This is a genomic window from Mesorhizobium sp. CNPSo 4661, assembly GCF_057784215.1.
In genome coordinates this window covers 169744-225733 of record NZ_JBWGIO010000002.1, presented here as the reverse complement: position 1 = coordinate 225733, position 55990 = coordinate 169744, and the positions used below count along the sequence as shown (strand labels likewise).

At 64.8% G+C, this 55990-nt stretch carries 53 protein-coding genes and 1 tRNA gene (2 of these 54 running past the window's edge); 17 read left to right on the top strand and 37 right to left on the bottom strand.

The annotated features are described in order from the left end of the window. The 5 genes in view from AC0YKC_RS03105 to AC0YKC_RS03085 are tightly spaced (at most 50 nt apart) and all read left to right on the top strand, a layout consistent with a single transcriptional unit that may run on beyond the window. Positions 1-199: the final stretch of an ABC transporter substrate-binding protein gene (locus AC0YKC_RS03105; RefSeq protein WP_488509940.1), read on the top strand. 1400 nt of this gene lie to the left of the window's left edge; only the last 199 of its 1599 coding nucleotides appear in the window; the start codon falls outside the window, past its left edge; the stop codon is at positions 197-199. 50 nt (positions 200-249) lie between these two features. Further along, positions 250-1257, top strand: coding sequence for an ABC transporter permease subunit (locus AC0YKC_RS03100; protein ID WP_320294410.1), 1008 nt, complete (start codon positions 250-252; stop codon positions 1255-1257). Further along, a complete protein-coding gene (locus tag AC0YKC_RS03095) occupies positions 1257-2168 on the top strand; it encodes an ABC transporter permease subunit (RefSeq protein WP_434725071.1) in 912 nt (303 codons plus the stop codon). Before AC0YKC_RS03100 ends, AC0YKC_RS03095 begins: the two co-directional genes overlap by 1 nt. Then, the gene (locus AC0YKC_RS03090) at positions 2168-3019 is read left to right on the top strand and encodes an ABC transporter ATP-binding protein (RefSeq protein WP_434725072.1); all 852 of its coding nucleotides are present in this window, start codon (positions 2168-2170) and stop codon (positions 3017-3019) included. The genes AC0YKC_RS03095 and AC0YKC_RS03090 overlap by 1 nt, the downstream gene beginning before the upstream one ends. Beyond that, positions 3016-3843: a dipeptide ABC transporter ATP-binding protein gene (locus AC0YKC_RS03085; RefSeq protein ID WP_434725073.1), complete on the top strand. Its 828-nt coding sequence runs from the start codon at positions 3016-3018 to the stop codon at positions 3841-3843. Before AC0YKC_RS03090 ends, AC0YKC_RS03085 begins: the two co-directional genes overlap by 4 nt. A gap of 282 nt (positions 3844-4125) precedes the next feature. On the opposite strand, the gene AC0YKC_RS03080 is transcribed toward AC0YKC_RS03085, so the two are convergent. The 5 genes from AC0YKC_RS03080 to AC0YKC_RS03060 form a co-directional block, all read right to left on the bottom strand. Beyond that, on the bottom strand, positions 4126-5415 hold the full coding sequence (locus tag AC0YKC_RS03080; RefSeq protein ID WP_488509937.1) for a cysteine desulfurase-like protein: 1290 nt from the start codon (positions 5413-5415) through the stop codon (positions 4126-4128). A gap of 43 nt (positions 5416-5458) precedes the next feature. Next, a complete protein-coding gene (locus AC0YKC_RS03075) occupies positions 5459-6133 on the bottom strand; it encodes an amino acid ABC transporter permease (RefSeq protein WP_434725075.1) in 675 nt (224 codons plus the stop codon). 161 nt (positions 6134-6294) lie between these two features. Continuing rightward, positions 6295-7092, bottom strand: a complete 798-nt coding sequence (locus tag AC0YKC_RS03070) for an ABC transporter substrate-binding protein (RefSeq protein WP_320294415.1) — start codon at positions 7090-7092, stop codon at positions 6295-6297. Between the two features lie 89 nt (positions 7093-7181). After that, positions 7182-8381 (bottom strand): pyridoxal phosphate-dependent aminotransferase, encoded by a 1200-nt coding sequence (locus AC0YKC_RS03065; RefSeq protein ID WP_488509933.1) that lies wholly within the window; start codon positions 8379-8381, stop codon positions 7182-7184. A 162-nt stretch (positions 8382-8543) separates the two neighbouring features. Continuing rightward, on the bottom strand, positions 8544-9305 hold the full coding sequence (locus AC0YKC_RS03060; RefSeq protein ID WP_488509929.1) for an HpcH/HpaI aldolase family protein: 762 nt from the start codon (positions 9303-9305) through the stop codon (positions 8544-8546). Positions 9306-9428: 123 nt separating this feature from the next. Between AC0YKC_RS03060 and AC0YKC_RS03055 the strand changes: the two genes are divergently transcribed. Then, complete coding sequence (locus tag AC0YKC_RS03055) at positions 9429-10520, top strand: LLM class flavin-dependent oxidoreductase (protein ID WP_488509927.1); 1092 nt, start codon at positions 9429-9431, stop codon at positions 10518-10520. On the opposite strand, the gene AC0YKC_RS03050 is transcribed toward AC0YKC_RS03055, so the two are convergent. From AC0YKC_RS03050 to AC0YKC_RS02990, 13 genes are all read right to left on the bottom strand, one after another. Further along, positions 10521-10916: a RidA family protein gene (locus AC0YKC_RS03050; protein ID WP_320294418.1), complete on the bottom strand. Its 396-nt coding sequence runs from the start codon at positions 10914-10916 to the stop codon at positions 10521-10523. Positions 10917-10960: 44 nt separating this feature from the next. Then, a complete protein-coding gene (locus AC0YKC_RS03045; RefSeq protein ID WP_488509924.1) occupies positions 10961-12109 on the bottom strand; it encodes an acyl-CoA dehydrogenase family protein in 1149 nt (382 codons plus the stop codon). A gap of 120 nt (positions 12110-12229) precedes the next feature. Continuing rightward, the gene (locus tag AC0YKC_RS03040) at positions 12230-13042 is read right to left on the bottom strand and encodes an enoyl-CoA hydratase family protein (protein ID WP_488509922.1); all 813 of its coding nucleotides are present in this window, start codon (positions 13040-13042) and stop codon (positions 12230-12232) included. Continuing rightward, complete coding sequence (locus AC0YKC_RS03035; RefSeq protein ID WP_320294421.1) at positions 13039-13503, bottom strand: MarR family winged helix-turn-helix transcriptional regulator; 465 nt, start codon at positions 13501-13503, stop codon at positions 13039-13041. Before AC0YKC_RS03035 ends, AC0YKC_RS03040 begins: the two co-directional genes overlap by 4 nt. Beyond that, positions 13497-14270 carry an SDR family oxidoreductase gene (locus AC0YKC_RS03030; RefSeq protein ID WP_488509920.1) on the bottom strand — a complete coding sequence of 258 codons (774 nt, stop codon included), beginning with the start codon at positions 14268-14270 and terminating at the stop codon, positions 13497-13499. The genes AC0YKC_RS03035 and AC0YKC_RS03030 overlap by 7 nt, the downstream gene beginning before the upstream one ends. Continuing rightward, positions 14267-16561 (bottom strand): bifunctional salicylyl-CoA 5-hydroxylase/oxidoreductase, encoded by a 2295-nt coding sequence (locus AC0YKC_RS03025; RefSeq protein ID WP_488509918.1) that lies wholly within the window; start codon positions 16559-16561, stop codon positions 14267-14269. The genes AC0YKC_RS03030 and AC0YKC_RS03025 overlap by 4 nt, the downstream gene beginning before the upstream one ends. Before the next feature lie 197 nt (positions 16562-16758). After that, positions 16759-17358: a VOC family protein gene (locus AC0YKC_RS03020; protein ID WP_488509916.1), complete on the bottom strand. Its 600-nt coding sequence runs from the start codon at positions 17356-17358 to the stop codon at positions 16759-16761. Positions 17359-17439: 81 nt separating this feature from the next. After that, positions 17440-18264, bottom strand: a complete 825-nt coding sequence (locus AC0YKC_RS03015) for an ATP-binding cassette domain-containing protein (protein ID WP_488509914.1) — start codon at positions 18262-18264, stop codon at positions 17440-17442. After that, complete coding sequence (locus tag AC0YKC_RS03010) at positions 18257-19135, bottom strand: ABC transporter ATP-binding protein (RefSeq protein WP_488509912.1); 879 nt, start codon at positions 19133-19135, stop codon at positions 18257-18259. Before AC0YKC_RS03010 ends, AC0YKC_RS03015 begins: the two co-directional genes overlap by 8 nt. Beyond that, on the bottom strand, positions 19132-19980 hold the full coding sequence (locus AC0YKC_RS03005; RefSeq protein WP_126062915.1) for an ABC transporter permease: 849 nt from the start codon (positions 19978-19980) through the stop codon (positions 19132-19134). Before AC0YKC_RS03005 ends, AC0YKC_RS03010 begins: the two co-directional genes overlap by 4 nt. After that, complete coding sequence (locus AC0YKC_RS03000) at positions 19973-20980, bottom strand: ABC transporter permease (protein WP_140832449.1); 1008 nt, start codon at positions 20978-20980, stop codon at positions 19973-19975. The genes AC0YKC_RS03005 and AC0YKC_RS03000 overlap by 8 nt, the downstream gene beginning before the upstream one ends. Before the next feature lie 70 nt (positions 20981-21050). Further along, complete coding sequence (locus tag AC0YKC_RS02995) at positions 21051-22580, bottom strand: ABC transporter substrate-binding protein (RefSeq protein WP_320294428.1); 1530 nt, start codon at positions 22578-22580, stop codon at positions 21051-21053. Positions 22581-22758: 178 nt separating this feature from the next. After that, entirely contained in the window at positions 22759-24333 is a 1575-nt protein-coding gene (locus AC0YKC_RS02990; RefSeq protein ID WP_488509908.1) for a phytoene desaturase family protein, read from the bottom strand. A 121-nt stretch (positions 24334-24454) separates the two neighbouring features. Here AC0YKC_RS02990 and AC0YKC_RS02985 point away from each other — a divergent pair, with 121 nt between their 5' ends. The 5 genes from AC0YKC_RS02985 to AC0YKC_RS02965 all read left to right on the top strand — a co-directional run bounded on the left by AC0YKC_RS02985 (position 24455) and on the right by AC0YKC_RS02965 (position 31377). Continuing rightward, positions 24455-25246 (top strand): cyclase family protein, encoded by a 792-nt coding sequence (locus AC0YKC_RS02985; protein WP_434725618.1) that lies wholly within the window; start codon positions 24455-24457, stop codon positions 25244-25246. Positions 25247-25550: 304 nt separating this feature from the next. Next, the gene (locus AC0YKC_RS02980; RefSeq protein ID WP_488509906.1) at positions 25551-27122 is read left to right on the top strand and encodes a phytoene desaturase family protein; all 1572 of its coding nucleotides are present in this window, start codon (positions 25551-25553) and stop codon (positions 27120-27122) included. Beyond that, positions 27122-27604 (top strand): MarR family winged helix-turn-helix transcriptional regulator, encoded by a 483-nt coding sequence (locus AC0YKC_RS02975; RefSeq protein WP_488509904.1) that lies wholly within the window; start codon positions 27122-27124, stop codon positions 27602-27604. The genes AC0YKC_RS02980 and AC0YKC_RS02975 overlap by 1 nt, the downstream gene beginning before the upstream one ends. A 55-nt stretch (positions 27605-27659) precedes the next feature. Continuing rightward, complete coding sequence (locus AC0YKC_RS02970) at positions 27660-29813, top strand: thiamine pyrophosphate-dependent enzyme (protein ID WP_488509901.1); 2154 nt, start codon at positions 27660-27662, stop codon at positions 29811-29813. Further along, positions 29806-31377, top strand: coding sequence for an indolepyruvate oxidoreductase subunit beta family protein (locus AC0YKC_RS02965; protein ID WP_488509899.1), 1572 nt, complete (start codon positions 29806-29808; stop codon positions 31375-31377). The genes AC0YKC_RS02970 and AC0YKC_RS02965 overlap by 8 nt, the downstream gene beginning before the upstream one ends. A 38-nt stretch (positions 31378-31415) precedes the next feature. Here the strand turns inward: AC0YKC_RS02965 and AC0YKC_RS02960 are convergent, their stop codons facing one another. Further along, positions 31416-31862, bottom strand: coding sequence for a pyridoxamine 5'-phosphate oxidase family protein (locus tag AC0YKC_RS02960; protein WP_488510311.1), 447 nt, complete (start codon positions 31860-31862; stop codon positions 31416-31418). Positions 31863-32117: 255 nt separating this feature from the next. Between AC0YKC_RS02960 and AC0YKC_RS02955 the strand changes: the two genes are divergently transcribed. Next, a complete protein-coding gene (locus AC0YKC_RS02955; RefSeq protein ID WP_488509894.1) occupies positions 32118-32387 on the top strand; it encodes a GCG_CRPN prefix-to-repeats domain-containing protein in 270 nt (89 codons plus the stop codon). Between the two features lie 331 nt (positions 32388-32718). Here the strand turns inward: AC0YKC_RS02955 and AC0YKC_RS02950 are convergent, their stop codons facing one another. The 9 genes from AC0YKC_RS02950 to AC0YKC_RS02910 all read right to left on the bottom strand — a co-directional run bounded on the left by AC0YKC_RS02950 (position 32719) and on the right by AC0YKC_RS02910 (position 39260). Continuing rightward, positions 32719-33957: a DUF1501 domain-containing protein gene (locus AC0YKC_RS02950; RefSeq protein ID WP_488509892.1), complete on the bottom strand. Its 1239-nt coding sequence runs from the start codon at positions 33955-33957 to the stop codon at positions 32719-32721. 36 nt (positions 33958-33993) lie between these two features. Then, positions 33994-35451 carry a DUF1800 domain-containing protein gene (locus AC0YKC_RS02945; protein ID WP_488509890.1) on the bottom strand — a complete coding sequence of 486 codons (1458 nt, stop codon included), beginning with the start codon at positions 35449-35451 and terminating at the stop codon, positions 33994-33996. An 82-nt stretch (positions 35452-35533) separates the two neighbouring features. Beyond that, entirely contained in the window at positions 35534-35821 is a 288-nt protein-coding gene (locus tag AC0YKC_RS02940) for a GCG_CRPN prefix-to-repeats domain-containing protein (RefSeq protein ID WP_320297796.1), read from the bottom strand. A 111-nt stretch (positions 35822-35932) separates the two neighbouring features. After that, the gene (locus AC0YKC_RS02935; protein ID WP_488509888.1) at positions 35933-36373 is read right to left on the bottom strand and encodes a periplasmic heavy metal sensor; all 441 of its coding nucleotides are present in this window, start codon (positions 36371-36373) and stop codon (positions 35933-35935) included. Then, positions 36370-36819: a hypothetical protein gene (locus AC0YKC_RS02930; RefSeq protein ID WP_488509886.1), complete on the bottom strand. Its 450-nt coding sequence runs from the start codon at positions 36817-36819 to the stop codon at positions 36370-36372. The genes AC0YKC_RS02935 and AC0YKC_RS02930 overlap by 4 nt, the downstream gene beginning before the upstream one ends. A gap of 74 nt (positions 36820-36893) precedes the next feature. Beyond that, positions 36894-37433, bottom strand: a complete 540-nt coding sequence (locus tag AC0YKC_RS02925) for an RNA polymerase sigma factor (protein ID WP_320297793.1) — start codon at positions 37431-37433, stop codon at positions 36894-36896. Positions 37434-37478: 45 nt separating this feature from the next. Next, complete coding sequence (locus AC0YKC_RS02920) at positions 37479-37916, bottom strand: EF-hand domain-containing protein (protein ID WP_488509884.1); 438 nt, start codon at positions 37914-37916, stop codon at positions 37479-37481. Between the two features lie 157 nt (positions 37917-38073). Next, positions 38074-38262, bottom strand: a complete 189-nt coding sequence (locus AC0YKC_RS02915) for a YodC family protein (protein ID WP_140648157.1) — start codon at positions 38260-38262, stop codon at positions 38074-38076. A gap of 922 nt (positions 38263-39184) precedes the next feature. Beyond that, positions 39185-39260 (bottom strand) — tRNA-Thr (locus AC0YKC_RS02910). A 336-nt stretch (positions 39261-39596) separates the two neighbouring features. Here AC0YKC_RS02910 and AC0YKC_RS02905 point away from each other — a divergent pair. Beyond that, positions 39597-40793: a hypothetical protein gene (locus tag AC0YKC_RS02905; RefSeq protein WP_488509882.1), complete on the top strand. Its 1197-nt coding sequence runs from the start codon at positions 39597-39599 to the stop codon at positions 40791-40793. A gap of 63 nt (positions 40794-40856) precedes the next feature. On the opposite strand, the gene AC0YKC_RS02900 is transcribed toward AC0YKC_RS02905, so the two are convergent. Together AC0YKC_RS02900 and AC0YKC_RS02895 are read right to left on the bottom strand one after the other, a co-directional pair. Further along, positions 40857-42458, bottom strand: coding sequence for a cisplatin damage response ATP-dependent DNA ligase (locus AC0YKC_RS02900; protein WP_488509880.1), 1602 nt, complete (start codon positions 42456-42458; stop codon positions 40857-40859). Positions 42459-42699: 241 nt separating this feature from the next. Next, a complete protein-coding gene (locus tag AC0YKC_RS02895) occupies positions 42700-43710 on the bottom strand; it encodes a ligase-associated DNA damage response exonuclease (RefSeq protein ID WP_488509878.1) in 1011 nt (336 codons plus the stop codon). Positions 43711-43920: 210 nt separating this feature from the next. On the opposite strand from AC0YKC_RS02895, the gene AC0YKC_RS02890 reads away from it, so the two are divergent. The 3 genes from AC0YKC_RS02890 to AC0YKC_RS02880 all read left to right on the top strand — a co-directional run bounded on the left by AC0YKC_RS02890 (position 43921) and on the right by AC0YKC_RS02880 (position 46091). Then, positions 43921-44838, top strand: coding sequence for a methyltransferase domain-containing protein (locus AC0YKC_RS02890; RefSeq protein WP_488509876.1), 918 nt, complete (start codon positions 43921-43923; stop codon positions 44836-44838). Positions 44839-45114: 276 nt separating this feature from the next. After that, positions 45115-45489, top strand: a complete 375-nt coding sequence (locus AC0YKC_RS02885; protein WP_320297787.1) for a hypothetical protein — start codon at positions 45115-45117, stop codon at positions 45487-45489. A gap of 71 nt (positions 45490-45560) precedes the next feature. After that, the gene (locus AC0YKC_RS02880) at positions 45561-46091 is read left to right on the top strand and encodes a P-loop NTPase family protein (RefSeq protein WP_488509874.1); all 531 of its coding nucleotides are present in this window, start codon (positions 45561-45563) and stop codon (positions 46089-46091) included. On the opposite strand, the gene AC0YKC_RS02875 is transcribed toward AC0YKC_RS02880, so the two are convergent. The 7 genes from AC0YKC_RS02875 to AC0YKC_RS02845 form a co-directional block, all read right to left on the bottom strand. Further along, positions 46088-47029, bottom strand: a complete 942-nt coding sequence (locus tag AC0YKC_RS02875) for a 2-hydroxyacid dehydrogenase (RefSeq protein ID WP_488509872.1) — start codon at positions 47027-47029, stop codon at positions 46088-46090. The two genes, AC0YKC_RS02880 and AC0YKC_RS02875, sit on opposite strands and share 4 nt — an antisense overlap. 35 nt (positions 47030-47064) lie before the next feature. Beyond that, complete coding sequence (locus AC0YKC_RS02870; RefSeq protein WP_320297784.1) at positions 47065-48693, bottom strand: ABC transporter ATP-binding protein; 1629 nt, start codon at positions 48691-48693, stop codon at positions 47065-47067. Next, positions 48690-49829, bottom strand: coding sequence for an ABC transporter permease (locus tag AC0YKC_RS02865; RefSeq protein ID WP_488509868.1), 1140 nt, complete (start codon positions 49827-49829; stop codon positions 48690-48692). The genes AC0YKC_RS02870 and AC0YKC_RS02865 overlap by 4 nt, the downstream gene beginning before the upstream one ends. After that, positions 49829-50926 carry a microcin C ABC transporter permease YejB gene (locus AC0YKC_RS02860; protein WP_320297782.1) on the bottom strand — a complete coding sequence of 366 codons (1098 nt, stop codon included), beginning with the start codon at positions 50924-50926 and terminating at the stop codon, positions 49829-49831. The genes AC0YKC_RS02865 and AC0YKC_RS02860 overlap by 1 nt, the downstream gene beginning before the upstream one ends. Before the next feature lie 30 nt (positions 50927-50956). Next, entirely contained in the window at positions 50957-52834 is a 1878-nt protein-coding gene (locus AC0YKC_RS02855) for an extracellular solute-binding protein (protein ID WP_488509865.1), read from the bottom strand. Beyond that, positions 52834-54714, bottom strand: coding sequence for an extracellular solute-binding protein (locus AC0YKC_RS02850; RefSeq protein WP_488509863.1), 1881 nt, complete (start codon positions 54712-54714; stop codon positions 52834-52836). The genes AC0YKC_RS02855 and AC0YKC_RS02850 overlap by 1 nt, the downstream gene beginning before the upstream one ends. A 257-nt stretch (positions 54715-54971) precedes the next feature. Next, entirely contained in the window at positions 54972-55640 is a 669-nt protein-coding gene (locus AC0YKC_RS02845; protein WP_488509861.1) for a c-type cytochrome, read from the bottom strand. A gap of 193 nt (positions 55641-55833) precedes the next feature. Here AC0YKC_RS02845 and AC0YKC_RS02840 point away from each other — a divergent pair, with 193 nt between their 5' ends. After that, positions 55834-55990: the 5' end (the start) of a 3-deoxy-manno-octulosonate cytidylyltransferase gene (locus AC0YKC_RS02840; protein WP_488509859.1), read on the top strand. It continues 572 nt past the right edge of the window; the window shows 157 of its 729 coding nt (coding positions 1-157); the start codon lies at positions 55834-55836; the stop codon falls past the right edge of the window.

Here is a 55990-nt window from a genome sequence, read left to right as displayed (position 1 = left end):
CCAGAAAGCCAAGAAGACGAGCGACCAGGCCGAGCGCACCAAGCTCTATGAACAGGCCCAGGTGATCTTCGCCAAGGAAGCGCCCGCCTTCCTGCTGGCCCACAGCCAGGTTTACGCGGTCGTTCGCAATAATGTCAGCGGCTTCAAGATGGACCCGCTCGGCATTCATCGCTTCGACGGCGTTGACAAGGCCGAATAATATTGCGAACGGGGCGGCGCAATTCCAGCGCCGCCCCATTCCATTTGACGATGCTCAGATATCTTCTCAACAAAATCGCCCTCCTGATCCCGACTTTGGTCGGCATCACCATCTGCGCCTTCGCGTTCGTGCGGCTGCTGCCCGGCGATCCGATCCTCGCCATGGCCGGCGAGCATGGCGTTGCCCCCGCCCGCTACGAAGAACTCAAGCAGCAGTTCGGCTTCAATCTGCCGATCTGGGAGCAGTACGCGCGTTATGTCAGTGAGGTCGCCACCGGCGATTTCGGCGTCTCGATTTCGTCCAAGCGCCCGGTTCTCGAGGAGTTCAAGACGCTCTTCCCGGCGACGCTGGAACTGTCCTTCTTCGCCATGATTTTCGCCATGGCGCTCGGCATTCCGGCCGGCATCTTTGCGGCGATCAAGCGTGGCTCGTGGTTCGACCAGTCGCTGATGGGCACGGCGCTCGTCGGCTACTCCATGCCGATCTTCTGGTGGGGCCTGCTGCTCATCATCTTTTTCTCCGGCTATCTCGGCTGGACACCGGTCAACGGCCGCATCGACCTGCAGTACTTCTTCAAGCCGATCACCGGCTTCATGACCATCGACACCTTGCTCTACGGCAAATGGGATGCGTTTCGCTCGGTATTGCGCCACCTGGTGCTGCCGACAATTGTGCTCGGCACAATTCCGCTGGCTGTGATAGCGCGCCAGACACGCTCCGCCATGCTCGAGGTGCTGGGCGAGGACTATGTGCGGACTGCCCGCGCCAAAGGCCTTTCGTCGGCCCGAGTCATCGGCGTGCATGCCCTGCGCAATGCGCTCATTCCGGTGGTCACCACCATCGGCCTGCAGGTTAGCACGTTGCTCGCCGGCGCCATCCTTACCGAAACGATCTTCTCCTGGCCGGGCATCGGCAGGTGGATGGTCGAGTCCATATCCAAGCGCGACTATGTTGTCGTGCAGTCCGGCCTGCTCCTGATCGCGCTTATCGTCATGGCCGTGAACCTGATCGTCGACGTGCTCTATGCAGTCATCAACCCGCGCATAAGGGCGGCGTGATGAGCCAGTCGACCGAAATCGCCCCGATGGCGGCCGGCAATCCGGACCGTCTCACCGGCCTGAAGACCTTCTGGCATTACTTCTCGGTCAACCGCGGTGCGGTGATCGGCCTGTTCGTCTTCATCCTGCTGGTGCTGGCGGCGCTCTTCGCGCCGCTGCTCGCGCCCTATGCGCCCGATGTGCAGGACAAGACGGCGTTCCTGCGGCCCCCCGCCTGGCAGGACGGCGGCTCGGCGCAGTATCTGCTCGGCACCGACCCAGTCGGCCGCGACATCCTCTCGCGCCTGCTCTACGGCGCGCGCTTCTCGCTGCTCATCGGCGCCGTCGTCGTTACGCTGGCGCTCACCGGCGGCATCACGCTCGGCCTGCTCGCCGGCTATTTCCGCGGCTGGGTCGACGTCGCGATCATGCGCGTCATGGACCTGATCCTGGCCTTCCCGTCGCTGCTTCTGGCGCTGGTGCTGGTCACCATCCTCGGCCCCGGCCTGTTCAATGCGATGCTGGCCATCGCGCTTGTCTTGCAGCCGCATTTCGCGCGGTTGGTGCGCGCCGCCGTCATGGCCGAGAAAAGCCGCGAATATGTCGTGGCGGCGAAGGTCGCGGGAGCCGGTCATACCCGGTTGATGCTGCGCACTATCCTGCCCAACTGCCTGGCACCGCTGATCGTCCAGGGCACGCTGTCCTTCTCCAACGCCATCCTCGAAGCCGCCGCTCTCGGCTTCCTGGGTCTGGGCGCGCAGCCGCCGACGCCGGAATGGGGCACCATGCTTGCCACGGCGCGCGAGTTCATCCTGCGCGCCTGGTGGGTGGTGACTTTCCCGGGTCTCGCCATCCTGATCACCGTGCTTGCCATCAACCTTGTCGGCGACGGCTTGCGCGATGCGCTCGATCCCAAGCTGAGGAGGTCGTGATGGCGCTGCTCGACATCCAGAACCTCGTCGTCGAGTTCCAGACCGCGTCCGGTCCCTTCCGTGCTGTCGACGGCGTCTCGCTCCATGTCGACGAGCGCGAGGTGCTCGCTATTGTCGGCGAATCCGGCTCCGGCAAATCGGTGTCGATGCTGGCCGTCATGGGCCTGCTGCCGTGGACGGCGAGCGTCACCGCCGACCGCATGACCTTCAATGGCCGCGACCTGCTGAAGATCAGCCCGGCCGATCGCCGCAAGATCATTGGCAAGGACGTCGCCATGATCTTCCAGGAGCCGGTCGCCAGCCTCAACCCCTGCTTCACTGTCGGCATGCAGATCGAGGAAGTGCTGCGTTTCCATATGGGCATGGACAAGGCCCAGCGCCGCGCCCGCGCCATCGAGCTTTTCAAGCAGGTCGGCATTCCGGAACCGGCCGACCGGCTCAATTCCTTCCCGCACCAGATGTCGGGCGGCCAGTGCCAGCGCGTCATGATCGCCATGGCGATCGCCTGCAATCCGAAGCTGTTGATTGCCGACGAGCCGACCACCGCGCTCGACGTCACCATCCAGAAGCAGATCCTCGATCTGCTGGTCTCGCTGCAGGCCAAATACGGCATGGGCCTGATCATGATCACCCACAATATGGGCGTGGTGGCCGAAACCGCCGACCGCGTCATCGTCCAGTACAAGGGCCGCAAGATGGAAGAGGCCGACGTGCTGTCGCTCTTTGAATCGCCGAAGAGCAACTACACGCGCGCGCTGCTCTCGGCGCTGCCGGAGAACGCCGTCGGCGACCGGCTGCCGACCGTCTCCGACATGCTGTTCGAACCTGCGCCTTCAGGAGCCGGCGCATGACCAAGGTCGTCGAAGGCAAGGACATCAAGCGCGACTACCATGTCGGCGGCGGCCTGTTCCGCGGCGCGCGCACCGTGCATGCGGTGAAGGGCGTTTCCTTCAGTGTCGAGAAGGGCAAGACGCTTGCCATCGTCGGCGAGAGTGGCTGCGGCAAGTCCACGCTTGCCCGCATTATCACGCTGATCGACCCGGCCACCTCCGGCGAGCTTTTCATCGACGGCAACAAGGTCGATATCGCCCGGGACGGGCTCACGAAGGAAATGCGCCGCAAGGTGCAGATCGTCTTCCAGAACCCTTATGGTTCGCTCAACCCGCGTCAGAAGATCGGCGACGTGCTCGGCGAGCCGCTGCTGATCAACACCGACAAGCCGGCCGAGGAACGGCGCGACCTGGCGATGAAGATGCTGAAGAAGGTCGGCCTCGGACCCGAGCACTACAACCGCTACCCGCATATGTTCTCGGGCGGCCAGCGCCAGCGCATCGCCATTGCCCGCGCGCTGATGCTGAACCCGAGCCTCCTTGTGCTGGACGAACCGGTTTCGGCGCTCGACCTGTCGGTGCAGGCGCAGGTGCTCAACCTGCTTGCCGACCTGCAGGACGAGTTCAAGCTGACCTACGTCTTCATCAGCCACGACCTCTCGGTGGTGCGCTACATCGCCGACGACGTGATGGTCATGTATTTCGGCGAAGCCGTCGAATACGGCCCGCGCGACGAGGTCTTCTCCGACCCCAAGCACGCCTACACCAAGACGCTCTTCGCCGCGACGCCGCGCGCCGACATCGCCTCGATCAAGGCGAGGCTGGCGAAGAAGAAGGCGGCCTGACGTCTGCTTCGTCCTCCTAGAGGGCGCTGGCCTTTGGGTCCTCATTCTAGGGCGGAGCGCTGCGAAGCAGCGCGCAGACCCTAGAATCCATGCCGTTACCTCACTCGAAAGGCGCAGCGGTGCAGAATTCTACACCGTGAGCGGCGCTCATACGTCACGGCATGGATCCTCGGGTCTGCGCCGCGTCGCTTCGCTCCTTGCTCTGCCCGTGGATGACGACATTGGAATGGCTGCGTCCCCTACCTCCCCCTCGTGGGAGGTCCGGGTGGGGAAAGCGTCCACCTACGACAGCTTCGCAATAATCGCCCGCAGCGCTTCCCCAAACCGGCGCACTTCCTCGACCGTGTTGTAATGCACCAGCGAGGCGCGGATCGCGCCGCTGTCCATCGACAAATTGAGCCGCTTCATCAGCCTTGGCGCATACATATGGCCATCGCGGATGCCTATCTGCATGGCCGCCATCTCCTCGACGATGCGCTGCGGCGACAGCTTGCCGATGTTGAAGCAGAAGGTCGGCACGCGCTCGTGGATGCGCGCCTCGTCGGCGACGCCGTAGATCGTGGCGCCGCAACCCTTCAGCACCTTCATCATCTCGCGCGCCAGCATGAGCTCATAGTCACGGATGGCGTTCATGCCGGCTGCGATGTTGTCGCGGCGCGAGCGGTTGTTCTCAGGCAGGAAATTGCGGCCGATCGATTCCAGGTAGCGCACCGCCGCGTCCATGCCCGACACGTTCTCGTAGATGAAGGTGCCGGCCTCGACCTTGTAGGGCGGCTCGTCGGGAATGAAGTCCTCTCGGAAGGTCGGCAGCCGCTTCAGCGTGTCGAAGCGGCCCCACAGGAAGCCCATATGCGGCGAGAAATTCTTGTAGCCGGAGCAGACGAGATAGTCGCACTGCCAGGCCTGCACGTCCATCAATCCGTGCGGTCCGTAATGCACGCAGTCGAGGAACACTTCGGCGCCGGCGGCATGGGCGATTTTCGCCACCGAGGCGACGTCGACGATCGAGCCGATCGAATGCGCCGTCACCGTGCAGGCGACGAGCCGCGTCCGCTCCGACACCAGCGGCTTGAGGTCGTCGACATTGAGATTGCCGTCCTCACGCATGCGCCACCATTTGAATTTGGCGCCGGCCGATTCCAGCGCCAGCCATGTGGCGATGTTGGCGTCGTGGTCCATGTCGGTGATGACGATCTCGTCGCGTTCCCCATCACCGTCTTTGGCAAGCATCTGGCCGATGCCGAGGCTGACCAGGCGGATGAACGAGGTGGCGTTCATGCCGAAGCAGATTTCGGAGGGGCTGTAGGCGTTGATGAGCAACGCAACGCTCTCCCGCGCCTCGGCGACCGACTGGTCGACGGTGACGCTGCGGCCATAGCGGCCGCCGCGCTGCACATTGTGCGACACGAGGTGGTTGGTCACCGCGTCGAGCACGCTTTGCGGGATCTGCGCGCCGGCGGCATTGTCCATGAAGATGAAGTCGCCGGCCTGCTTGAGCGCCGGAAACATGGAGCGGATTTTTTCGACGGGGAACGCGGCGGCGTTCGTGTTGTCGGTCTGGTGCTTGTTCACGGGTAAGCTCCTGCGAAGGACTTGGATGGGGACTTGGTTGGCGTCAGCGCGTCTTCTCTGTCTGGAAGCGGCGCTCGAGCAGGCTGACGAGGCGAACCATCGGCCAGAGGAAGATGAGATAGACCAGCGCGGCGCCGATCAGCGGCGAGGGGTTGGCGTAGAGCGACTGCGCATTGGTCGCTTCCTTCAAAAGTTCCGGCAGCGCCACGGTCGAGGCCAGCGAGGTATCCTTGAACATCGAGACGCAGTTGCTGGTCATCGGCGGTATGACGACGCGGATCGCTTGCGGCAGCACCACCTTGCGCAAGGTGAGCATGAACGGCAGGCCAAGCGCCTGCGCCGCCTCGAACTGGCCCTTCGGAATGCTCTCGATACCGGAGCGGAACACTTCGGCCGAATAGGCCGACATGATGATGGCGAAAGCAGTGACGGCCGAGGCCCATGACGACAGGCGGATGCCGAGGAAAGGCAGCGCGTAGTAGATCAAGATCAGCACCACCAGCACCGGCAGGGCGCGGAAGATGTCGGTGTAGCCGATGGCGAGCCAGCGCAGCGGCTTCGGCCCGTAGAGCCGCAGCAGGCTGATCGCCAGCCCGACCGCGATGCCGATGACGATGCTCATCACCCCGAGCAGCAGCGTGTTGAGGAAGCCGCGCAGCAGCGCCGGCAGGCTCGACGCAATGACGTCGGGATTGAAGAAGGTGTCGATCAGCGACATGGGAGCGTTCCCGAACCGTGTTGCGTCATGCGATGCCCTAACAGGGCCCGGACGATCGAGATCGGATTAGCCGAAAGCACGGTCGTTCCGGGGACCTCATGCGTCAAACAAGACGTGCCGGCCTTTGGAGCCGGCACGTCGCTCGTTTCGCCAATGGCCGCTCAGGCCTTGGGCAGCGGCATTTCCTTGACGGTCGAAGAATCGGCCGGCGCGTCGGTGCCGAACCACTTCTTGTGGATGGCGGCCAGCGTGCCGTCCTTCTTCATCGCCGTCAGCGCATCGTTCAGCTTGCCGAGCAACGGATGGTCCTTGCTCATCATCAGCCCGTACTGCTCGCCGGTCTTGATGCGCTGCTTGACGACGAGGTCCTTCATCTTCTGGAAGGAGTACTGCATGCCGGGAATGTCGCTGACAGCGGCATCGACGCGGCCGGCGCTGAGGTCGAGCAAAAGGTTCTGCTGCGTGTCGTAGCCCTTCACGTCGCTATAGCCGTCGGCCGCCTGGTGGTTCTTGACCCAGGTCTCGCCGGTCGAGCCGGACAGCACGCCGACGATCTTGCCCTTGAGGTCGGCCTCGGTGTTGATCGCGCTGTCGGTCTTGGTGGCGATGCCCATGTCGGAATCATAGTAGGGCTGGGTGAACGACAGCGTTTTCAGGCGCTCCGGTGTGATGGTGATCGAGGAGATCGCGACATCGATGCGGTTGGAGCTGACAGCCGCAAACAGCGCCTGGAAGCCGAGATCGGCGATATCGGTGGTCATACCGATGCGCTTGGCCGCTTCGTTGATGATGTCGACCTCGAAGCCCTCGAAAGTGCCGCTCTCGTTCTTGTATTCGAAGGGCGGATTGGTCGGGTAGGCACCGACATTGAGCACATCGGCGGCATAAGCGGTGGCGGGGCCGGCGGCGATGCCGATGGCGGCGGCCAGAACAAGCAGGTTGCGACGCGTAAAGCTCATTTGGTTTCCCTCTGGGTCTTCCCTCTGGTTGTTGATCGGGCGGGGCTGACCCCGCACGGTTTCTTGCCGTCCCGCCTCCCAGCGGGGCGTCAATTCATGGCGGCGACCATGCGGGTGAGCGCCGTTTCTATCTGGCCGCTGTCGCGACACACGCACATGCGCAGGAACGCTGCGGCCGAATTTCCAAACAGATGACCGGGCGCCAGCCCGACCCGCGCGGTTTCCAGGATCCTGGCGCAGACCTGCCGCGCATCGCTTTCGCCTTCCATGGCAAAGAAGGCATACATGCCACCGCGCGGTTTGGTCGGCAGGATGATGCCGGGGATTTGCGCCAGCCTGTCATAGGCAAGGTCGAGGCCGGTCCTGATTCGCTGCCTGATTTCCTCGACCAGCGGCTCGCCCTGGCGGATGGCAGCAACGGCGCCCGCCTGGATCGGTGCCGCTGTGCCGCTGTTGATATATTGCGTCATCGCGCCGAGCTGGTCGGCAACGCCCGATGGATGCGTCAGCCAGCCGATGCGCCACCCGGTCATCGCCCAGGCTTTGGAAAAACTGTTGACCGACAGCACCCGGTCGCCGTCCTCGGCGATCTGCAGGATCGAGGGCGCGACGTCACCGTCGAAATAGAGGCGGCCATAGACCTCGTCGGAGATAATCCAGATGCCGGTGCGCCGGCTGAAGTCGAGCAGCGCCTGCATCTCCGCGCGCGTCGCGGTCCAGCCGGTAGGGTTGGACGGCGTCGACAGGAAGATCGCGCGGGTGCGCGCATCGCAGCTTGCGAACAGCCGGTCGAGATCGAGTTGCCAGTCGCCCTTGAAGTCGAGCGAGAACGGACGCGGCTCACCGCCGATCAGGTGGATGGCGTTGTGGATGTTGGGCCATTGCGGCGCGACATAGACGACGTTGGTGCCGGTATCGACCAGAAGTTCCAGCGCCAGGTACAGCGCCTGCATGCCGCCCGGCGTCACCGTGGTGCGGGCGATCGGGATGGAGCGGCCATGGATGCGGGTCTGGTAGTCCGACAGCGCCTCGTTCAGAGGTCCGTGCCCGCGCATGTTGGGCACGTAGAAGGTCAAGCCCTCGTCGAAAGCGGCCTTCGTCGCATCGCGGATGAAGGCCGGCGTCACCACGTCGCCTTCGCCGTACCAGAGCGCGATGACATCGCCGAGCTCACGTGCGCGGACCGCCAGGTTTGCGATGTTCTCCGTGTGCAGGTCGCGAATTTGCGCCCGCACGCCATCGAAAGCATAGCGCGCGCTGGACGACGACTGGGGCAACACGAACGACAAGGACTGAAACCCCTTCCACCAACGATGGACCGACCGGAAAAGCCCCTCCGCCACGGCGGTCGCATCAGCTTCGGATGCTATCCAAAGCGCTGCGCTTTTCAAGGCAAAAGTTTTAAGCTTAAAAAGTTTCTCGGCCCGTTGCCTCGCCGATAGGTCCTTTGGCTAGTCTAGCTCTGCGCGCGCGGCGGTAGCGTTCGCCGCCGCGCCGGCGCCAAGAAACATCGTGTCGCTGGCCAGCACGAAGAAGCTCGCGCCCATGGCCGCCCATCGGCCGACATTCTGCGGGCTGGCGCAGAATATGCCGGCGGTCCGCCCTTGCGCGACGGTCGCGGCGATGATCGTCCTGATCGCCTGGGAGAGCTTGTCCGCGCCCGCCGGTCCGACGGCATCGATCGACACCGAGAGATCGCCTGGGCCGACGAAAATCAGGTCGACGCCGTCGACGGCTGCGATCGCCTCGATATTGGCCAGTCCCTCGGCGGTCTCGACCTGAATGGCAACGATAATCCGGTCATTCGCGGCGGCAAGATATTCGGGAATGCGATAGCCGTAGCCGGCGGCCCGGCCGGGGCCGACACCGCGCTCGCCGAGCGGCGGATAGCGCGAGGCTCTCACCGCCATCTCGGCCTGCGCGGCGGTCGAGACGCGAGGCACGAGCACGCCTTGCGCGCCACTGTCCAGCGCCGCCTGGATGGCTTCGGGCGCATAGCCGGGAACCCGCACCATGGCCGGCACGCGATGCACGTCGGCGGCGCGCACCATGGCCTCGATCATGTCGCGCGAGATCTGTGCGTGCTCCCAGTCGATGCAGAGGAAATCGAGGCCGGACGATGCCATCACTTCGACCGCGACCGGATGGGGAATGGCGGCGAAGGACCCTATGAGGTTCGTCTTGCCGATGCATTTCTGGCGGAACTCGCTCATGTCCATCCCCTTTTCCTGTTGCCCAAATGCATATCCGCAAACGACGGTGACGCGAAGCTGTTTCAGGCTTGAAATATTTTTGCCCGAGCCTAGCGTGTGGGTCTTCCGCCGCGAGTTCGAGACATGATCAAAAAGCATCCCCTGCACGGCCCGAACAGACTGAAGCTCGGCGTCTTTTCCACCAACGCCGATGGCGGGCTGGCCATCACCGATGTACCGGAACGCTGGACGGCAAGCTGGCAGGATAATCTGACGGCGGCGCAGATAGCCGACCGCGCGGGCCTCGAATTCATGCTGCCGATCGCCCGCTGGCGCGGCTTCGGCGGCCGCAACAAGGTGCGCGAATTCTCCTTCGAGACGTTCACATGGGCAGCCGCGCTTGCCGCCGCGACCGAGCAGATCGGCCTGTTCATGACAGTGCATGTGCCGTTGGTGCATCCGCTCTACGCCGCCAAGGCGCTGGCGACGGTCGACCATGTCAGCCAGGGCAGGGCGGGGCTCAACATCGTCTGCGGCTGGAACCCGAAGGAATTCGGCATGTTCGGCACGCCGCTGGTCGAGAAGGGTTATGACCAGGCCGCCGAGTGGATCGAGATACTCGAACGTCTCTATGCCTCAAGCGAGCCGCTCGACTATGAGGGCGCCTATTACCGGCTGAAGGAGGCGGTGAGCCGGCCGGCCAGCTTGCAGGTGCCGCGGCCGGTGACGATGAACGCCGCTTTCGGCGGCCCGGGCCGCGATTTCGCCGCCGCCCGATGCGACTACCTGTTCACGACCTTCTCCGAGATGAGCGATGCCGGCAAGCATGTCGCCGATATCGGCGAGCGTGCCGCCAAGGTCGGTCGCGACGTCGGCGTCTACACCGTGGCGCATGTCGTCTGCCGCCCGACCATGGAAGAAGCGCAGGCCTATTACACGCGCTACGCCGTCACGATGGCGGACCACGAAGCGGTCGATGCCCATATGGCCGGCAAGAAGGAATTCTCGCAGTCGCACGACCCGCATGCCTATGACCGCTACCGCCAGCGTTTTGCCGGCGGCGCCGGCACCTATCCGCTGATCGGCACGCCGCAGACGATTGCCGCCGACATGGCGGAAATTGCCGGGCATGGCTACCAGGGCATCGCGCTGTCCTTCGTCAATTACACGCAGGAACTGCCCTATTTCTGCGACCACGTTCTGCCGCTGCTGAGGCAGGCGGGGCTTCGCCAGTAGCTACTCCGGTATCACCGCGGTCGCCTGGATCTCGATCTTGGCCCGGTCCTCGACCAGCGCCACCACCTGCATGGCGGCCATTGCCGGAAAATGCCGGCCGATCACGTCGCGATAGGCTTCGCCGATCCCCTTCAGGTTGCCGACATATTCGGCCTTGTCGGTGAAGTACCAGGTCATCGAGGTGATGTGCCGTGGCTCGCCGCCGGCTTCAGCGAGCACGGCGACGACGTTGGCCAGCGTCTGGCGCACCTGGCCGACGAAGTCGTCGGTCTCGAATTTGCATTCGGCATTCCAGCCGACCTGACCGCCGATGAAGACAAGCCGGCCACGCGCGGCCACGCCATTGGCGTAGCCGATCGGCTTGGCCCAGCCTTCGGGCTGCAGGATCGTGTGCATGTCTGGCCTCCCCCTATTTCAAATTTGCTTCGCAAGGCATCGCGTCATGCCCCGCCCATCACCTGCCTGGCGATAACCACCTTCTGCACGTCCGAGGCGCCCTCATAGATGCGCAGCGCCCGGATCTCGCGATAGAGGCTCTCGACGATGTGGCCTTTGCGCACGCCGTCGCCGCCATGCAGTTGCACCGCCTTGTCGATCACCTCCTGCGCCTTGTCGGTGGCGAACAGCTTGGCCATCGCCGCCTCGCGGGTCACCCGCGCGGCGCCCATGTCCTTGGTCCAGGCGGCGCGGTAGATGAGGAGCGCGGCGGCGTCGACATCGAGCGCCATGTCGGCGATGTGGCCCTGCACCATCTGCAATTCGGCCATCGGCGCGCCGAACAATTTGCGCTCAGCCGCTCTGCTGACGCTCTCGTCCAGCGCGCGCCGCGCGAAACCGAGTGCCGCGGCGCCCACCGTCGAGCGGAAGACGTCGAGCACCGACATGGCGATGCGGAAACCGTCGCCGGGCTTGCCGATCAGCGCGGAAGCCGGGACGCGGACATTATCGAAGGAGAGCCGTGCCAGAGGGTGTGGGGCGACGACTTCGAGACGCTCGGCGATGCCGAGCCCCTTCGTCTCGGCCGGCACGATGAAAGCGGAAATCCCCTTGGCGCCGGGCGCCTCGCCGCTGCGGGCGAACACGACATAGAGATCCGCGATGCCGCCATTGGAGATCCAGGTCTTTTCGCCGGAAAGCACATAGTCGCCGCCGTCGCGCGTGGCCGCCATCTCCATGTTGGCGACGTCCGATCCCGAGCGTGGCTCCGACAGGGCAAAAGCCGAGATCGCCCGGCCGGCCCGGGTCTTTTCCAGCCAGCGCTGCTGGTCCGGCGTGCCGAACAGCGTGATCGCCCCGGTGCCGAGCCCTTGCATGGCGAAGGCGAAATCGGCGAGCCCGTCATGGCGCGCCAGCGTCTCGCGCGTGATGCAGAGCGTGCGCACGTCGAGCGGGCCGGGATTGGCCGGGTCGAGCGCCGTCGGCTTCAGCCAGCCATCGCGACCGAGTTTCGCCACCAGGTCGCGGCAGGCGGCGTCGACGTCGTGATGATCGACGGGGAGGTTTTTCGCACACCAGGCGTCGAGTTGTTCGGCGAGTTGGCGGTGGCGGTCTTCGAAGAAGGGCCAGTTGAGGAAGGAACGGTCAGGCATTTGTGCCTCCGCAGTTCTGCGAGGTTAGCGCTCTACGGCGCCCCCCTCTGTCCTGCCGGATAGTCCGGCAGGACAGAGGGGGGCGCTGTCCCGCCTGCGTCTCCAAGAACGCACCCATCCTCAATTCCCCTCGAACACCGGCTTTTCCTTGGCCACGAACGCGTTATACGCCCGCTCGAAATCGCCGGTCTGCATGCAGATCGCCTGCGCCTGCGCTTCGGCCTCGATCGCCTGGTCGAGGCCCATCGACCATTCCTGGTTGAGCTGCGTCTTGGTGATGCCGTGGGCGAAGGTCGGGCCGGAAACGATGCGTGCCGCCATGTCGAGCGCATCGGCTTCGAGTGCCGCCGGCTCGACAAGGCGATTGTAAAACCCCCAGCGCTCGCCCTCGGCCCCGCTCATGGTGCGGCCGGTGTAGAGCAGTTCGGCGGCGCGGCCTTGGCCGATGATGCGCGGCAGGATCGCGCAGGCGCCCATGTCGCAGCCGGCGAGGCCGACGCGGGTGAACAGGAAAGCGGTCTTTGCCTCCGGCGTCGCGATGCGGATGTCGGAGGCCATGGCGATGATCGCGCCGGCGCCGACCGCAACGCCGTCGACCGCCGCAATGATCGGCTTGCCGCAATTCAGCATCGCCTTGACGAAGTCGCCGGTCATGCGCGTGAAGGCGAGCAGTTGCTTCATGTCCATCTTGACCAGTGGCCCGATGATGTCGTGAACATCGCCGCCCGAGCAGAAATTGCCGCCATTGGGCAGGAACACCACGGCGTCGACATCGTCGGCATAGACGAGGTCGCGAAAGGTGTCGCGCAGCTCGGCATAGCTGTCGAAGGTCAGCGGGTTCTTGCGCTCGGGACGGTCGAGCCGGATTTTCGCGACCCGACCGTCGACCTGCCAGAGAAAGTGCTTGGGCTTGAGCTTTGCCATGGCGCTCATTCGCGTCCCTCCCAATTGCTGCGGAACGATTTCAGCATGCCGGCCAGCCGCCGTGCCTCGTCCTCGCTGACATTGCCGAGCAGCTCGCCGACCCAGCTCTCATGCGCGGCGGCGATCGCGGCGAAAGATTTCGTGCCTTCCTCGGTCAGCCGCACCATCGAGGTGCGCCGGTCGCCGTTGCGCCGCGACCGCGTCACCAGCCCTTCGGAAACCAGGCGGTCGACAATGCCGGTGACATTGCCGTTCGACACCAGCAGGAAGCGCGACAGGTCGCTCATCAGCATGCCTTCCGGCACGCGGTAGAGCGCCGCCATCACGTCGAAGCGCGGCAGCGTCGTGTCGAACTCCTTCTTCAGCCGCTCGCGCAGCTCGGCCTCGATGGTGCGCGAGGCGCGCAGCAGGCGTATCCACAGCCGCAGCCTGTCCTTGCCCGGTCCGATGGATGTCGGTCCCGCTACCATGTTTCACCTCCCGAGACCGAAATCGCCTGCCCGGTGATCGACCGCGCGGCATCGCTGCACAGCCACAGCACCGCCGTCGCGACTTCTTCCGGCTGGATGAAACGCCCTTGCGGGTTCGTCGTCGCAAGGCTCGCGCGCGCCTCGTCGGTGGAGCGCCCCGTCTTCTCGACGATGCGCTGGACGGATTCCTCCAGCATGTCGGTTTCGACGAAGCCCGGGCAGACGGCGTTGACGGTCGCGCCGGATTTGGCGGTCTCTGCGGCCAGCGCCCGCATCAACCCGACGACGCCATGCTTGGCAGCCACATAAGGCGCGACATAGGCATAGCCTTTGAGGCCTGCGGTCGAAGCGACGAAAACGATCCGACCCGTCTTCCGCGCGAGCATGCCCGCCAGTGCCGGCTTCACCGTCAGGAAGGCGCCGGTGAGGTTGACGTCGAGCGTGCGCTGCCAGTCGGCCAGCGCGATCTTGTGCGCCGGCGCGCTGCCCGCCATGCCGGCATTGGCGACGACGATGTCGAACGGCCCGCGCGCGGCCTCCGCCTTCTGGTACAGGACCGCCATTTCGGCCTCGTTGGTGACGTCGGCGGCGAGTCCAAAGATGCGGTCATTCTCCTTCGCGACCTCGGCCAGCGCCGCCTCGCGCCGCCCGCAGATGGTGACGGCTACGCCTGCTTTCGCCAGCGCCAGCGCGATGGCCTTGCCGACGCCGGAACCGCCGCCGGTCACCAGCGCGTGCTTGCCGGCGATTTCGCGCGCGGCGCTCATACTTTGAGCCCCGCTGCGGCTTCGCGCTCGGCCAGCCGGTAGATCTGGTCGCGCCCGGGCAGATAGGGATCGGGCCATTTGACACCGCGGTCGCCGAGCGTCACCGCCGCGTGCAGCGTCCAGTAGGGATCGGCCAGATGCGGCCTGGCCAGCGCCACCAGGTCGGCGCGCCCGGCCATTAGGATCGAGTTGGCGTGATCGGGCTCGTAGATGTTGCCGACCGCCATTGTCGCCATGCCGACCTCGTTGCGTATGCGGTCGGAAAACGGCGTCTGGAACATGCGGCCATAGACCGGCTTGGCCGCGATCGAGGTCTGCCCGGCGGACACGTCGCAAAGGTCGACGCCGGCCTCGCGCAGCAGTTTTGCGATCTCGACCGCGTCGGCCGGGGTGACGCCCTCGATCCCCACCCAGTCATTGGCCGAGATGCGCATCGAGATCGGCTTTTCCGCCGGCCACACCGCGCGCACTGCGTGGAAGATCTCCAGCGGATAGCGCATGCGGTTTTCCAGCGAGCCGCCATAGTCGTCCGTGCGGCGGTTGGTCAGCGGCGTGATGAATGCCGACAGCAGATAGCCATGCGCGGCGTGGATCTCCAGCATGTCGAAGCCACAGCGCTCGGCCATCTGAGCCGAGGCGACGAACTGATCGCGGACCAGATCCATGTCGGCGCGGTCCATTGCCTTCGGTACCTGGTTCTTCGGCGACCATGGCACGGCCGAAGGTGCCATCACCGGCCAGTTGCCGGAGGGCAAAGGCACGTCGGTTCCTTCCCAGCCGACACGGGTCGAGCCCTTGGCGCCGGAATGGCCGATCTGGGCGCAGATCTTTGCCTCGGTCTCGGCGTGGACGAAATCGACCAGCCGCTTCCAGGCGACCTCATGTTCCGGTTTGTAGAAGCCCGGGCATCCAGGCGTTATGCGCCCTTCGGGGCTGACGCAGGTCATCTCGATATAGAGAAGCCCGGCGCCACCCTTGGCGCGCTCGGCATAGTGCGAAAAATGCCAGTCGGTCGGGCAGCCGTCGACGGCCCTGTACTGCGCCATCGGCGAAACGACGATGCGGTTGGCTAAAGTCATGTCGCGCAGCTTGAACGGCGCGAACATCGGCGCGCGGCGCAAGCTGTTGCCGCCGGCGCCGGCCTTGCGCTGGAACCATTCCTCGGCGCCCGCCAGCCATTCCGCGTCGCGCAGGCGAAGGTTCTCGTGGCTGATGCGCTGCGAGCGGGTGAGCAGCGAATAGTTGAACTGAACTGGATCGAGACCGAGATATCGTTCGACTTCCTCGAACCATTCGAGCGAGTTGCGCGCCGCCGACTGCAGCTTCAGCACCTCGGTGCGCCGCGCATCCTCATATTTGCGGAAAGCCGCTTCGAGGTCGGGTTCGGACTCGACATAATCGGCAAGCGCCACCGCGCTTTCGAGCGCGAGCTTGGTGCCGGAGCCGATCGAGAAATGCGCCGAAGCCGCTGCGTCGCCCATCAGCGCCAGGTTCTTGTACGACCAGCGCTCGCACAGCACGCGCGGGAAGTTGATCCAGGCAGACCCGCGAATGTGGTTGGCGTTGGTCATCAGCGGATGGCCGCCGAGATGTTTTGCGAAGATGCGCTCGCAGACGGCGATCGATTCCTGCTGGGTCATCTGGCCGAAGCCGAAGGCTTGCCAGGTCTCTTCGCTGCATTCGACGATGAAGGTCGCGGTCTCGCTGTCGAACTGGTAGGCATGCGCCCACACCCAGCCATGCTCCGTCTTCTCGAAGATGAAGGTGAAGGCGTCGTCGAATTTCTGCGTCGTGCCCAGCCACACGAACTTGCATTTGCGGGTGTCGATGTCCGGCTTGAAGACATCAGCGAAGGCCGCGCGCGACTTCGAGTTCAAGCCGTCGGCGGCAACCACCAGGTCATGCGTTTCCATGAACGGCCTGGGATCGGCGATATCGGTCTCGAACTTCAGGTTGATGTTGAGCTCGCGGGCGCGCCGCTGCAGCAGGATCAAGAGCCGCTTGCGGCCGATGCCGCAGAAGCCGTGGCCGGAAGACACGGTGCGCACGCCGTCATGGATGACGGCGATGTCGTCCCAATAGGCGAAATGCTTCTTGATCCAGACGGCGCTGACCGGGTCGTTTTTGGTCAGGTTTTCCAGCGTTTCTGCCGACAGCACCACGCCCCAGCCGAACGTGTCGTCCGGGCGGTTGCGCTCATAGACCGTCACCTCATGCGCGGCGTCGCGCAGCTTGAGCGAGATGGCAAAGTAGAGTCCGGCCGGCCCGCCGCCGAGAACCGCAACCTTCATGTCTTGCGATCTCCTCTAGAGCAATTCCAGGAAAAGTGCGTAGCGGTTTTCCGTGCGGAATTGCGTAAAACGCTCTAAGGGTCTCCGGAGCCGCCGAATGGACCAGCGGCTCCGAATATCAGTATCACGCTCGACGGCAATTATTTCAAGCTTAAAGTTTCACAATTGAACGATGGCCGAACAACGGATGGGTCGGATCATTTTGTCGGGTCTTTTGGGCTCCACAGCACCGTCTCCGCGCCCTTTTCATAGGCCATGCCGTCCGGGTAGCTGATCGCCTCCAGCTGCAGCCCCCACGGTGCCTGGAAATAGAGGATGGTCTGGCCCGCGGCCGGGCCTTCCTTCACCGGCAGCGGCCCCAATCGTGTCTTCACGCCCTTGGCCTCCAGATAGGTCTTCGCGGCGGCGACGTCGTCGACATAGAAGGCGATGTGATAGCCGCCGATATCGCTGTTCTTGGGCGTTGCATCCTTCTGGTCGGGCGCTGTGTATTTGAACAGCTCGATGTTCGAGCCGTAGCCGCAGCGCACCATGGTGATCTCCTCGATCACTGCCTTCGGATCGACGCCGAGCAGGTCCTGCATGAAGGTGCCCTTGTCGTCGGCGAACGGCCCGAAGGACATCGCCTTCTTGCAGCCGACGACATTGGTGAAGAAGTCGACGGCCTGCTTCATGTCGGGCACGGTGATGCCGGTATGGTCGTGTCCGCGCATGCCGGGGATCGAATCCGCCGAGGCGGCTCCCATTGCGCCGAACAAGGAGGCCGCGAAGACCGCCGCCTGGATTGCGTATTTCATGTCACCCTCCGTTGGCGGGTCGACTTGTCCCTGCGCACATCCGAGGCCCGCTGGTCGGCGTGCGGATAGTCAAAACTCACCTCATGCCGGCGCCCGAGGCTGCAGCCAGTCCGGATCGATCTCCGGCAGCGGAATGGCGGCGAGCAGGTCGCGCGTGTAGGTTTCCTTCGGGCTGTCGAACAGCGCATCGGTGGCGCTGGCCTCGACGATCCTGCCTTCGCGCATGACGATGACCTGCTGGCAGAGCCGCCGGATCACCGACAAATCGTGGCTGATGAAGGCGACGGTCAGCCCCATCTCGGCCGCCAGCTTCTCAAGCAGCGTCAGGATTTGCGCCTGCGTCGAGACGTCGAGGCCGGAGACGATTTCGTCGGCCAGCACGAATTTCGGCGACAACGCCAATGCTCGCGCGATGCCGACGCGCTGCCGCTGGCCGCCTGACAGTTCGTGGCGGTAGCGGCTGGCAAAGCTCTGCGGCAGGCCGACGCGCTGCAGGGCTTCCGCGACGCGTTCCTTCAGCCGGTCGCCAAGCCCGTTCTGCCTCAAGGGGGCGGCGATGATGTTGAAGATCGTATGCCGCGGATTGAGCGACGACATCGGATCCTGGAAGATCATCTGCAGGTCGCGGCGTAGCGGCCTCAGCTCGGCTTCCGAAAGACGGCTGATGTCGCGCCCCTCGAAACCGATCGAGCCGGCGCTCGGCTCGAGCAGCCTGACCAGCGCGCGACCGAGCGTCGACTTGCCGGAGCCGGACTCGCCGACGATGCCGGTGACCGATCCCTTGGGCAGATCGAAGTCCAGCCCTTTCAGGATTTCTGCCAACGGCGCGCGGCCGATCAGCGGCTTGCGCGTCATGTCGGGCAACGCCACCTTCAGCCCCCGCACGGAAAACAGCGGCTCAGCCATGGCCGGGCCTCCACTCCTTGTCGGCCGCTGCAATCTCGGCCGCCAGCCCCGCAAGCACGCTCTCGTCGACGGGCTTCAGCGAGGCGTAGGGATCGGTGTAGCGCGGCGTCGCCGCGATCAGCGCCCGCGTGTAGGGGTGTTGCGGGGCCGCGAAGAGGGCTGCGGTTTCGGCCTCCTCGACCATCTTGCCGGCATAGAGCACCGACACTTTCTGGCTGATCTTGGCGACGACGCCGAGATCGTGGGTCACGAACAGGATCGCCGTGCCATGGTCGCGCTGCAGTTGCGCGATCAGCCGCAGGATCTTTTTCTGCACCGTCACGTCAAGCGCCGTCGTCGGCTCGTCGGCGACGATCAGCCTCGGCTCCGCTGCGAAGGCCGCCGCGATCAGCACGCGCTGGCGCATGCCGCCGGATAATTCGTGCGGGTAACTTTTCAGCACGCGTTCCGGGTCGCGGATCTGCACCTCGTCGAGCAACTGCCGGATACGCTTGTCGGCTCTTTCGCCACTCCAGCCGAGGATGCGCACCAGCCGGTCGGTCATCTGCGCGCCGATGCGGCGCGAGGGGTTGAGCGCGGTGAGTGGATCCTGCGGGATCAGCGCCGTGCGCGCTCCGATCAGATTGCGCCGCGCCTTGGCATCGAGCCGACCCAGGTCCTCGCCCTCGATCAGCATCTCGCCTTCGACGACACGCACGCTTTTCGGCAGCACGCCGAGCACCGCCTTGCCGATCATCGTCTTACCCGCGCCGCTTTCGCCGACCAGCGCCCGCACTTCGCCCGGCTGGACGGCAAGCGACACTGAACGCAGCACGCGCTGGCCGTTGGGCAGCACGGCGCTCAAGCGGCGGATGTCGAGGCACGCGCTCATCGCAGCACCGGATCGAAACGCGCCTTCAGCGCTTCGCCGAACTGGCTGAAGGAAAGCACGGTGAGGATCAGCGTGATCAGCGGGAACACCAACACCCACCAGGCCTGATGGATCGACAGCCGGCCCTCGGCGATGATGCTGCCCCAGGTCGGATCGTCGGTCGAGATCGACAGATTGACGAAGGAGAGGATCGCCTCGACGATCACGGCGATGCCCATTTCGAGCGACAGGAGCGCCACCACCGACGGCAACACATTGGGCAGCACTTCGCGCAGCATGATGCCGATCCGGCCATAGCCGGCGATGCGCGCGCTCTCGACATAGTCCATGCGCGCCTGGCTCATCGCCTCGGCTCGGATCACCCGGCAGAAGCGCGTCCAGTCGATGATCGCGATGGCGAGGATGACGGAGCTGAGGCCCGTGCCCAGCACCGCGACCAGGAGGATCGCGAATAGCACCGGCGGGAAGGCCATCCAGACATCGACGATGCGCGAGATGATGCGGTCGGCCCAGCCGCCGAAATAACCGGCGATCAGCCCGAGCGCCGAACCGATGAGGCAGGCGGACGTTGCGGCGGCGAAAGCGACGATGAAGGCGATGCGGCCACCGAAGATCAGCCGTGACAACAGATCCCGGCCGAGGCTGTCGGTGCCCAGCCAATAGCCTGGCTCGGCGCCGTCCAGCCAGAAGGGCGGCAGGCGCTCCAGCATCAGGTCCTGCGCCAGCGGGTCCTGCGGCGCGATCAGTGGCGCGAAGATCGCCGCCAGCAGCGCCAAGAGCAGCCAGCCGCCGGCCAGCCACAGCCGCGGGCTCAGGCCGCGTCGGGCAATGCGCGCCTCATCCATGGCGCAGCCTCGGATTGAGCAGCGCATACATCATGTCGACGGCAAGGTTGATCAGCACGAAGAGCAGCGCGAACACCAGCACGATGCCCTGGATCAGCGGCAGGTCGCGATTGATGACAGCATCGATCGCCATGTTGCCGAGGCCCTCGTAGGAGAACAGCCGTTCGACGATGACGGTGCCGCCGATGAGGAACGTGAACTGTACGCCGACCAGCGTCAGCGTCGGCAGCGCGGCGTTCTTCAGCGCCTCGCGCAGGATCACCTGCGTCTCGGAAAAACCTTTGACCCGCGCCAGCACGACATAGTCGAGGTCCAGCACTTCCTTCAGCGACTGTTTGAGCAATTGGGCGATGATCGCCGCCAGCGGCAGCGCCAGCGCCACGGCCGGCATCAGCATGTGCTTCAGCAGGTCCCAGGTGAGGTCGAAGCGAAGTCTGAGAATGCTCTCGACGAGATAGAACTGGGTGACGAAAGGCAAATCGAGCTGCGGCGAAACTCGCCCTGAAATGTCGAAGACAGGCACCAGCACGCCGAACAGCAGGATCAGTACCAGGCCCCAGAGGAAATCGGGAATGGAAAGCGTAGCGCCGCTGGCGATGTCGATGCCCGCTTCGACAGCCGTGCCGCGCGAGCGCGCGCCAAGGATCGCGGCCGTGGCGCCGATCGCGATCGCCATCAGCAGCGCCACGGTCGCAAGCTCCAGCGTCGCCGGCAGCCGATTGAACACCAGGCCGAGCACGTCCTGGCGCAGCGAGATCGAGGTGCCGAAATCGCCATGCAGCACGCCGCCGAGCCAGATGAAGAACTGCTGCACGATCGACTTATCGAGCCCGTAGAGCGCGCGCAGCCGCGCAATGTCGTCATTGCTGGCGCCGGGCGGCAGCATCATGGCGATCGGGTCGCCCGGCGCCACGCGGATGACCACGAAGACGACGATGGCGACGCCGAACAGCGTCACCAGCATCGTCAACAGGCGAACGAGGAATCTCTGCAGCAGCATGCGCCCATATGTCCGAATGAAAATGCGCGCCGTCTTGCGGACGGCGCGCGTGGCAATCCAGGACCGAGGATCAGGCGGCCGGGGTCATCAGCGCCGGCAGCAGCGCGCCGGACACATGCTGCACGACATTGACTTTCTTCGAGTGCACGATCGGCTGCGCATATTGCATTAGCGGCAGCACATAGGCCTGCTCGGCGATGTACTTGTCGACGGCCTTCCAGCCGGCGATGCGCTTGGCCTCGTCCTTCTCGCCCCAAAGCGGGTTGATCATGTCGATCAGGTCCTGGCTGTCCCACACCGAGTGCGGGCTTGGGCCGTACATGGCGAAACCGGTCGAGGTGGTCGGGTCGCCGATCGAGTTGCCCCAATTGTAGAAGGCCGCCGGCGCCAGCTTGTCGGCGGCGCGCAGCTCGTAGTGCTTGGCGATCTCGTAGACCTCGATATTGGCCTCGATGCCGACCTTGCGCCACATGCCGACGATCGCCTGGATCATCTCATAGTCCTTGGGCTTGAAGCCCTTGGTGGTCTGTATAGTGAATTTCACCGGCTTCTTGGTCGAATAGCCGGAAGCGGCGAGCAGTTCCTTGGCCTTTTCCGGATTGTGCTCGACCTTGATCGACGGATCGAAGGCCGTGTATTCCGGCGTCTCCAGCGTGGCGATCGGCTGGCCGTAGCCGCGCAGCAGCCGCTTGACCAGCAGCTCCTTGTCCACCGCCATCACGGCCGCCTGGCGCACGTTCTTGTCCAGCATCGCCTCGATGTCGTTGAAGAAGATCATGCCGATGTCGGAGACGTTCTTGATCGAGCCGGCCAGCCCGTCCTTCTTGATGAGGCGGTCATATTCCTCATAGGGAATTTCGAGCGTCACCTGCGAGGAGCCGGATTCGATCTCGGCGACGCGGCTCGCCGCGTCGGTGACGAACTTGATCGTCACATTCTCGAAGGCGGGCTTCGTGCCCCAATAGTGCGGATTGGCCTTCAGCCGCAGGAAGGCGTTGCGCTCGAACTTGTCGACCATATACGGACCGGTGCCGATCGGCGCCTTCTCGAAGCCCTCGGCGCCGACCTTCTCGTAATAGGCCTTCGGCAGGATGTAGCCGGTCAGGAACGACATCCACTTGAAATAGACCGGGTCGAACTGCACGACATCGCCGGTGATCTTGTTGCCGTCGATCTTGAAATTGTTGACGTTCTTCCAGACGAACTGGATCGGGTTGCCGGTCTTCTCGTCGCCGGCGCGCTGCAGCGACCAGACCACGTCTTCCGCCGTGAAGGGCGAGCCGTCATGCCATTTCACGCCGTCGCGCACCGTCATCGTCACCTTGGTGCGGTCGTCGTTCCAGCCCCATTCGGTGAGCAGTCCGGGCGTGAAGGAAAGGTCCGGCTTCTGCCCGATGATCTGGTCGAACACCGACTGATAGAGCCCCTGGATGGTCGGGTTCACGGCCGAGGGTCCGGTCGTCGGGTCCCATGAGGGCAGGTTGACATTGTAGGCGATGGTGAGCTCGTCCGCCGCCTTTGCCGCCTTCGGCAGGCCCAGCGTCGCCGCACCGATCGCCGCGGCGCCATACCCAAGCAAGTCACGTCTGTTGATGGTCATGGTCGTTCCCCTTGTTGGTTGTCATTTGTCCGCGCGGCGTTTTCATTCGGTGGTGGGCAACCGCGCCTTGTCCATCCCGGAATTTCTAGTGCGTTTCACGGAAACGGCGAAACGCCCTATCTCTTTGTTTTTACGCAATTCCGGGCGGAAAACCGCTCACGCTTTTCCTGGAATTGCTCTAGTTCCCTCCCAGCTGTTGGGCGAGCATGAAGCCGGAGCTTGCGCCCGTCCCGGCGCCGGGCCATGTCGCGGCGCCGGTGAGGAAGAGGTTCGAGACCGGCGTGTTCCAGCGCGCGAAGCCACGCGCCGGACGGAAGAGGAAATTCTGCGCCAGATGGTGGCTGCCGCAGATCTGGTCGCCGCCGACGAGGTTCGGGTTCTCGCGCTCGAGGTCGAGAGGCGAGAAGATCGCACGGCCAAGGATCTTTTTGCGCAATCCCGGCGCGTAGCTCTCGATGATGTCGAGCACGCGCTCGGCATAGGCGTCCTTGACCGCGTCCCAGTGAGCGGGGGCGATCTTGCCGGCCGCATCGCTGACGATCTCCGCCGGCAGCATGCGCACCTGCACCCACAGCACATGCTTGCCTTGCGGCGCGCGCGACGGATCGACGGCCGTCGGCTGGCCGACCACGAGCACCGGCTGGTCGGGCAGCAGCCCGGCGATCGCCTGCTGGTAGACACGTGACATGGCGTCGAGCGACGGCGCCAGATGCACATAGGCGAATTGCCGAAGCTCGGCGCCGGCGCTCCAGTCCGGCAGGTCGTCCAGTGCCAGATGGATCATCATCGTGCCCGGCGCATGGCGGAATGTCTTCATCGCCGCATCGAAGCCGGCGTCGCCGGAGCCATTGGGCAGCAGCCTGCCCGGCAGCGCTTTCGGCGCGACACCGGCAATCACGGCCTTGCGCGCGACATGGGTTTCGCCGGATGCCAGCCTAACCCCGGTTGCCTTGTCGCCGGAAACCGTGATCTCGGCGATTTCCGCGCCGGTGGCGATCTTGCCGCCGGCCGCGGTCACCATGCCGGCCAGCGCGCGGATGATGGTGTCGGCGCCGCCTTTGCCCAGCACCATGCCAAAACTCTGGTTGGCCATCGATTCCAGGTAGGGAAACACGGCGCCGCCGGCGATGTCGGGCGAGAAGTCGAGATGCATGCCCCAGGCCGCCAGCGTCGTGCGCACATGCGGCGTCTCGAAATTCTCTTCCAGCCAGGCGCGCGGCGATGACAGCAGCAATCGAGCCGTATCGAGCGCGCCGGCCAAGCCCTTCTTGCGCCACAGGTTCCAGCCCGTGCCGGCCAGCGCCCATGCGCTCATCGGCGAGCCCAGCAGGCGGAACAGGTGTTCGGCCTCGCCCGGAAAGGCGCCGACCAGCCGGCGCCATGCGGCTGCATCGGCGGCGGAGAAGGCAGCCAGCCGCGCCGCCGTCTTTTCGAGGTCGTTGCTGACGCCGAACCATGTCCCATCCGGGAAGGCGCTGGCGAAACAATCGGCCACGGGCGCGAATTCCAGCCCGTGGCTTTTCAATTCATTTGCATATTTCCGGTGGAAGGCGGAGCCGGCGAACAGGCTCAGATTCATCGCGCCGAAATCGTGCCGGAAACCGGGAAGCGTGTATTCGGCGGTCCGCACCGCGCCGCCGATTGCCGCGCTGCGCTCGAAAACCGCTATTTTCCAGCCTTTGAGCGCCAAATGCGCGGCGCATGCCAGACTGTTGTGGCCCGCCCCGACAAAGATGGCGTCGAACTCGCTCACGCCCCGCCCCAAAAATGCTTTATGCTTAAAGATAATTGCAGATGCATATGTTTTCGTCTAGTAGGTATATTAAGGGCCGCAACGAGCCTTGATGATCACCGACAAGAGGGAACGAAAGACCATGGACACGCAGAAACTCCTCGGCGAGGTCGCCGGCCAGCTGCTCTCGGGCGCCATCAAGGTGGTCGACCTTACGGCGCCGCTCGGGCCGAACACGCCGCTGATCAAGCTGCCGCCGGAACTCGCCGTCGACACGCCGAAGGTCGAGATCCACGAGATCTCCAAATACGACAAGAACGGTCCGTGGTGGGCCTGGAACTGGCTGAAGCTCGGCGAGCATTCGGGCACGCATTTCGACGCGCCGCAGCACTGGATCACCGGCAAGGACTATCCGGACGGCGCCACCGACACCATTCCGGCGCAGAATTTCATCGGCCCGGTCAACGTCATCGACTGCTCCAAGGAGTCGGCGGCCGACCACGATTTCCTGCTCACCGTCGACCACATCAAGGCCTGGGAAGCCAAGCATGGCGCCATCAATCCCGGCGAGTGGGTGGTGATGCGCACCGACTGGTACAAGCGCAATGGCTCGGAAGCCGAGTTCCTCAACGCCAACGAGACCGGCCCGCATACGCCCGGCCCGACGGCGGAAGCCATCCAGTTCCTGATCAGCAAGGATATCAAGGGCTGGGGTTCTGAGACGATCGGCACCGATGCCGGTAAAGCAGGAGGGATGGAGCCGCCATTCCCTGCGCACACGCTGATGCACAAGGCCAACCGCTATGGCCTCGCCAGCCTGTGCAACCTCGACCAGCTGCCGCCGAAGGGGGCGATCCTGATTGCCGCCCCGCTCAAGATCGAGCGCGGCACCGGCAGCCCGATCCGCGCGCTGGCGCTGGTGCCGGGCAAGTAAGGCAGGGTGGCGGTCTTCGGGAGAAGATCATGCTCGAGGGCAATGGAGTTATGACGAGGTCGAGGGGGCCGTCCTGGAGCGTCAGTGCTCTACGGCGCCCCCCTCTGTCCTGCCGGACATCTCCCCCTCTAGGGGGGAGATCGGATGTCACGCCGGCCTTCGCCAACCTCCAAGATTGCAGGACGGCGCGGGGCGCCGAAGCTGCCAATCTCCCCCCAAGAGGGGGAGATGCCCGGCAGGGCAGAGGGGGGCGCGAAGGAACTCGGCATGGAGCGATTGACGCTCCCTTACCCGGGAGCCCCCAATGACCGCCCCCGATCACATCGTCGTCGGCAGCGGCATCAACGCCCTTGTCTGCGCGGCGATGCTTGGCGCCAAGGGCGCGAGCGTGCTCGTGCTCGAGCGCAACGACCGCATCGGCGGCTGCATGCGCACCGAGGAGGCGACAGTGCCGGGCTTCGTCCATGACGTGATGGCCACGACCTTCGTGCTGTTCATCACCTCGCCGGCCTTTGCCGCGCTCGGCAAGGACCTTGCGCGGCACGGGCTGGAGTTCTGCCACACCGCCACGCCGACGGGCGTGCTCACGCCCGACGGCAGCCATGCCGTCATCACCACGGACCGCGCCGCCAACATCGCAGCGCTGAACCGGACCGCGCCCGGCGACGGCGACCGTCACGGCGGCGATGTCGGCGGCATCGAACGCAATGCCGGGCTGCTGTTCGGCCTGCTCGGCGGCGCGCTCTGGTCCTATCCGACGACGAAGCTCATCGCCGGCGAGGCCTGGCGGCGCGGCCCGCGCGACCTTGCCGCCTTCATGGGCGAGGCGCTGGTGCCCGCGCGGGGTTGGTTGGAAACGACTTACAGTTCCGACCTCGTCCGCGCGCTCTGGGCGCCCTGGGTGCTGCATGCCGGGCTCGGACCGGAAGACGCCTTCTCCGGCCAGATCGCCAAGGTCATCGCCTTCGCGCTGGAGGCCGCCGGCGCGCCGATCGTCAAGGGCGGCGCCAGGAACCTGCTCGCCGCCTTCGAGGCGCTGATCAAGGAACGCGGCGGCGAGATCCGCGTCAACGCCGACGTTGACGCGATCGTCCAGAGCGGCGGCCGAGCCAGCGGCGTGCGGCTCGCGTCCGGCGAAACGCTGAACGCCACGAAGAGCGTCATCTGCTCGGTCACGCCGACGCAGCTCTACGGCCGCCTGCTCGGCAGGGATGCGCCTGAACGTGACGTCGAGGCGACGCGCGTTTATCGCTACGGCAAGGGCAACTTCCAGATCCACTATGCGCTGAACAAGCCGCCGGCCTGGCGCGGCGAGGGCCTCGACAAGGTGGCCCTGCTGCATCTGACGCCGGGGCTCGATAGCGTGTCGAAGGCCTGCAACGAAGCAGTGCGCGGCCTGCTGCCGGAGGTGCCGACGATCTGCGTCGGCCAGCCGCACGCGCTCGATCCGACGCGCTGCCCGGACGGCAAGGCGATCCTGTGGCTGCAACTGCCGGAGGCACCGCGCCACATCAAGGGCGATTCCGCCGGCAAGCTCGAGGCCCCGGCAGACGGTCGCTGGAACGACGCGCTGCGCGAGGCCTATGCCGACCGCGTGGAGACGATCCTCGCCAACCATATCGACGGTTTCCGCGAGACCGTGATCGCGCGCCGCGCCTATTCACCGGCCGATCTCGAAGCGATGAATGTCAACCTGGTCGGCGGCGATCCCTATGGCGGCTCGTCCACCATCGATCAGTCCTTCCTATGGCGACCGTTCAAGGCAAGCCGCAACCACGAGACCGGCATCAAGGGCCTCTACCATATCGGCGCCTCGACCCATCCGGGCGCCGGCCTCGGCGGCGGCTCCGGCTTCCTGCTGGCGGGGAGGCTCTGATGGAACAAAAGCTCGCGGAAAGGCGCCAGCGCATCTCGACACTCGGCCAGATCGGCCTGCAGCAGTTCGCGCCCTACCTGATGAACCGCATCATGGGCCGCTACAACGCCACGCTGCGTGACGACTTCCGCAAGCAGGGCCTGACCATTCCGCAGGTGCGCACGCTGGCCGTGCTGTCGGTCACCGACGGCGTCACCGTCAACGACCTCTCGGTCTACACGGTTATCGAGCAGTCGACCTTGAGCCGCACGCTTGACACGCTGGAAGGCCAGGGCCTGGTGCGGCGCGAGCAGGGCGTCAGCGACAGCCGTTTCCGCCATGTGTTCCTGACCGATGATGGACGGGCACTGTTCACGCGCGCCTGGCCGGCCATGCATGACGCTTTCGAGGCGATGTTCGACGATGTCGACGATGCCGAATACGCGGCGCTGATCGCGACGCTCCAGAAGATGCTGAAGAACATTCGCAAGCACGAAATCTAGATGTACGCGCCGCCTCCCCAAGGCAACGGGAAGACGGCAACGGAAGGAGGCGAAAATGGCCGAACGGTCTTTTGCCAAGGAAGTTGAAAAGCTGAGACTTGGCGCCGGCGAGGAATTCGCCGGCGAGGGCATCCTCGCCATCACCAAGGCGCTGCTGCAATGCGGCGTCGGCTATGTCGGCGGCTACCAGGGCGCGCCGATCAGCCATCTGATGGACGTGCTGGCCGATGCGCAGGATATCCTGGGCGAGCTCGGCGTGCATTTCGAGGCGAGCGCTTCCGAAGCCACCGCCACCGCCATGCTCGCCGCCTCCGTGCATTATCCGATCCGAGGAGCGGCCACCTTCAAGTCGACGGTCGGCACCAACGTTGCGTCCGATGCGCTCGCCAACCTGGCGTCCGGCGGCGTCACCGGCGGCGCGCTGATCATCGTCGGCGAGGACTATGGCGAGGGCTCCTCCATCATGCAGGAGCGCAGCCACGCCTTCGCCATGAAGAGCCAGGTCTGGCTGCTCGATCCGCGCCCGAACCTGCCCTCGATCGTCAAGGCGGTCGAGGACGGCTTCGAGCTGTCGGAGGTCTCCAACACGCCGGTGATGCTGCAGGTGCGCATCCGCTGCTGCCACGTCCACGGCCACTTCATCGCCAAGGACAACAAGCGCCCGCCAATGTCGGTCGCCGATGCGCTGTCGGCGCCGCGCCGCGACACCGGCCGCATTGTTTTACCGCCCGCCTCCTTCCTGCATGAGAAGGAGAAGGTCGCCAAGCGTTGGCCGGCGGCGGTCGATTTCATCAAGAGCCGCAAGATCAACGAGCTCTTCGGGCCGGACCACGGCTCGGTCGGCATCGTCATGCAGGGCGGCATGTACAATTCCGTCATCCGCGCGCTGCAGCGGCTCGGCCTCGCCGATACCTATGGCGACACCGACGTGCCGCTTTACGTGCTGAACGCCGTCTATCCGCTAGTAGACGACGAGTTCCTGTCCTTCTGCGAAGGCAAGCAGGCGGTCCTCGTCGTCGAGGAAGGCCAGCCCAATTACATCGAGCAGGCCTTTGCCGCGATGCTGCACAAGGCTGGGCGCGGCACGAAGCTGGTCGGCAAGGAGCATCTGCCGATGGCCGGCGAATATACTGGCCAGGTGATGCTCGACGGCATAGGCTCCTTCCTGCGGGCGCACGCCCCGCATCTGCTGCCGGGCGAGGTACGCGCGCCGAACAAGCTGGGCGAGGGCGTCGATACAGCTGATCTCATCAATGTCGTCCCCGGCCGGCCGCCGGGCTTTTGTATCGGCTGCCCGGAACGGCCGATCTTCGCCGCGACTAAGCTGGTCGAGCAGGAGCTCGGCAAGCACCACATCGCGTCCGACATCGGCTGCCATCTGTTCTCGATCATGCCGCCCTTCGAGCTCGGCGCCACCACCATGGGCTATGGGCTGGGGCCGGCCTCGGCTTCCGCCTTCAATTCGCCGGAAGCCAAACGCCGCTCGATCTCCTTCGTCGGCGACGGCGGCTTCTGGCACAACGGCCTGACCTCCTCGATCGGCAACGCCGTCTTCAACAAGAATGACGGCGTCATCGTCATCGTCGACAATTTCTACTCGGCCGCGACCGGCGGCCAGGACATCCTGTCCTCGCGTGCCTCGAACCGCACCAAGTCGACCAAGCATCCGATCGACGAGGCGGTGAAGGGCATGGGCGTCAAATGGCTGCGCCACATCGACCGCACCTATGATGTCGGCAAGATGCGGGCCGCGCTGCGCGAGGCGCTGACCACCGAGGAGAAGGGGCCGAAGGTCATCGTCGCCTCGTCCGAATGCATGCTCAACCGCCAGCGCCGCGAGAAGCGGCTGGTCGACAAGGCGATCAAGGGTGGCGAACGCGTGGTGAAGCCGAAATTCGGCGTCGACGAGGACATCTGCACCGGCGACCACGCCTGCATGCGGCTCTCCGGCTGCCCGTCGCTGTCGGTGAAGTCGCTTGACGATCCGCTGCGCGACGATCCTGTTGCCTCGATCGACCAGAATTGCGTCGGCTGCGGCAATTGCGGCGAGGTGGCGGATGCGGCGGTGCTCTGCCCGTCCTTCTATCGCGCCGACGTGGTCCACAATCCCGGCCGCTGGGATCGTTTCCTGGAAGGCGCGCGCCGCGCCGCGATCGGCCTTTTGCAGCGCCGCCGGGAGAGCCGACGCTTGATGTTCGCCGATGCTTGACCAGGCTTCTCCCCTGCGCCCGAAATCGGGCGCCCATGACGACGAGCGCGTCATCAAGCTTGCCGTGCTCGCCGTCGGCGGCCAGGGCGGTGGTGTGCTCGCCGACTGGATCACCGACGTCGCCGAACGCAACGGCTATATCGCGCAATCGACCTCCGTCGCCGGCGTCGCCCAGCGCACGGGCGCCACGATCTATTACATCGAGATGGCTCGCGACACGGGCCGGCTGCCCGTCTTCGCGCTGTCGCCTTCGCAGGGCGACGTCGATATCCTGATCGCCGCCGAACTGATGGAAGCCGGCCGCGCCATCATCCGCGGCTTCGTCACGCCCGAGCGCACGACACTGATCACCTCCTCGCACCGCATCGCCGCCGTCTCGGAAAAGATCGAACCGGGCGACGGCCGCGCCTCGTCGGAAAAAGTGCATGCGACGGCGCAGGCCGCGTCCAAGCGCTTCATCGCCTTCGACATGGAGAAGATCGCAGCCGAGAACGGCACGATGATCTCGGCCAGCCTGCTCGGCGCGCTGGCCGGCTCCGATGCGCTGCCCTTCACGCGGGAGAGCTACGAGCAGGCGATCGGCGCCGGCGGCCGTGGCGTCAAGGCGAGCCTCGCCGCCTTCGGCGCTGCCTGCGATCGCGCACGCGGTGTCGTGGCAGCGCCGGCCGGCGAAAAAGCGGCGGAGCCTGCCGATGCCTCACCCAGGCCAACGGCGAAGGTCAGTGGTCCCGAAACGCTGTTGAAAGGCTGGCAAGAGCTTGCCGGCCGCATCGCGGCGCTGCCGGAACCGCCGCGCGACATGGCCGAACGCGGCCTGAAAAAGGTCGTCGACTATCAGGACATCGCCTATGGCCGCGAATATCTCGACCGGCTGGACAGAGCGGTGGCGCTGGACGATGCGGCGCGCGGCTATGCTTTGTCGATTGCGGCCGCAAAGCATCTCGCCAACGCCATGTGCTACGACGACATGATCCGCGTCGCCGATCTGAAGACGCGCTCGACCCGCGACAAGCGGGTGCGCAAGGAAGTCGGCGTCAAGGACGGTTCGGTGCTGCAGGTCACTGAATATTTCCATCCGCGCATCGAGGAGTTCTGCGGCACGCTGCCGGCGGGGCTCGGCAGCTATATCGAGAGCCGGCCGAAGCTCGCCGCCTTCCTCGACCGCCGCATCAATCGCGGCCGCCACATCCGCACCGACAGTTTTTCCGGCTTCGCCATGCTGTGGTTCATCGGTGGCCTGCGCCGCTGGCGCCGCCGCCTGCTGCGCCACAGGATAGAGGTCGAGCATCTGGAGCGCTGGTACGAACTGGCGCTCGCCCATGCGCGGGACAACTACGCTTTGGCCACCGAAATCCTGAACTGTCGCCGCCTAATCAAGGGATATAGCGACACCCACGCCCGCGCCCAGTCGAAATTCGACCGCGTGCTGTCGGCGCTAGCCATGCTCAAGGGTCGTGAAGACGCCGCCGACTGGATCCGCCGCCTGCGCGAGGCGGCGCTGAAGGACGAAAAGGGCGACATGCTCGATGGCGCGCTGAAGACGGTGGCGACGCTCGGCGGCTAGCCCGGATTTGTAACGCGCGAGTTGTTGCCACGGATTGGCTATTCGCTTGCTTCCCGTCCAGAGACCTCCTCGACATGGATCCGGAAGAAGACGTGCGGCAAACTGTCTGAGACGGGAGGCATGACAGGCTTGAGCGCGCCGGGCTCCCACCAGTCCGTGTGCTTGCTCAAGACCGACCATGCATGGTCGCGCTCAACCCGGTGGCCGATTCGGTCCGGCAGTTCCTCATAGCGGCCGTCGACGATCACGCTTCTCCAGCCGCGCCCCTGCGTGTGCTCTCCCACCTGCGCACATATCAGGGGATTGGCCCGCATCCAGTCGATCTTCTTGCCCGGCAAAGAGAATGCATAGAGGTGACTGTCGGCATAGGCGTAATTGAAACATACGACGTAGGGTCGTCCGTCCTTCGCACATGCCAGATGTCCAGTGCGGTTGGCCGCCAACATTTTCGTGCATTCCAGGGTGGAGAGCGTGCGGATCATCATCTGTGTGATCTCCTTCGGCCGGCCTTCGGCCTCGCGGATTTCTGTCGATCGGTTCTTGCCGATACTAGTGCGGGACACGTCCAGGCTCATTGATATGGATCAATTTGTTACGGGGCGAAGGCCGGGGCCTGCCATGCCGCACTGATCGAAATCTGCGGCGAACCGATCTAACGAAGATGTGATCGATGCCGCTCCGACGGAATTTGGCCCCGTCCTCCGTTTCACGGATGTAGGGATGAATTACGGAGACAACGCATGTTCACCAGATACTTTCTGCCCGTTGCCTTGGCCGCCGGCACCTTGATGCTGTCCGGCGTCGGCTCGCAGGCCATGCCGATGGCCAAACCCAACGCCGCGCCGCTACCCATCGAAACCGTCGGCTGGCGCTGCGGCCCCGGCTGGCACATGAACCGCTGGGGCAGATGCGTGCCGAACGGCCGAGTGATTATCCGCCCGATGCATGTGCGCCATTGGCACCCCGGCTTCTGGTATCACGGCCGCTGGCATCGCGGTTTTTGGAGCTGATGATCCGTCGAGGGATCGACGCCCGCGCCCGGCAACGGCGCGGGCGTTTTTTGTCGAGCATCACACGAGGGCCATCTCGTTGGGCTTCGCGGGAAACCTCTCAGCTTCGTCATCCACGGGCGGAGCGGGGGCGAAGCGGACGCGGAGACCCGAGGATCCATTCCGTGACCTCGGCCGAGGGATGCAGCGGAGCAGAATTCTTCATAGCGGCGACGCCTCGGCGTCATGGAATGGATTCTAGGTCTGCGCGCGTCGCTTCGCTCCTTGCTCCGCCATAGAATGACGAAGGATATCTGATGCCGCGCCTGTCACCGCCGGGCAAAGTCGAAGCTCACACCACCAAATCTCGCATCGGCCTCACCGCCGCCGACTCCGGAAACACCTTGTCGCCAAGCACGGCCGGCGACAGTCCGAACTGGTCGGCCAACAGGCCCTTCAGCACCGCGCGCACATCGCTGGTCGGCGCTAGGTCGCGCTGTTCGTAGAGCTGCGCCGGCTTCAGGCCCGGCCAGTCGGCGATGACGCGGCCGCCCTTGATCGCGCCGCCGGCCAAAAGCACCACCGTGCCGGTGCCGTGATCGGTGCCGACCGTGCCGTTGATGCGCGCGGTGCGCCCGAACTCGGTGATGGCGACGACAGCCGTATCCTTCCAGCGTTCGCCGAGCCCCTTCTCGAATTCCTCGAAGGCGCCGTCGAGGCCGCCGAGCAGATTGGCGAGCCGGCCGGTGGCGCCGCCTTCGTTGACATGGGTGTCCCAGCCGTCGAAGGCGAGCGCGGCGATGCGCGGCCCGTCATCGGCCGCCATCAGCCTCGCCGCGCCCTGCGCCGACTGCCGCATGCCGGCGGCGTTGGCTAGGCCGCCTTTCGGCTTCATGGTCTCGCCGTTGAGCTGGTCGCCCAGCGCCATGCGGTCAGCGTCGAGGCCTTTCTGCAGTGCTGCCGCCAGCACCGGGTCGCGATGGTTGTAGAGGTCAAGCACGCGTTCGGCGAGCGCGTCGCCGGGCGTCGGCAGGGCCTGTGGCGCCCAGCCGAGCACGGGGGCTGCGCCGCGGATCACCAGCGGCGTCGACGGCCCGACCGCCAGACCGCCGAGCTTCGCCACGCGCTCGCCCGCCGGCAGGCTGGCCAAAGCCCGGTTGAGCCAGCCGGTGGTTGCGTTGCCGGGGCCGGGCAGGCCGCTTTCCAGCACGTCCTGGCCGTCGAAATGCGAGCGGTCGCGATAGCCGGTGGCAGCGGCGTGCACCACTGCGGCCTGGCTCGCCTTGAACAGGCGCGCAAACACCGGCATTGCCGGATTGACGGCGAAGAAACCGTCGAGCGGCAATGCCGCGTTGGCGCCTGAGAGCGAAAGCGCGATGTCGCCATGCAGGCCGGCATAGTCGGGATCGCCGACCGGCCCGACTGTCGACAGCCCGTCCAGCGCGCCGCGCAGCACGATGACGATCAGGCGCGGGTCGCGATTGTCGGCGGCGCGGGCAAAGCGCGGCAGATAGGCCCAGGCAAACAGCGCGCCGCCGGTCATCAAGATAGCGCGGCGGGAGAGGTTGGGAGTTTCGCAAAGAAGGCTCATGGCCGCATCTCCATTGCTAGGTCACCGGCGCTGGAATTACCGTCGCTGGAATTCTGGCGCCATCAACAGCAGCGCCAGGCCCTGCTGCTTGGACTCCGCGCGCGAAATCGCCTGCCGCGTCTCGGCCGAGACGGACGGGCCGATCAGCGACGCCAGCGTCTCGTCGGGGTCGCCGATGTCGTCCGCTTGCTTCGCGGCCTGCCAGGCGATGTCCAGGCGCGTCTTAAGGCCCTCGGCGGAAGCCCATGCGTCCGTCCGGTCGGGAAAGCCGTTCGGCCCCGGCGGCTGCCAAAGCGGTTCGCCGAGCACGCTCAGCCAGCGAAGCGATCGTTGCGGTTCGTTGCCGGCGGTGGCGCCGACCGCCCGCCGCAGCGCGACGACATAGTCCAATGGCGAGCGAAGCTTCGTGAGCGGCGTCGACCAGGCTTCGGGCATCTCGATCAGCGTCAATGCGATCGAGCGCAGGTCGCCGTCGTTCTTGGTGAAGACCGTGGCAAGGCGGGCGACAGCCGCCGGCGGCGGATCGTCCGCGATGAAATGGCGGGCAAGCTTGGTGGCGATGTGCTGCGCGGTCGCTGGATGGCGGGCAATGTCGTTGAGCGCCGCCTCCGCCTGGCCCATGCCGCCGTCGGGATAGGTCTTGCCGAGCAGAACCGCCTTGCCCGGCTGATGGGCATTGGCGTTGAAGACGAAGGTGCCCGGCTCTCCAAGCCGCCCCTCGCGTCCAGCCATCGTCCAGCCGGTCAGCATGCCGGCGAAGCTGGTCACGTCGGCCTGGGCATAGCCGCTGCCGACGCCCAGCGTGTGCAGTTCCAGGATCTCGCGGGCGAGGTTCTCGTTGAGGCCGCGGCCGCGCCGCTTGCCGGCGCGCGAGTCCGGCCCGATCGACTGCTGGTTGTCGAGATAGAACAGCATGGCCGGATGATGCTCGACGGCCAAAAGCATGTCGGCGAAGCGGCCGAGCACGAAGGGCCGGATCGCCTCGCGCTCGAAGGCGCCGGCGCATGCTCGCACGACCGGCGCCTTGGCGACGGAGACGCAGAAATGGTTCGTCCAGAAGCCGACCAGCCGTTCCACGAAACCGGGTGTCGCGGCGAGCGCCTTGTCGAAACGGGCCTGCGCTTCGTCGCGATAGATATCGGCCTCGACACGCGGCACCATTGGCTTGGCTTTTGTCCCGGCCGAGCCGGCCGGGTCTTGCATGGCTGTCGGCTGTATCGCGGCCGCCGCCTTCTCATTCCGCGCCGCCTTGCGCTCCATCGCCGCCGTCATGCTGGCCTGGATTGCCGCGGTGCTGTCCAGCAGCCCGGCATTCTTCGGGTCGTCGGGGGAAATGAGCGCGATGTCCTGCAGTTTGAGCTCGGCCTTGAGATAGCCGCGCGGATCGGCGGCGATCTTGCCGAGGTCGTCGCCGGCTTTTGCGCCGAGGCCGAAGCGGTGAAGCGTCACCAGCGCGGGATCCGGCGACAGGAACTTTGAAACCGGTGCGGCCAACGAAGCCTCCGTTCCGAATTATGCATGGATCGGGAAGGGCGCTCATGACGCCGGCCGCAGCACCGGCGTCATGAGCGGGCGATCACCAGCGGCGCCAGTGGTGCCAGCGGTGATAGGGGTGCCAGACCGGGCCGATATAGACGCGCGGTCCGCCCCAGTAATAATAGCCTGGATAGATCACGTGACGATTGGGGACGCAGCGGCCCCAGTGGTTGGGATGCCAGCCCGGACCGCAGCCCCAGGCGACGTGCTCTATCATTGCCGGCGCCGGCGCGACCGGAGCGATCGGCATCGCCGAGGCGGCGCTTGCGGCGGCCGTTCCGCCGATGGCGAGCGCGGCCGCGATCGAATATTTTGTCAGACGGTTCATGGGATACTCCCGAAAGTTTCGAGGTTGAAGAGAACCTGCCGCCGTCGAAGGCGGTCGCAGGCCTGTCCCTCTTTCCCTTGAACGGGGCGTGCTCGCCCTTTCCGTCGCTGCCTATGGCGATTTTTTTGCGGGCGGCTGCCTGCCGGCACGCCGCAGCAAGGCGTCGGCCAGCAACTGGCGGTCCTCCGGTGAGCTCGACGCGGCGAATGCGATGATGCGCTGCTCGAGCCGGGTGCGCACGGTGACATCGGCATTGCGCGCTCGCTCCAGCGCCGCGGCAAGCGCGTTGCTGTCGAGGGTCGGCTGCTGCAGGAGGTTCGCAGCCTCGCGCCGCGCGGCCTGTCCATCGAGGATCACGTCGCGGGACTCGCGACGTACCTCGCGCAGCGCTTGGCGAAAGATCTTGCGGTCGGCGGCGGGCAGCCGCCCGCCGGCCGATTCCAGCGAAAAGCCCGGATTGGATTTGCCGATCAACCAGCCGGCGCCGCCGGCCACCGCGCCGATCAGAAAGACATTCAGCACCAGGGATGCCGCGACGAGACGGGGGTTCATAGGTCCTCCTCGGCCTGGTCGGCGTCGGGACCGGCATCGCCGAACGACGTCGCATTGGCGTCCATCACATAGTGGTCGGAGGGAGCGTCCGGGGCAACGACGGTCACCAGCGCCAGCCCTGCCACGGCGCCGGCCAGGCCGACACCGGCAAGCCCGAAGCCCAGCCACCAGAACCGGTGGCGGCGCTCCTGCCTGACCTCGGTCGCGGCGTGGGCGGCAATCGCGCGATGCAGAGCCGGGCTGGGCGCTTCGACCCGATGCCGGTCGAGCATGGCGTCGAGCCTGCCGGCACGCGCCAGGATGGCGCGACCCTCGTTGGTCTCGGCAAACGGCATCGCCGCGGCCTGGTCAGCCGGCGGCCAGCGGTGCACCGCACCGCCATAGGCATCCGCCAGCGCGGCGAAGCGCCCGGCATCCATCGGTCTTGCGAAAGGTTTCTCAGCCATCTCTTTCCCCCTTCCACCGTTTTGACGTGGCCCCCCACGCCGCAGTCCTTGGAATTCGCAGTCCCTTCGAGGTCTCAGTCATCGCCATCTCCCGTGAGCATGGCCTGCAGCGAGCGACGGCCCCGCGCGAGCAGGCTTTCCAGCGCATCGACGCTGACCTGCATGGCGCCGGCGGCCTCGATGTTGGACAGCTCCTGATAATACACCAGCACGATCGCCTCACGCTGGCGCGGTGCGATGCGCTGCAGCGCCTGGTTGACCCTGCGCTCTTCGTCGCCCGGCATCGCATCGGGAAGCGGCGCTTCATCGGCCACCTCCGGCAGTTCGTCCGTCGTCCATTCGCGCCGGCGCCGCAGTCGGTCGTAGCAAAGGTTGAGCGCGACGCGGTGGATCCAGGTGTCGAAGCGCGCCTGCCCGTGGCGCCAGCCCGAGGCATGGCGCCAGATGCGCACGAAGGTCTCCTGGGCGACGTCCTCGGCCTCCGCCGCGTCGCCGAGCATCCGGGCGGCCAGGGCCAGAAGGCGCGGCAGCTTGCGCGCCACCATCGCCTGCACGGCGGCGGGATCGCCGGCGCCGATGCGGCGTACCAGTTCCTCGTCCGGATCGGCGCCCATCAACTCGGGCGCTCGCGACTGTCATTGTGCGGCATAGCCTCTTGGTCATTGCTCCTGATTGGGAGCGGATTTGTGGCCCGGCCTCTCGTCGGCGCCGAGCACGCCGTCGCCGTTCTTGTCGAGCCTGGCGAAGCGCTTGGCGAGGAAGGCATCGAGCTCGCCCTTGTCGACGAAGCCGTCCTTGTTGGCGTCCATGCGCGCGAAGGATTTGGCCGGATCGCCCTTGGCCTTGCGTCCGGTCTGGAAAGCGGTCCATTCGGCGAGGCTGACCTTGCCGTCATTGTCGGTGTCGGCCCGCATGAACGCCTTTTCGCGGCGCGCCTCGAATTTTTCCAGCGTCAGGCCGGACTTGTCCGTGGCGGCGGCCGAGCTGTCCGGGGCCGCCTGGGCCGGCACGGGGGCAGGGGTCGGCGTCGTCGTCTGGGCGACCGCGGCCGCGGTCTGCAAACCAAAGGCAACGACGAATATCGTTTGGCGGATCATGCTCTCGTCTCCGGTTGGGCGCGGCCATTGGGCGGCCACGCTTCAGCCGTTAAACGCGAGGCGGAGCAAAATCCGTCGGTTCTTTTTCGACCGGACAAAAGTCCACTGCATCCGGCCCGGCCGGACCGGAGCATCCCTGAAGGACGGAAAGCGACGACTATCTCGGGTGGTCGACCGCCACAAGTTGGTCCGGCTTGAAGCCCGCATGCTGCGGGGTCCAGACATCGCCTTCGCGGTTGAACCAGTGGCACAGATACGTGCCGGAAGCCGCACCGTCGCTGATTGTCATCTCCGGGCCTCCGGATTTCAGCCTGACGACGTCTCCGGTCTTGAAACTATTGGGCATTTTGACCTCCCATGCTGACAAGGCGAGTTTCCCACCAACAGCGATTCCCGACAATGGCCGAGATGCGCATGTAAAGTGGTGCAGGCTGGGAAGGCGTGGAAAACTGGCGCCGCGCGCGACACGCCGGATAGCGCTGAATGCATGGCCGCCAAAGCTTTGGAGCCGAAACTCGCGGCCTGCTCCCTCCTCGGGTTCAATCGGTGTCGCGCTGTGGAGCTGGCGGCTGTGTCGACCGGCCGTCTTCTCCGGCCGGGCGGACGGTCATGGACCTTTCATCGGGCCACAATGCCTGTGCCTTCATCACCGCCGCCAGAAGATTATCTGCTTCAACGCTTCCGATTTCAGTCAGAAGCGGGCCTTTGCCTCCTGCTCCGAAATCGACGTGATAGACCGTCCAACTCCTCATCGCATTTCCGACAATTTGCGTCTCGGCGCGGGCACGCGGGATGGAAGCCCGGCTTGCTTTTTGTGGTTAGGATTTTGAGGTCCGCAAGCCGGGCATGCACCGACCGATGGGCGGGGGGCTTGGGGTTATCAGCCGGTGCGATCGCGAGACTGTCTGATTTGCCCGCTAGCCCACAATCGACCGAGGTCTGTCCTGCCAAACGCATTGGTCCGAAGGGACAAAAGATATAGCCCCTTATTCCGTTAGGGAAAGAAAGCCTTGCCCTCAAGGGAAGGTGACACGCCGCCCCCGGAGCGTCCTTGTTTGGACGGAAACAGCAGTGGGAGAGGGAAGAAGGAAGATCCTGAAAAAGATTGAGAGCGCGAATGGCAGCGCAGGAAAAGGGTACCCCGCACGCTTCTGGAGTCCCGCTGACGTCGCGCAGTAAGGATTGGGCGAATGTCCTTATTGGGGACTCACGCCCAAATAAGGTCGTGCCGCAATATCCGCGCAAGCGATCCTAATTGTCGGGAGTTTTGGTGCCGCTTGCGTGACTCGAACACGCGACCCCATCATTACGAATGATGTGCTCTACCAACTGAGCTAAAGCGGCCCGGGAAGCGTCAGGCTTCCAGAATGGGCTGGGTGATAGACTCAACCGCTCGCTAATTCAAGATGGGCAGCGGTGAATTCCGGCCTCGTCGGCGGCAATTCCGATCTACGGTTACCGCGCGACGGGCGCAGGCGTTGCCCGCGGTGGCTTGCGGGCCGACCGTCTTTTGCACCTGGCTGGCCGGCGCGGCCGCGCCAGCGGTGACGAAAAATGTTGATTCTTCAACAAAAAATGCCGAAATGGCTTTGGCCGGCAAGGCAGCCGCTCGCCGTTGATCGATTGGTCGTCCGCGGCTGACGATCAGATAACGTGAGCGAACGCGCAGAGGGAGCTCGCTTGGACCCCATCGAGAAAGCGATCCGCAATGCCTTCGAGAAGGGCAATGCCGAGGACCGGGCGTTCCGCGAGAAGGTCTATCGATCGGCCTTTGCCGCGCTGGACCGCGTCCTGCAGGCCAATCCGAACGTAACCGTCGAGGCCGCCATCAGCCGCCGCAAGGCGGTGCAAGCCAAGATCACCGAGATCGAATCGGAGTTCCTGCCGGCCGTCCCGGACGTGACCCTGCCGCCGGAAAACGTCGCGCCGGCCGGCAATGGCGCGCTCGATCCGCGCGTCGAAGCGCCGGCCGTATCGGCAGCGCCGTCGGTCGACGCGCCGTTGCCGCCGTCGCAATCGGCACCCTCGCCCTCGATCACCGTCGACGGTCCGGTCCAGCCCGACGCCTCGGACCAGCCGCGTTCGCGCGTTTTGCCGCGCGTGCCCGACATCATGCCGGACGAGACGGCACTTCCCGATGCGCCGTCGCTCGATGATTCGCCGGGCGCTCCGGTCGGCAACGGCGCCCAGGTCGCGCCCGACCGTGACGAGCGGCGCATCAGGGGCCGGCGCCTGCCGCTGACCGCGATCTTCGTCGTCGCGACGCTGCTCGCGGCCGCCGGAATCGGCCTCTATTTCGCCAAGCAGACCGGTGTGTTCAAGACGGCGGCCGAGCTCAACACCGGTCCGCCGGAACCGACGCCGACGCTGGACGACGAGGATTCCTCGCAGCCGGCCGAACCCGGCTCGCCCCAGAAGCCAGGCGAGGCGGACCAGTCGAAGAACTGGATCAACGTCTTCTCGCCCGCCGATCCGACCCATGTCAGCGCGCCGTCCGACGCCGCCGCCGAGGTGATGAAGGACGACACCGGCCAGTTCCTGCGCATCCGCTCGGGCGCCTCGGGCTCGGCCATTGCCTTCGATGTCGGCCAGGGCGTGCTGGAGAAGCTTGCCGGCAAGCATGCCATGTTCGACATCATCGCCCGCTCGGAAGAGGGCAAGGAGACGCAGATCTCGGTCGACTGCAATTTCGGCGATCTCGGCGATTGCGGCCGCAAACGCTACGCGGTCGGCCACGAGCGCAACGAATATCTGTTCGATGTGCGGTTCCCGGACAAGCATCCGGGCGCCGCCGGCACCATCGCCGTCAACTCCGACTTCGACCAGCAGGGCAAGTCCGTCGATATCTACGACATCCGCGTCTCGATCGCGGAGTGACTGCGCTTACCTATCGATGCGGGCGCAGCAATCCCCAACCGCGCCCGCATCGGATTTTAGCTCTTAGCCATCCAGCAGCGCCTGCAGCGTCTCGATGCGGTCGGCTTCCGCCGCCGGCTTGTCCCAGCGCAGCCGTGAGATGCGGGGAAAGCGCATCGCGACGCCCGATTTATGCCGGGTCGAGCGGTTGAGGCCTTCGAATGCCACCTCCAGCACCAGGCCGTTCCGGTGGTCGGCGCGCACTGAGCGTACCGGTCCGAAACGCTCGATCGTGTTGTCGCGCACATATTTGTCGATCTCTCTCAGCTCCTCGTCGGTGAAGCCGAAATAGGCCTTGCCGACCGGCACCAGCTCTTCCGAGCCCTCGGGGCCGGACCAGACGCCGAACGTGTAGTCGGAATAGAAGCTGGAGCGCTTGCCGTGGCCGCGCTGCGCATACATCAGCACCGCGTCGATGGTGTGCGGATCGCGCTTCCATTTGAACCAGGGCCCTTTCGGCCGGCCGGCGAGATAGGGTGAATCCCAGCGCTTCAGCATCACCCCCTCGATGATCGGGTGCGGCGGCGCCTGGCGAAGCTTCTCAAGCGTTTCCCAATCGGCGAACGCGACAAGGGGCGACAGGTCGAAGCGGCGGGGATCGAGCGTCCCGACGAAGGCCTCGAGGCGCTTGCGGCGCTCGGCGAAGGGCAGCGCGCGCAAATCCTCGCCGTCGATCTGCAGCGCGTCGTAGCACCGCATGAAGGCCGGATATTGTTGCTGGATCTTCGGCGAGACGCTCTTGCGGTTCAGCCGCTGCTGCAGGTCCGAAAACGTACCCGTCGCCTCGCGCGGGTCGCCGACCAGCAGCTCACCGTCGAGCGCCGCTTCGAAATTCATCGCCGCGGCAACGTCCGGGAAGGCGCCGGACACGTCGTCGCCAGTGCGCGAATAGAGCCGGCGGACGCCGCCTTCGCACACCGCCTGCACGCGGATACCGTCCCACTTCCATTCCGCCGCGTAGTCTGCCGGGTCGAGCTTTGCGAGATCGCCGTCGTCTACGGCATTGGAAAGCATCACCGGCCGGAACAGCGCAAGCGCGGCACTCCTCGGCTTTTCCGCCCGGCCTTCCAGCCAGCCGAACAGCTCGGTGTAAGGCGGCGCCAGCCCGTGCCACAGCTCTTCGATCTCGGCGACATCGACCTTGCCGAGGTCGGCCAGCGCCTGCTTGGCGAGCCTGGCCGACACGCCGATGCGCAAGCCGCCGGTCACCAGCTTGATGATGGCGAAGCGCGCCGAGATGCTGGCGTCGTCGAGCAGCCGCGCCAGCACTTTCGGTCCGTCGGAGCGGCTTGCTGCCTGCAGCCTGCCGACCACCTCGGCCAGCGTCGGCGCATGATTGGGGATATGTCCTTGCGGTTGCGGCCAGACCAGCGACACCGTCTCGGCGAGGTCGCCGACATAGTCATAGGAATAGCCGAACAGCACCGGGTCCATGCGCTCGACCACCAGCGCGCGCAGCATCGCGGGCTTGACCGCCGCGATGTTGAGATCGCCGGTGATGGCCGCCAGCGCCAGCCCGCGATCGGGGTCCTCGACGCTGCGGAAGTAGTCGGTCAGCAGCGTCAGCTTGCCGTTGCGCGATGGCGTCAGCACCAGGCGGTCGAGGAGTTCGGCGAAGCGGTTCATGAAAGGGTGTGCCAAGCCAATAGCGAAAGCCGGCGCGAGGCACCCCCCTCTGTCCTGCCGGACATCTCCCCCGCAAGGGGAGAGATTAGCAGTTTCGGCCTTGCCGCCCATCCTGCAAGGTCGATGGTTGGCGAAAGCCGTCGCGACATCCGATCTCCCCCCTTGCGGGGGAGATGGCCGGTAGGCCAGAGGGGGGCGTGAAGGATCGCGGCGTTGCCAATTCCCGCGTCAAGAATCGCCATCAGTCGCCCTCGTCCTCATACCCCACGAGATGCAGCGGCCTTGCCGCGATGCCTTCCAGTTCGCACCAGCGCACCAGCGCTTCCTCGCGGCCATGCGTCACCCAGATTTCCTCCGCGCCGGTTTCCTTGATCGTGATGATCAGCTCGTCCCAATCGGCGTGGTCGGAAATGATCAGCGGCAGCTCGACGCCGCCTTGCTTGGCGCGCTGGCGGATGCGCATCCATCCCGAGGCGAAGCACGAGATCGGGTCCGGAAAACGCCGCGCCCAGCGGTCGGCGAAGGCCGACGGCGGGCCGACGACGATGGCGCCGGCGAAATCGGCCTTGCTGCCGCTCTCGACCGTCGCCGGCTCGAGCTTGCCGAGATCGATGCCCTGGCCCTGATAATATTCGCTGAGCTTGGCCAGCGCGCCATGGATATAGATCGGCCTGTCGTAGCCGGCGTCGCGCAACAGCCGCATCACGCGCTGCGCCTTGCCGAGCGCATAGGCGCCGATCAGATGCGAGCGCTCGGGAAATTGCGCCGCCGATTTGAGCACGCGGGCGATCTCCTCATGGTCCGGCGGATGACGGAACACAGGCAGGCCGAAAGTCGCCTCGGTGATGAAGACATCGCACCGGATAGGTTCGAACGGCAGGCAGGTGGCATCCTTTTGCCGCTTGTAGTCGCCGGAGGCGACGATACGCATGCCCCGGTGCTCGACGCAGATCTGCGCCGAGCCCAGCACGTGCCCGGCCGGATGGAAGGTGACGGCGACGCCATTGATGTCGAGTGTTTTGCCAAACACTGCTGCCTGCGTCGTTCCGGCGAAATCCTCGCCATAGCGCAGCCCCATGATGTCGAGCGTCTCTTGCGTGGCCAGCACCGACTGGTGGCCGGATCGCGCATGGTCGGAATGGCCGTGCGTGATCAGCGCTCGCTCGACGGGCCGCACCGGGTCGACGAAGAAATCGCCGGGCGGGCAATAGAGGCCTTCCGGTCGGGATTTGAGCAGTTCGCTGGCGCGCATCGCTCCAAGATAGTGGCTAAATTCCGCGCGGGAAGCCTGTTGCAAGAGACTGCTGACTCATCTTGGATCGCGATGGCGTTTCGTTGAAACGCCATCACGATCCAACTCTTTGTTGGAGCATGATCTCTCTCCGAAAACCGGTTCCCACTTTTCGGGATCATGCTATGGAACCCTTCGCCGGCCCGCCTCGCCGGTGGGATCCTTCAAGAGATGAAACCGCTCCAGGCCTCGTCGGGCGATCTGAATGCCGACCGTCGCGCCGATTTCGCCGAGACGCTGCTCGCCTCGGGCGAGCCCGCGCAGGCGGCGGAGCTTCTGCTCGGCGCGCTGGAACTGGCGCCGCGCTGGGCCGCGGGCTGGTTTCGCCTCGGCGAGATGCAGGAAGTGGCTGGCCTGCTCGACCAGGCCGCGCAAGCTTGGGCCATGGCCCTGAAGCTCGAGCCCGCGGATCGCCTGGGCGCCGCGCTCAAGCTTCAACTGATCGGCAAGGCGCCAGCCGCGGCGGCGCCGCCAAGCGCCTTTGTCGAGACCTTGTTCGATCACTATGCCGACAGCTTCGAGGACTCGCTCGTCAAGAAGCTCGGCTACGGGCTGCCGGACTTTCTCGGTCGCTCCATCGGCACGGCAAGGCCCGGCCGGTTCCGGCTGGCGCTTGATCTCGGCTGCGGCACCGGCCTGATGGGCGAAAGGCTGCGCCCTTTCGTCGACCGGTTGGAAGGCTACGACATCTCGGCCGGCATGCTGAGGAAGGCGAAAGCCAAGGGCATCTACGACCTGCTGGCCAAGGCCGACCTTCAGCATTTCTCCCACACCGGCGACAGAGCCGACCTCGTGGTCGCTGCCGACGTATTCATCTATCTGGGCGCCCTCGAACGCATCGTCGGCGCGGTTGCGACCGTGCTTGCCGAGGATGGCATATTCGCCTTTTCGCTCGAGACGCTTGCCGGCGGCGGTGATTTCGCCCTTTTGCCGTCACGGCGCTATGCCCATTCCGAGGCCTATGCGCGGCGCGTGCTTTGCGCCAACGGGCTTGCGGTCCTGTCGCTGGAAAGCATGGTCATCCGGCACGACCGGCGCGATCCGGTCGAGGGTCTTGCCATCGTGGCCGGGAAAGGACATCCGGTGTAAAGGATCGCCAACGCCGCGATCCTTCCCACCCCCCTCTGGCCTGCCGGCCATCTCCCCCGCAAGGGGGGAGATCGGATGTCGCGGCGGCTTTCGCCAATCGCCAACGCTGCAGGAAGAGCGGCAGGCCGAAACTGCCAATCTCCCCCCTTGAGGGGGAGATGTCCGGCAGGACAGAGGGGGGTGCTGTCCCGCCGACGTTGTATTAATTCTCTGCCCCCGAAAAAGCCCGAATCGCATGTCGGGTTACAGGGGGGCGAACGTCGCAAGGAGATATCCATGCGCTGGACCATGGTTGCGTTGGCATCCTGCCTGACGGTTGCCGGCTGCGTCGGCGGCACGTCGATGGCCGAGCGTCAGGACGAGGATGTCCAGTCCTCGTTGCAGTATGACGATGTGCCTTGCGACCAATTGCTGGCGCAGCGCAATCAGTTGGCGCAGCAGAACAATCTGCCTGTCACCGCCAAGCCGGGTTTCTCCAACCCGGCGATGGGCTTCGGCCCTTTTATGCCGGACACGCGCTCCAAGGCGCAGCGCGCCAGCAACAAGGCGAGCGGCGAGATCGACGCCATGAGCCGCTCGATCGACCGCCGCGACTGCGGCAAGCCGAAGAAGAAGGAGACGTTCGGGCTGCCCGGCTCGAAGCCTTCCTGAGAAGCCGACATTCGATATTTTAACGCCCGGCCGGATCGCCGAGCGTTTGACTGCGCATGAAAGTCCAACCGATGAACCTCTCGGACCTCGGCGACCGCATCGTTATCCTGGGACCGTCCAACAGCGGCAAGTCTACCCTTGCCGACGCGATCGCGCGCAAGCGCGGCTTGCAAGCCGTTCACCTCGATCTGCTCTTCCATCTGCCCAACACGGATTGGGAGCAGCGCCCGAGGGACGAATTCATCGCCCTGCACGATTCCGCGATAGCTGGCGAGCGCTGGGTGATGGACGGCAACTACTCGGTGTGCATGCCGCAGCGCCTTCAGCGGGCAACAGGCTTGATCCTGCTGGATATCTCCACGGCGTCGAGCCTTCTGCGCTATTTTAGGCGAACGCTGTTCGAGAAGGACAGGCTAGGCGCCCTGGAAGGCAGGCGCGACAGCGTCAAATGGGACATGATCCACCACATCGCCGTCACCACGCCGAAAAACCGCAAGAAATACCGGGCGATGTTCGAAGAGCTTGCGCTGCCGAAGCTGCGGCTGTCTTCGCTGCGGGCGATCAAGCAGTGTTTTCGCGACTGGGGTTTGACTCCCGGCTAATATCCCGCTTCGCGGTCGACCAGGTTCTCGAGCTTTTCGCCGCGCTCGAATGCGTCCATCTGCCGAAGCATGATCGGCACCAGATGGGCCGGGTCCGAGGTCGCCGCCGCGTGCGGCGTGACGAACACTTTCGGATGGCTCCATAACGGGCTGGTCTTCGGCAGCGGCTCGACTTCGAACACGTCGAGGCTCGCTTCCTTCAGCGTGCCGTCGTCCAGCGCGCGCACGATGTCGGCGTCCTTCTGCAGGCGGCCACGCCCGGCATTGATCAACACCGCGCCGCCAAGGCCGTTGCGCCGGCGCAGTTCCTTGAGCAGCCCGTAATTGACAATGCCTTGGGTTTGCGGCGTGAGCGGCAACAGCACCACCAGTATATCGGTGGCGTTGAGGAACGGGATCAGCCCCGCCTCGCCGGCATAGGTCGAAACACCCTTCATGGCCTTGTCGCTGCGCGACCAGCCATTGACGGCGAAGCCGAGCGAAAGCAGCGCCGACGCCGCGGCGCGGCCGAGGTGACCGAGGCCCATGATACCGACGGAGATGTCGCCGGCCGGCCGCTGCAGCGGCTCATGCCAGGTCTTCTTCGGCTGCTGTGCCCGATAGAGCATGCCGTGCCGATGGTGATCGAGCACCCGCCAGACGACATATTCGGTCATGTACTGGGTGAGATTATCGGCGACGACCCTGACGATCGGCACATCGGGCAGGCCGGGGTCGGCAAAGATGTGATCGACACCTGCGCCGACCGAGAAGATGGCGCGCAGGTTGGGCAATCCGGAGAGCAGGTTCGGCTTGTGCTTCCACACCACCGCGTAGGCGATCGAGGGGTCGCTGGCGCCGGCCGGCTCCAGCACCACCTCACGTTCGGCCGCCAGCAGCTGGTGCCAGCGCTGCGGATGAAACGCCGTGACGGCAAGCAGGATTTTGCCTTTTTCCATTTTCGGATTTTTCTTCCCTGTATCTCCAGCCAAGCCTACTCGCTGACCACGCCGGTCGGCGCCGTCTCGATCTTGAAGGCCGCCGCCATCAGCGCCCGCGTATAGTCGGTTTGCGGGCTGCTGAAAATCTGCGCGGAAGGTCCCGCCTCGACGATCTGGCCATTGCGCATGACGATGACGTCGTTTGCAAGGGCACGGACGACCTTGAGGTCGTGGCTGATGAAGAGATAAGCGAGATTGTGCTTGGCCTGAAGGCCGCGCAAGAGGTCGACCACCTGCGCCTGCACGCTCATGTCGAGCGCCGAGGTCGGCTCGTCGAGCATGACGAAGCGCGGGTTGAGCACCATGGCGCGGGCGATGGCGACACGCTGGCGCTGGCCCCCGGAAAACTCATGCGGGTAGCGGTGACGGGTTTCCGGATCGAGGCCGACCTCCTTCAGCACCTCCACGACCTTGTCGTCGCGCTGGTCGGCGGAGAGTTTCGGCGCGTGGATCTTCAGCCCTTCCTCGATGATCTCCGAGACCGAGAGGCGCGGGCTGAGCGATCCGAACGGATCCTGGAAGACGATCTGCAATTCGCTTCTCAGCGGCCGCATGGCGCTGAAGGACAGCTGGTTGATGTCGCGCCCGTTGAAATTGATCGTGCCGGTCGAGGAGATCATCCGGGCGAGCGCCAGCCCGAGCGTCGTCTTGCCCGAGCCGGATTCGCCGACGACGCCGAGCGTCTGGCCGGCGCGCACGGTGACGTCGATGCCGTCGACCGCCTTCACATGGTCGACAGTCTTGCGGAAGAAACCCTTCTTGATTGGGAACCAGACCTTGATGTCCTTGCCCGTCATGACGGATTTGGCGCCCGGGTCGGCCGTGGGCGGCTTGCCCTTCGGCTCGGCCGCCAGCAGATGCTTTGTATAGTCATGCTGCGGATTGGCGAAGATTTCCCTGGTCGGACCGCTCTCGACGATCTTGCCCTTGGTCATGACGCAGACGCGGTCGGCGATCCGGCGCACGATGCCGAGATCATGCGTGATGAACAACAGCGACATGCCCTTGCGGGTTTTGAGCTTCGCCAGCAGTTCCAGGATCTGCGCCTGCACGGTGACGTCGAGCGCCGTCGTCGGCTCGTCGGCGATCAGCAGTTCCGGCTCGTTGGCCAGTGCCATGGCGATCATGACACGCTGGCGCTGGCCGCCGGAGAGCTGGTGCGGATAGGCGTCGAGGCGCTTTTGCGGATCGCGGATGCCGACCTCGTTGAGCAGCTCCAGCGTGCGCGCGCGGGCCGGAGCATCGCGCATGCCTTGATGCAGCTGCAGCACCTCGACGATCTGCTGCTCGATCGTGTGCAGCGGGTTGAGCGAGGTCATCGGCTCCTGGAAGATCATGGTGATCTTGTTGCCGCGCACGCCGCGCAGGGCCTTCTCGTTCATGGCGAGCAGGTCGGCGCCGCTGAACAGGATCCTGCCCGACGGATGGCTGGCGGCGGGATAGGGCAGAAGCTTCAGCACCGACAGCGCCGATACCGATTTGCCCGAGCCCGATTCGCCGACCAGGGCCACCGTCTCGCCCTTGGCGATGTCGAATGAGATATGGTCGACGGCGATCGATTGCTTGCCGCCCTGCGCGAAGGCGACGCTCAGATCTTGGACGGACAGCAGGGCTTGGCTCATTTGAACGTCTTGCGCGGATCGAAGGCGTCGCGTGTCGCCTCGCCGATAAAGACCAGCAGGGACAGCATCACCGAGATGACGATGAAGCCGGAAATGCCGAGCCAGGGGGCGTTGAGGTTGCGCTGCGCCTGTTTCAGCAATTCGCCGAGCGAGGCCGAGCCTGGCGGCAGGCCGAAGCCTAGATAGTCGAGCGAGGTCAGCGTCGAGATCGAGCCGGAGAGCAGGAAGGGCAGGAAGGTTAGCGTCGCCACCATGGCGTTGGGCAACAGGTGCCGGAACATGATGGTGAGGTTCGGCACGCCCAGCGCGCGCGCCGCGTTGACATATTCGAAGTTGCGCGCGCGCAGGAATTCGGCCCGCACCACGCCGACCAGCGCCACCCACGAGAACAGCAGCATCAAGCCGAGCAGGATGAAGAAGCCCGGCGGCAGGATGGCCGAGACGATCAGCAAAAGGTACAGCACCGGGATCGCCGACCAGATCTCGATGAAGCGCTGGAAGAGAAGGTCGGTCCAACCGCCGAAATAGCCCTGCACCGCGCCGGCCGCGACGCCGATCAACGACGAGCCGAGCGTCAGGATCAGGCCGAACAGCACCGAGATGCGGAAGCCGTAAATCACGCGTGCCAGCACGTCGCGGGCCTGGTCGTCCGTGCCCAGCCAGTTCCAGTTGCCGACGACGCAGTTCTCGTCGGCCGCTCCCTTTGGGTATTGGCCGCAACGCTTGTTCTTGTCGTAAAGCCAGGACGGTTTTGCCGGCGCCGGTTCCGGAATGGCGTTGTTGACCGTCTGATAGGAGTAGCGGACCGGCGGCCAGATCATCCAGCCATTGGAATTGATCTCGTCCTGGATCACCGGATCGCGATAGTCGGTGACGGCATAGAAACCGCCGAACTTCTCCTCCGGATAGGCGACCAGGACCGGAAACAGGATCTCGCCCTTGTAGGAGGCGATGATCGGCTTGTCGTTGGCGATCAGCTCGGAAAACAGCGACAGTACGAACAGCAGCAGGAAAATCCAGAGCGACCAGTAGCCGCGACGGTTGGCCTTGAAATTCTGCAATCGCCTCTGGTTGAGCGGCGACAGCCATGGCCTGCGAGGCCGCGCCGGCGCGCTTTCGATCGCGGCCTCGGCCATCAGATGTCTCTCCGCTCGAAGTCGATACGCGGATCGACCCAGGTGTAGATCAGGTCGGACAGAAGGCCGACGAACAGGCCGAGCAGCGAGAAGATGTAGAGGGTGGCGAACACCACCGGATAGTCGCGGTCGATCACCGACTTGAAGCCGAGCAGGCCGAGGCCGTCGAGCGAGAAGATGTTCTCGATCAGCAGCGAGCCGGTGAAGAAGGCCGAGATGAAGGCGCCGGGAAAGCCGGCGATGACAATCAGCATGGCGTTTCGGAAGACGTGGCCGTAGAGCACCTTGTGCTCCGACAGGCCCTTGGCGCGCGCCGTGACCACATATTGCTTGCGGATTTCCTCGAGGAAGGAGTTCTTGGTGAGCAGGGTGGTCGTCGCGAAAGCCGACAGCACGAGCGCCGTCAATGGCAGCGTCATGTGCCAAAAATAGTCGGCGATCTTGCCCGGCCAGGAGAGCTGGTCCCAATTGTCCGAAACGATGCCGCGCAGCGGAAACCAGTCCCAGAACGAACCGCCGGCAAACAGCACCATGAGCATGATGCCGAACAGGAAGCCGGGAATGGCATAGCCGACGATGACGACGCCACTGGTCCACACGTCGAAGGTCGAGCCGTCCTTCACCGCCTTGCGGATACCGAGCGGGATCGAGATCAGGTAGGACAGAAGCGTGATCCACAGCCCGATCGAGATCGAGACGGGCATCTTCTCCAGGATCAGGTTCAGCACCGAGATGTCGCGGAAATAGCTGTCGCCGAAATCGAAGCGGCTATAGTTCCACAGCATCATGCCGAAGCGTTCGAGCGGCGGCTTGTCGAAGCCGAACTGCTTTTCCAGCTTCTTGATGAATTCTGGATCGAGTCCCTGCGCGCCGCGATATTTCGAGCTGACGTCGCCGGCAACGTCGAAATTGCCGCTACCGCCGGCGTCGCCGCCACCGCTGCCCAGGCGATCGTTGCCGCCCTGGTTGGTCAGCCGGGCGATCACCTGCTCGACCGGACCGCCCGGCGCGAATTGAATGACCGCGAAGGAGATCGCCATGATGCCGAACAGCGTCGGGATCATGAGAAGAATGCGGCGCAGAATATAGGCGCCCATCAGGCGTCCGACCTCGCGCGAACGTTCATGTCAGGCTTTGCCAATCTTTGCCGCCTTGCCCTTGTCGACCCACCACAGCGCCTCGACCGGAAAGCCGAAATCGGGTTTCTGCTCGGGGAAGCCGAACATATCCCAATAGGCGCTTCGGTGATTCGCCAGATACCAACTTGGAATCCAATCGCGCCGCGCGCGCAAGGCCCGGTCCAACGCGCGCATGGCGGTGGTCAGGCTTTCACGGTCCTTGGCGGCGCCGACGGCATCGATCAGCGCATCGATCGCCGGGCTTGCAATGCCTGACAGGTTGCGCGAGCCCGATACGCTGGCGCTACGCGAGTGGAAGAAAATTTCCAGATCGTCGCGGGTCGGCGTGGCGCTGAAATTGAAGGCGGCCGAGAGCAGGTCGAAATCGAACGTCGATTGCCTGAGCTGGTACTGAGCTGAATCGACCAGCCGGATCGAAGCATCGATGCCGATTGCCTTCATATTGGCGACCCAGGGCGAATAGACCTGCACGAAGGTCTCGTCGTCGACCAGGAATTCGGCGGACAGCCGCCCGCCCTTGTCATTGACCACGAAATCGCCGGAGCGTTTCCAGCCGGCCTCGGCAAGCAGCTTCAGCGCCGCGCTCAGTTGCTTGCGGTCTCGCCCGGACGCGTCCGATGGCGGTTGCGTCACCGCCTCGCCGAACGTCTCAGGCGGCAGCTGGGCGCGCAGCGGTTCCAGCAGCGCCAGCTCCTGCGGCGTTGGCGCGCCGGCGGCCCGGAAGTCGGACTTTTCGAAGCAGGATTGCGAGCGCTCATAGGAACCATAGAAGAAGTTGCGCCGCGTCCATTCGAAATCGAAGCAGAGCGCGATCGCCTGCCGCACGCGCGGGTCCTTGAATTGCTCACGCCGCTGGTTGACCGCGGTGGCTTGCATGGAAGGCGTTGTTTCGGACGGGAACTCGTGTTTGATCACCTTGCCGGCGGTGAAGGCTGGAAAGTCGTAGGCCGTCGCCCAGACACGCGAGGTGAATTCCTCGCGATAGAGGATCTCGCCCTTCTTGAAGGCCTCGAACCCAGCCGTGCGATCCTGGTAGAATTCGACGCGGATGCGCCCGAAATTGTTCTGGCCGCGATTGACCGGCAGGTCGTTGCCCCAATAGTCGGTTACGCGCTCATATTCGATCCAGGCACCCGCCGACCAGCGTCCGACCTTGTAGGCGCCACAGCCGAGCGGCGGATTGAGCTGCGAGGAATCGAACGGATTGGCCGTAAAGAAGGCCTTCGACAGGATAGGGAATCCGACCACGTTCAGGATGGTGCGGGCCGACTGCTTGCCGGAGAATTTGAGCTCGACGGTGTGAGCGTCCTTCGCCACGACATCTTCCAGATGCGTCAGCGACAGCGCGTAATCCGGATGCCCTTTGTCTTTCAGCAGCTTGAAGGTGAAGGCGACATCGTCGGCGGTGAGTTGCGTGCCGTCATGGAAGCGTGCCTGCGGGCGCAGCGAGAATGTGAAGCTGTTGCGGTCGTCCGAAATCGTCACGTTGTCGGCGATCAGCCCGTAAACCGCGTCAGGCTCGTCGAGCGCCCGCACCATCAGCGTATCGAAACACATCTCCATGCGTTGCGGAGAATCGCCCTTGGGGACGAAGGAATTCAGCGTGTTGAAGGTTTGCGGGCTCTGGTTGGCGCCCCAGTTCGGCGGCGAGAAGTTGAAGGTGCCGCCTTGCGGCGCGTCGACATTGACATAGTCGAAATGCGTGAAGTCGGGCTTGTATTTCAGGTCGCCGAAGGCCGACAGGCCATGCAGCTTGACGCCGGTCGGTGTCTCGGCAAAGGCGCGGCCAGACAGCAAGGCCGCAGCTGTTGCCGCGACGCCGAGCGCCAGGAAGTCGCGACGGGGAAGCAAAGCCTGCCGCCCCATCAATTGAGGCCTTTGTATTTGGCGGCCAATGCCTTTTCCTTCTCTGGGTCGATCCACCAGGAATCGATATCGGCGCCGCGATAGGTGGGTTGCTTCTCCGGCATGCCGAATTTGTTCCAATAGGCGAGCCACACCACCGCCCGATGGAATTGCGGGACCACATAGTAGTTCCACAACAGCACCCGATCGAGCGCATGGGTGGCCGCGACGAGGTCGTCGCGATCGGTGGCGAAGATGATGCGGTCGACCAATGCGTCGACAACCGGGTTCTTGATGCCGGCATAGTTGCGCGATCCGGGCGCGTCGGCGGCCTTCGAGCTCCAGAAATCGCGCTGTTCGTTGCCTGGCGATTCTGACTGCTGCAGCAGATTGGTGATGACGTCGTAGTCGAAATTGTTGACCCGGTTGACGTACTGGGTGGGATCGATGATGCGCAGCGTCGCATCGACGCCGATCTTGCGCAGGTTGGCGACATAGGTGCCCGAGAGGATCTGGTCCGTGTCGGACGTGCCGATGATCTCGAATTTGAACGGCGCGCCGGTCTTGGCGTTCACCATCTTGCCGCCCTTGATCACCCAGCCCGCCTGGGCGAAGAGGTCCACCGCCTGCTTCAGGTATTTCCGTTCCGCCTGCGGCGAGTCGTAGATCGGCAGCTTGAATTCCTGGGTGAACAGTTCAGGCGGCAGCTTGTCGCGGTATTTCTCCAGGATTTCGAGTTCCTTGCCTTGTGGCAAGCCGCTCGAAGCCAGCTCGGTGCCCTGGAAATAGCTCTGGGTGCGGGTGTTGAAGCCGAAGAACAACGTGCGGTTCATCGTTTCGAAATCGTAGGGATAGTTCAGCGCCTCGCGCACCCGGCGATCCTGGAACAGCGGCCGGCGCTGGTTGAGCATGAAAGCCTGCATCGGCTCAGGCGAGGTGGTCTTGAATTCCTTTTTGATCACGTCGCCGGCGCTGATGGCGGGAAAATTATAGGCCGTCGCCCAGCGCCTGGAGCTGTTTTCCGGCTTGATGTCGTCCAGCCCGCCCTTGGTGAAGGCCTGCCAGGCGGCGTTGTCGTCCAGTATGTAGGTGAAGCGCTGGGTGTCGAAATTCTCGCGGCCGACCTTCACCGGCAGCTTGGCGCCCCAATAGTCCGGCACGCGCTGCCAGACGATCTCCGAGCCCGGCTTGAAGCTGGCGATCTTATAGGCGGCAGACCCCAGCGGCGGCTCCAGCGTCGGCCTGGTGATGTCGCGCTTCTTGCCGCTGGCGTCCGTGCCTTCCCACCAGTGCTTCGGCAAAACGACGAGATCGCCGAGGATCTTGGGCAGCTCGCGGTTGCCCTTCTGGTTGAAATGGAATTCGACCTCGCGATCGGAGATCGCCACAGCGTCGGTGACGTTCTCGAAATAGCGGCTGTACTGCGGGCTGTTGGCCTTGAGCACCTGGAAGGACCAAATCACGTCGTCGACGGTGATCGGCTGGCCGTCATGCCATTTTGCCCGTGGATCGAGCCGGTAGGTGGCGGACGAGTAGTCGGAAGGGTATTTGTAGGCATCGGCAACCAGCGGGTGGCTGACGCTGCCTTCGTCGGTCGCCTGGTCCATCAGCGTGTCGTAGAGCAAACCGCCACCGAACCCGACCAGCCCCGCGGCCGGCGACCCCTGCACGATATAGGGGTTGAAGCTGTCGAAAGTGCCGGTAACGACGGAATTGTAGGTGCCGCCCTTCGGAGCATCCGGATTGACGTAGTCGTAGTGCTGGAAATTCTCGCCGTATTTGGAAGGTCCGATCAGCGACGACGTCGTGCGCCACTCATCGGCGAAGCTGGCCTGCAGGCTGGCGGCGAAGGCGAGCGCCAGCGCCGATGCGAAAAGCGTGCGGAAGCGGCCAACCTTCATGCGTTCTCCTCGTCGTGAGCCCCAGAGCGCCCATCGTTTCACGGAAACGACGGCCGCTCTATTGCCTTGTCTCGGCGCAATTCCAGACGGAAAACCGGTTCCCATTTTTCCTGGAATTGCTCTGCCCACCCGCAATCTAGATCATTTGACGCCGGTGGGAACCGCAAGCACGGCCTTTGTCGCCGTCCATGCATATTTCCTAACAGAAAAGCCGGGACGAACCCGGCTTTTCCAAGGAAGTCTCTATGACAAATTGTTTATTGAGCGGGGGCCGCAGGCTTGGACGGCGCAGCGCCTTCGGCGGGCTTGGCCGGGGCAGCACCCGCAGCCGGCTTGGTAGCGTCCGCCGGCTTTGCCGAGGCGTCGGCGGCAGCGCCCGGCTGCGGCAGCGGCTTCGGATTGTCCGACAGCGTGCGCAGATAGGCGATCACGTTGGCGCGGTCTTCATCCTTCGGCAGGCCGGCGAAGCCCATCGCCGTGCCTTTCACGAACTTCTTCGGCGAGGTGATGAAGTGGTTGAGGTTTTCGTAGGTCCAGTGCTCCTGGCCGCCCTTGGAGAAGTCCTTCATGCCGGCCGAATAGGCGAAGCCCTCATGCTCGGCAACCGGACGGTCGACGATGTCCCACAAATCCGGGCCGACCTTGTTCGGTCCGCCCTTCTCGCCGGAATGGCAGGCCTGGCACTTCTTGAAGATGGCGGCACCGGCATCGGCGCTGGCGCCGGCGAGCAGGTCGGCGATCGGCTTGGCTTCCGCCGCAGGCGCGGCGGCGCCGCCTTCGGTCGGCTCCTGGGCCTCGATGGCGAAGCCGGGCTTTTCCGGCGCCGGCGAGGCGAACAACGCGTCCGAGACGAGACCTATCGAAAAGACGATGAAGCAGGTTCCCAGAAATCCGCCGAGCAGCTTGTTGACTTCGTTGGAATCCATACGCCCCTTGCTCCCTTTTCCGGCGGACCGTCCCGTCCACTCCGTCCGTCGGTATCGCGAACTGCCTCGAAAGGCCAGTCAAATCGGGCGGAAACTAGGTCTTTTGCTCTGGCGTTGCAACACCTATAAGGGCGCTTCCAGTGAGACCTTTTGCCACTTTTCCATCCGCGTTTTTCGACTGCCCAGAAATCCGATGTCAACCTTGATCCTGATCCCCGCCCGCATGGCCTCGACGCGCCTGCCGGGCAAGCCGCTGGCCGATATTGCGGGCGCGCCGATGATCGTCCATGTCGCCCGCCGTGCCGCCGAGGCCAGGCTTGGCCGTGTCGTGGTGGCAACCGACACCGAAG

Excerpts from the sequence above, each read along its gene's own strand:
- AC0YKC_RS03100 (WP_320294410.1), top strand. The coding sequence starts at position 250 with ATGCTCAGATATCTTCTCAACAAAATCGCCCTCCTGATCCCGACTTTG.
- AC0YKC_RS03095 (WP_434725071.1), top strand. The coding sequence starts at position 1,257 with ATGAGCCAGTCGACCGAAATCGCCCCGATGGCGGCCGGCAATCCGGAC.
- AC0YKC_RS03090 (WP_434725072.1), top strand. The coding sequence starts at position 2,168 with ATGGCGCTGCTCGACATCCAGAACCTCGTCGTCGAGTTCCAGACCGCG.
- AC0YKC_RS03085 (WP_434725073.1), top strand. The coding sequence starts at position 3,016 with ATGACCAAGGTCGTCGAAGGCAAGGACATCAAGCGCGACTACCATGTC.
- AC0YKC_RS03075 (WP_434725075.1), bottom strand. The coding sequence starts at position 6,133 with ATGTCGCTGATCGACACCTTCTTCAATCCCGACGTCATTGCGTCGAGC.
- AC0YKC_RS03070 (WP_320294415.1), bottom strand. The coding sequence starts at position 7,092 with ATGAGCTTTACGCGTCGCAACCTGCTTGTTCTGGCCGCCGCCATCGGC.
- AC0YKC_RS03060 (WP_488509929.1), bottom strand. The coding sequence starts at position 9,305 with ATGAGCGAGTTCCGCCAGAAATGCATCGGCAAGACGAACCTCATAGGG.
- AC0YKC_RS03055 (WP_488509927.1), top strand. The coding sequence starts at position 9,429 with ATGATCAAAAAGCATCCCCTGCACGGCCCGAACAGACTGAAGCTCGGC.
- AC0YKC_RS03050 (WP_320294418.1), bottom strand. The coding sequence starts at position 10,916 with ATGCACACGATCCTGCAGCCCGAAGGCTGGGCCAAGCCGATCGGCTAC.
- AC0YKC_RS03045 (WP_488509924.1), bottom strand. The coding sequence starts at position 12,109 with ATGCCTGACCGTTCCTTCCTCAACTGGCCCTTCTTCGAAGACCGCCAC.
- AC0YKC_RS03040 (WP_488509922.1), bottom strand. The coding sequence starts at position 13,042 with ATGAGCGCCATGGCAAAGCTCAAGCCCAAGCACTTTCTCTGGCAGGTC.
- AC0YKC_RS03035 (WP_320294421.1), bottom strand. The coding sequence starts at position 13,503 with ATGGTAGCGGGACCGACATCCATCGGACCGGGCAAGGACAGGCTGCGG.
- AC0YKC_RS03030 (WP_488509920.1), bottom strand. The coding sequence starts at position 14,270 with ATGAGCGCCGCGCGCGAAATCGCCGGCAAGCACGCGCTGGTGACCGGC.
- AC0YKC_RS03025 (WP_488509918.1), bottom strand. The coding sequence starts at position 16,561 with ATGAAGGTTGCGGTTCTCGGCGGCGGGCCGGCCGGACTCTACTTTGCC.
- AC0YKC_RS03020 (WP_488509916.1), bottom strand. The coding sequence starts at position 17,358 with ATGAAATACGCAATCCAGGCGGCGGTCTTCGCGGCCTCCTTGTTCGGC.
- AC0YKC_RS03015 (WP_488509914.1), bottom strand. The coding sequence starts at position 18,264 with ATGGCTGAGCCGCTGTTTTCCGTGCGGGGGCTGAAGGTGGCGTTGCCC.
- AC0YKC_RS03010 (WP_488509912.1), bottom strand. The coding sequence starts at position 19,135 with ATGAGCGCGTGCCTCGACATCCGCCGCTTGAGCGCCGTGCTGCCCAAC.
- AC0YKC_RS03005 (WP_126062915.1), bottom strand. The coding sequence starts at position 19,980 with ATGGATGAGGCGCGCATTGCCCGACGCGGCCTGAGCCCGCGGCTGTGG.
- AC0YKC_RS03000 (WP_140832449.1), bottom strand. The coding sequence starts at position 20,980 with ATGCTGCTGCAGAGATTCCTCGTTCGCCTGTTGACGATGCTGGTGACG.
- AC0YKC_RS02995 (WP_320294428.1), bottom strand. The coding sequence starts at position 22,580 with ATGACCATCAACAGACGTGACTTGCTTGGGTATGGCGCCGCGGCGATC.
- AC0YKC_RS02985 (WP_434725618.1), top strand. The coding sequence starts at position 24,455 with ATGGACACGCAGAAACTCCTCGGCGAGGTCGCCGGCCAGCTGCTCTCG.
- AC0YKC_RS02980 (WP_488509906.1), top strand. The coding sequence starts at position 25,551 with ATGACCGCCCCCGATCACATCGTCGTCGGCAGCGGCATCAACGCCCTT.
- AC0YKC_RS02975 (WP_488509904.1), top strand. The coding sequence starts at position 27,122 with ATGGAACAAAAGCTCGCGGAAAGGCGCCAGCGCATCTCGACACTCGGC.
- AC0YKC_RS02970 (WP_488509901.1), top strand. The coding sequence starts at position 27,660 with ATGGCCGAACGGTCTTTTGCCAAGGAAGTTGAAAAGCTGAGACTTGGC.
- AC0YKC_RS02965 (WP_488509899.1), top strand. The coding sequence starts at position 29,806 with ATGCTTGACCAGGCTTCTCCCCTGCGCCCGAAATCGGGCGCCCATGAC.
- AC0YKC_RS02960 (WP_488510311.1), bottom strand. The coding sequence starts at position 31,862 with ATGATGATCCGCACGCTCTCCACCCTGGAATGCACGAAAATGTTGGCG.
- AC0YKC_RS02955 (WP_488509894.1), top strand. The coding sequence starts at position 32,118 with ATGTTCACCAGATACTTTCTGCCCGTTGCCTTGGCCGCCGGCACCTTG.
- AC0YKC_RS02950 (WP_488509892.1), bottom strand. The coding sequence starts at position 33,957 with ATGAGCCTTCTTTGCGAAACTCCCAACCTCTCCCGCCGCGCTATCTTG.
- AC0YKC_RS02940 (WP_320297796.1), bottom strand. The coding sequence starts at position 35,821 with ATGAACCGTCTGACAAAATATTCGATCGCGGCCGCGCTCGCCATCGGC.
- AC0YKC_RS02935 (WP_488509888.1), bottom strand. The coding sequence starts at position 36,373 with ATGAACCCCCGTCTCGTCGCGGCATCCCTGGTGCTGAATGTCTTTCTG.
- AC0YKC_RS02930 (WP_488509886.1), bottom strand. The coding sequence starts at position 36,819 with ATGGCTGAGAAACCTTTCGCAAGACCGATGGATGCCGGGCGCTTCGCC.
- AC0YKC_RS02925 (WP_320297793.1), bottom strand. The coding sequence starts at position 37,433 with ATGGGCGCCGATCCGGACGAGGAACTGGTACGCCGCATCGGCGCCGGC.
- AC0YKC_RS02920 (WP_488509884.1), bottom strand. The coding sequence starts at position 37,916 with ATGATCCGCCAAACGATATTCGTCGTTGCCTTTGGTTTGCAGACCGCG.
- AC0YKC_RS02915 (WP_140648157.1), bottom strand. The coding sequence starts at position 38,262 with ATGCCCAATAGTTTCAAGACCGGAGACGTCGTCAGGCTGAAATCCGGA.
- AC0YKC_RS02900 (WP_488509880.1), bottom strand. The coding sequence starts at position 42,458 with ATGAACCGCTTCGCCGAACTCCTCGACCGCCTGGTGCTGACGCCATCG.
- AC0YKC_RS02895 (WP_488509878.1), bottom strand. The coding sequence starts at position 43,710 with ATGCGCGCCAGCGAACTGCTCAAATCCCGACCGGAAGGCCTCTATTGC.
- AC0YKC_RS02890 (WP_488509876.1), top strand. The coding sequence starts at position 43,921 with ATGAAACCGCTCCAGGCCTCGTCGGGCGATCTGAATGCCGACCGTCGC.
- AC0YKC_RS02885 (WP_320297787.1), top strand. The coding sequence starts at position 45,115 with ATGCGCTGGACCATGGTTGCGTTGGCATCCTGCCTGACGGTTGCCGGC.
- AC0YKC_RS02880 (WP_488509874.1), top strand. The coding sequence starts at position 45,561 with ATGAACCTCTCGGACCTCGGCGACCGCATCGTTATCCTGGGACCGTCC.
- AC0YKC_RS02875 (WP_488509872.1), bottom strand. The coding sequence starts at position 47,029 with ATGGAAAAAGGCAAAATCCTGCTTGCCGTCACGGCGTTTCATCCGCAG.
- AC0YKC_RS02870 (WP_320297784.1), bottom strand. The coding sequence starts at position 48,693 with ATGAGCCAAGCCCTGCTGTCCGTCCAAGATCTGAGCGTCGCCTTCGCG.
- AC0YKC_RS02865 (WP_488509868.1), bottom strand. The coding sequence starts at position 49,829 with ATGGCCGAGGCCGCGATCGAAAGCGCGCCGGCGCGGCCTCGCAGGCCA.
- AC0YKC_RS02860 (WP_320297782.1), bottom strand. The coding sequence starts at position 50,926 with ATGGGCGCCTATATTCTGCGCCGCATTCTTCTCATGATCCCGACGCTG.
- AC0YKC_RS02855 (WP_488509865.1), bottom strand. The coding sequence starts at position 52,834 with ATGGGGCGGCAGGCTTTGCTTCCCCGTCGCGACTTCCTGGCGCTCGGC.
- AC0YKC_RS02850 (WP_488509863.1), bottom strand. The coding sequence starts at position 54,714 with ATGAAGGTTGGCCGCTTCCGCACGCTTTTCGCATCGGCGCTGGCGCTC.
- AC0YKC_RS02845 (WP_488509861.1), bottom strand. The coding sequence starts at position 55,640 with ATGGATTCCAACGAAGTCAACAAGCTGCTCGGCGGATTTCTGGGAACC.